This is a genomic window from Pseudanabaena sp. PCC 9330 (genome assembly GCF_055795045.1).
The window spans coordinates 111,823-169,493 of the sequence record NZ_JAYFES010000107.1; the positions used below are offsets into that span (position 1 = coordinate 111,823).

The 57,671-nt window shown below is 58.1% G+C and carries 49 protein-coding genes and 1 pseudogene (2 of these 50 only partly in view); 22 read left to right on the top strand and 28 right to left on the bottom strand.

The annotated features are described in order from the left end of the window. From gpmI to AC0QKW_RS14370, 5 genes are all read right to left on the bottom strand, one after another. Positions 1-56, bottom strand: the 5' end (the start) of a protein-coding gene (gpmI, locus tag AC0QKW_RS14350; protein WP_473151757.1) for a 2,3-bisphosphoglycerate-independent phosphoglycerate mutase. It extends 1,543 nt beyond the left edge of the window; 56 of the gene's 1,599 nt are visible here — the first part of the coding sequence; its start codon is at positions 54-56; its stop codon lies beyond the left edge, outside the window. Positions 57-378: 322 nt separating this feature from the next. Beyond that, positions 379-2,088, bottom strand: coding sequence for an ABC-F family ATP-binding cassette domain-containing protein (locus tag AC0QKW_RS14355; RefSeq protein WP_473151758.1), 1,710 nt, complete (start codon positions 2,086-2,088; stop codon positions 379-381). Positions 2,089-2,327: 239 nt separating this feature from the next. Beyond that, on the bottom strand, positions 2,328-3,620 hold the full coding sequence (locus AC0QKW_RS14360; protein WP_473151759.1) for a dihydrolipoamide acetyltransferase family protein: 1,293 nt from the start codon (positions 3,618-3,620) through the stop codon (positions 2,328-2,330). Between the two features lie 141 nt (positions 3,621-3,761). Further along, positions 3,762-4,214, bottom strand: a complete 453-nt coding sequence (locus AC0QKW_RS14365; RefSeq protein ID WP_473151760.1) for a YlqD family protein — start codon at positions 4,212-4,214, stop codon at positions 3,762-3,764. 116 nt (positions 4,215-4,330) lie between these two features. After that, entirely contained in the window at positions 4,331-6,301 is a 1,971-nt protein-coding gene (locus AC0QKW_RS14370) for a long-chain fatty acid--CoA ligase (protein WP_473151761.1), read from the bottom strand. Between the two features lie 402 nt (positions 6,302-6,703). Here AC0QKW_RS14370 and AC0QKW_RS14375 point away from each other — a divergent pair, with 402 nt between their 5' ends. After that, on the top strand, positions 6,704-6,904 hold the full coding sequence (locus tag AC0QKW_RS14375) for a hypothetical protein (RefSeq protein WP_473151762.1): 201 nt from the start codon (positions 6,704-6,706) through the stop codon (positions 6,902-6,904). Between the two features lie 7 nt (positions 6,905-6,911). Here AC0QKW_RS14375 and AC0QKW_RS14380 read toward each other — a convergent pair whose 3' ends face one another. Together AC0QKW_RS14380 and AC0QKW_RS14385 are read right to left on the bottom strand one after the other, a co-directional pair. Next, entirely contained in the window at positions 6,912-7,280 is a 369-nt protein-coding gene (locus tag AC0QKW_RS14380; RefSeq protein WP_473151763.1) for a cupin domain-containing protein, read from the bottom strand. Between the two features lie 9 nt (positions 7,281-7,289). Beyond that, the gene (locus AC0QKW_RS14385; protein WP_473151764.1) at positions 7,290-9,017 is read right to left on the bottom strand and encodes a putative bifunctional diguanylate cyclase/phosphodiesterase; all 1,728 of its coding nucleotides are present in this window, start codon (positions 9,015-9,017) and stop codon (positions 7,290-7,292) included. 594 nt (positions 9,018-9,611) lie between these two features. On the opposite strand from AC0QKW_RS14385, the gene AC0QKW_RS14390 reads away from it, so the two are divergent. Then, the gene (locus AC0QKW_RS14390; protein ID WP_473151765.1) at positions 9,612-11,426 is read left to right on the top strand and encodes a protein kinase domain-containing protein; all 1,815 of its coding nucleotides are present in this window, start codon (positions 9,612-9,614) and stop codon (positions 11,424-11,426) included. 36 nt (positions 11,427-11,462) lie between these two features. On the opposite strand, the gene AC0QKW_RS14395 is transcribed toward AC0QKW_RS14390, so the two are convergent. Then, positions 11,463-12,323: a transglutaminase family protein gene (locus tag AC0QKW_RS14395; protein WP_473151766.1), complete on the bottom strand. Its 861-nt coding sequence runs from the start codon at positions 12,321-12,323 to the stop codon at positions 11,463-11,465. A gap of 560 nt (positions 12,324-12,883) precedes the next feature. Between AC0QKW_RS14395 and AC0QKW_RS14400 the strand changes: the two genes are divergently transcribed. After that, positions 12,884-13,072: a replication restart DNA helicase PriA gene (locus AC0QKW_RS14400; RefSeq protein ID WP_473151767.1), complete on the top strand. Its 189-nt coding sequence runs from the start codon at positions 12,884-12,886 to the stop codon at positions 13,070-13,072. 392 nt (positions 13,073-13,464) lie between these two features. Then, positions 13,465-14,718, top strand: a complete 1,254-nt coding sequence (codA, locus tag AC0QKW_RS14405) for a cytosine deaminase (RefSeq protein ID WP_473151768.1) — start codon at positions 13,465-13,467, stop codon at positions 14,716-14,718. Between the two features lie 56 nt (positions 14,719-14,774). Here codA and AC0QKW_RS14410 read toward each other — a convergent pair whose 3' ends face one another. The 3 genes from AC0QKW_RS14410 to AC0QKW_RS14420 form a co-directional block, all read right to left on the bottom strand. Then, on the bottom strand, positions 14,775-16,403 hold the full coding sequence (locus AC0QKW_RS14410; protein WP_473151769.1) for an alpha/beta hydrolase: 1,629 nt from the start codon (positions 16,401-16,403) through the stop codon (positions 14,775-14,777). A gap of 86 nt (positions 16,404-16,489) precedes the next feature. After that, positions 16,490-18,037 (bottom strand): D-Ala-D-Ala carboxypeptidase family metallohydrolase, encoded by a 1,548-nt coding sequence (locus AC0QKW_RS14415; protein ID WP_473151770.1) that lies wholly within the window; start codon positions 18,035-18,037, stop codon positions 16,490-16,492. Between the two features lie 238 nt (positions 18,038-18,275). Beyond that, positions 18,276-19,046: a cation diffusion facilitator family transporter gene (locus tag AC0QKW_RS14420; RefSeq protein WP_473151771.1), complete on the bottom strand. Its 771-nt coding sequence runs from the start codon at positions 19,044-19,046 to the stop codon at positions 18,276-18,278. 219 nt (positions 19,047-19,265) lie between these two features. Between AC0QKW_RS14420 and AC0QKW_RS14425 the strand changes: the two genes are divergently transcribed. Beyond that, entirely contained in the window at positions 19,266-20,006 is a 741-nt protein-coding gene (locus AC0QKW_RS14425; protein WP_473151772.1) for a histidine phosphatase family protein, read from the top strand. Between the two features lie 199 nt (positions 20,007-20,205). Beyond that, entirely contained in the window at positions 20,206-20,583 is a 378-nt protein-coding gene (locus tag AC0QKW_RS14430) for a hypothetical protein (RefSeq protein WP_473151773.1), read from the top strand. Between the two features lie 11 nt (positions 20,584-20,594). Here AC0QKW_RS14430 and ubiG read toward each other — a convergent pair whose 3' ends face one another. The 3 genes from ubiG to purT form a co-directional block, all read right to left on the bottom strand. Continuing rightward, positions 20,595-21,341: a bifunctional 2-polyprenyl-6-hydroxyphenol methylase/3-demethylubiquinol 3-O-methyltransferase UbiG gene (gene ubiG, locus AC0QKW_RS14435; RefSeq protein ID WP_473151774.1), complete on the bottom strand. Its 747-nt coding sequence runs from the start codon at positions 21,339-21,341 to the stop codon at positions 20,595-20,597. Positions 21,342-21,353: 12 nt separating this feature from the next. Further along, the gene (locus AC0QKW_RS14440; protein WP_473151775.1) at positions 21,354-22,634 is read right to left on the bottom strand and encodes an ABC transporter substrate-binding protein; all 1,281 of its coding nucleotides are present in this window, start codon (positions 22,632-22,634) and stop codon (positions 21,354-21,356) included. Positions 22,635-22,800: 166 nt separating this feature from the next. After that, entirely contained in the window at positions 22,801-24,009 is a 1,209-nt protein-coding gene (gene purT, locus AC0QKW_RS14445) for a formate-dependent phosphoribosylglycinamide formyltransferase (RefSeq protein ID WP_473151776.1), read from the bottom strand. Positions 24,010-24,402: 393 nt separating this feature from the next. Here purT and pilM point away from each other — a divergent pair, with 393 nt between their 5' ends. The 4 genes from pilM (at position 24,403) to AC0QKW_RS14465 (ending at position 29,527) form a co-directional block, all read left to right on the top strand. Then, positions 24,403-25,503 (top strand): type IV pilus assembly protein PilM, encoded by a 1,101-nt coding sequence (gene pilM / locus AC0QKW_RS14450; RefSeq protein ID WP_473151777.1) that lies wholly within the window; start codon positions 24,403-24,405, stop codon positions 25,501-25,503. Positions 25,504-25,505: 2 nt separating this feature from the next. After that, a complete protein-coding gene (locus AC0QKW_RS14455) occupies positions 25,506-26,285 on the top strand; it encodes a PilN domain-containing protein (protein WP_473151778.1) in 780 nt (259 codons plus the stop codon). Then, the gene (locus AC0QKW_RS14460) at positions 26,282-27,193 is read left to right on the top strand and encodes a hypothetical protein (RefSeq protein WP_473151779.1); all 912 of its coding nucleotides are present in this window, start codon (positions 26,282-26,284) and stop codon (positions 27,191-27,193) included. The genes AC0QKW_RS14455 and AC0QKW_RS14460 overlap by 4 nt, the downstream gene beginning before the upstream one ends. A 150-nt stretch (positions 27,194-27,343) precedes the next feature. After that, entirely contained in the window at positions 27,344-29,527 is a 2,184-nt protein-coding gene (locus AC0QKW_RS14465) for an AMIN domain-containing protein (RefSeq protein WP_473151780.1), read from the top strand. A 193-nt stretch (positions 29,528-29,720) separates the two neighbouring features. On the opposite strand, the gene AC0QKW_RS14470 is transcribed toward AC0QKW_RS14465, so the two are convergent. Further along, positions 29,721-30,242, bottom strand: a complete 522-nt coding sequence (locus AC0QKW_RS14470; protein ID WP_473151781.1) for a hypothetical protein — start codon at positions 30,240-30,242, stop codon at positions 29,721-29,723. A 326-nt stretch (positions 30,243-30,568) separates the two neighbouring features. Here AC0QKW_RS14470 and AC0QKW_RS14475 point away from each other — a divergent pair, with 326 nt between their 5' ends. The 7 genes from AC0QKW_RS14475 (at position 30,569) to AC0QKW_RS14505 (ending at position 37,961) form a co-directional block, all read left to right on the top strand. Further along, complete coding sequence (locus AC0QKW_RS14475; RefSeq protein ID WP_473151782.1) at positions 30,569-31,705, top strand: ABC transporter ATP-binding protein; 1,137 nt, start codon at positions 30,569-30,571, stop codon at positions 31,703-31,705. 189 nt (positions 31,706-31,894) lie between these two features. After that, on the top strand, positions 31,895-33,004 hold the full coding sequence (locus AC0QKW_RS14480; protein ID WP_473151783.1) for an ABC transporter substrate-binding protein: 1,110 nt from the start codon (positions 31,895-31,897) through the stop codon (positions 33,002-33,004). Between the two features lie 101 nt (positions 33,005-33,105). Then, positions 33,106-34,008 carry an ABC transporter permease gene (locus AC0QKW_RS14485; protein ID WP_473151784.1) on the top strand — a complete coding sequence of 301 codons (903 nt, stop codon included), beginning with the start codon at positions 33,106-33,108 and terminating at the stop codon, positions 34,006-34,008. Positions 34,009-34,113: 105 nt separating this feature from the next. Next, complete coding sequence (locus tag AC0QKW_RS14490) at positions 34,114-34,905, top strand: ABC transporter permease (protein WP_473151785.1); 792 nt, start codon at positions 34,114-34,116, stop codon at positions 34,903-34,905. A gap of 351 nt (positions 34,906-35,256) precedes the next feature. Continuing rightward, complete coding sequence (locus AC0QKW_RS14495) at positions 35,257-35,451, top strand: hypothetical protein (protein ID WP_473151786.1); 195 nt, start codon at positions 35,257-35,259, stop codon at positions 35,449-35,451. Between the two features lie 70 nt (positions 35,452-35,521). After that, positions 35,522-36,826 carry an exonuclease subunit SbcD gene (gene sbcD, locus AC0QKW_RS14500; RefSeq protein WP_473151787.1) on the top strand — a complete coding sequence of 435 codons (1,305 nt, stop codon included), beginning with the start codon at positions 35,522-35,524 and terminating at the stop codon, positions 36,824-36,826. Between the two features lie 160 nt (positions 36,827-36,986). Beyond that, positions 36,987-37,961 carry a cation diffusion facilitator family transporter gene (locus tag AC0QKW_RS14505; protein ID WP_473151788.1) on the top strand — a complete coding sequence of 325 codons (975 nt, stop codon included), beginning with the start codon at positions 36,987-36,989 and terminating at the stop codon, positions 37,959-37,961. 295 nt (positions 37,962-38,256) lie between these two features. Here AC0QKW_RS14505 and AC0QKW_RS14510 read toward each other — a convergent pair whose 3' ends face one another. Continuing rightward, positions 38,257-38,877 (bottom strand): chorismate lyase, encoded by a 621-nt coding sequence (locus AC0QKW_RS14510; RefSeq protein ID WP_473151789.1) that lies wholly within the window; start codon positions 38,875-38,877, stop codon positions 38,257-38,259. A gap of 123 nt (positions 38,878-39,000) precedes the next feature. Here AC0QKW_RS14510 and AC0QKW_RS14515 point away from each other — a divergent pair, with 123 nt between their 5' ends. Then, positions 39,001-39,405: an allophanate hydrolase-related protein gene (locus AC0QKW_RS14515; protein WP_473151790.1), complete on the top strand. Its 405-nt coding sequence runs from the start codon at positions 39,001-39,003 to the stop codon at positions 39,403-39,405. Positions 39,406-39,412: 7 nt separating this feature from the next. Here AC0QKW_RS14515 and fcmC read toward each other — a convergent pair whose 3' ends face one another. From fcmC to AC0QKW_RS14555, 8 genes and pseudogenes are all read right to left on the bottom strand, one after another. After that, on the bottom strand, positions 39,413-39,907 hold the full coding sequence (fcmC, locus tag AC0QKW_RS14520) for a filament morphology membrane protein FcmC (protein ID WP_473151791.1): 495 nt from the start codon (positions 39,905-39,907) through the stop codon (positions 39,413-39,415). A 121-nt stretch (positions 39,908-40,028) separates the two neighbouring features. Continuing rightward, positions 40,029-41,159, bottom strand: a complete 1,131-nt coding sequence (gene fcmB, locus AC0QKW_RS14525; RefSeq protein WP_473151792.1) for a filament morphology actin-like protein FcmB — start codon at positions 41,157-41,159, stop codon at positions 40,029-40,031. A 647-nt stretch (positions 41,160-41,806) separates the two neighbouring features. Beyond that, positions 41,807-43,441 carry a chaperonin GroEL gene (groL, locus tag AC0QKW_RS14530; protein ID WP_473151793.1) on the bottom strand — a complete coding sequence of 545 codons (1,635 nt, stop codon included), beginning with the start codon at positions 43,439-43,441 and terminating at the stop codon, positions 41,807-41,809. A gap of 185 nt (positions 43,442-43,626) precedes the next feature. Continuing rightward, positions 43,627-43,938, bottom strand: a complete 312-nt coding sequence (groES, locus tag AC0QKW_RS14535; protein ID WP_473151794.1) for a co-chaperone GroES — start codon at positions 43,936-43,938, stop codon at positions 43,627-43,629. A 129-nt stretch (positions 43,939-44,067) separates the two neighbouring features. Beyond that, positions 44,068-44,412, bottom strand: coding sequence for a Dethiobiotin synthetase (locus AC0QKW_RS14540; protein WP_473151795.1), 345 nt, complete (start codon positions 44,410-44,412; stop codon positions 44,068-44,070). A 177-nt stretch (positions 44,413-44,589) separates the two neighbouring features. Next, positions 44,590-46,751, bottom strand: a pseudogene (gene ppk1 / locus AC0QKW_RS14545) (polyphosphate kinase 1). Then, complete coding sequence (locus AC0QKW_RS14550; RefSeq protein ID WP_473151796.1) at positions 46,752-46,979, bottom strand: hypothetical protein; 228 nt, start codon at positions 46,977-46,979, stop codon at positions 46,752-46,754. A gap of 161 nt (positions 46,980-47,140) precedes the next feature. After that, positions 47,141-48,799: a mechanosensitive ion channel gene (locus AC0QKW_RS14555; RefSeq protein WP_473151797.1), complete on the bottom strand. Its 1,659-nt coding sequence runs from the start codon at positions 48,797-48,799 to the stop codon at positions 47,141-47,143. Positions 48,800-49,021: 222 nt separating this feature from the next. On the opposite strand from AC0QKW_RS14555, the gene AC0QKW_RS14560 reads away from it, so the two are divergent. After that, positions 49,022-49,486, top strand: coding sequence for an SRPBCC family protein (locus tag AC0QKW_RS14560; protein WP_473151798.1), 465 nt, complete (start codon positions 49,022-49,024; stop codon positions 49,484-49,486). 32 nt (positions 49,487-49,518) lie between these two features. On the opposite strand, the gene AC0QKW_RS14565 is transcribed toward AC0QKW_RS14560, so the two are convergent. The 3 genes from AC0QKW_RS14565 to queF all read right to left on the bottom strand — a co-directional run bounded on the left by AC0QKW_RS14565 (position 49,519) and on the right by queF (position 53,800). Next, positions 49,519-50,427: an alpha/beta fold hydrolase gene (locus tag AC0QKW_RS14565; RefSeq protein WP_473151799.1), complete on the bottom strand. Its 909-nt coding sequence runs from the start codon at positions 50,425-50,427 to the stop codon at positions 49,519-49,521. A gap of 112 nt (positions 50,428-50,539) precedes the next feature. Further along, complete coding sequence (locus AC0QKW_RS14570; RefSeq protein ID WP_473151800.1) at positions 50,540-53,014, bottom strand: hypothetical protein; 2,475 nt, start codon at positions 53,012-53,014, stop codon at positions 50,540-50,542. Positions 53,015-53,368: 354 nt separating this feature from the next. Then, a complete protein-coding gene (gene queF / locus AC0QKW_RS14575) occupies positions 53,369-53,800 on the bottom strand; it encodes a preQ(1) synthase (protein ID WP_473151801.1) in 432 nt (143 codons plus the stop codon). A 351-nt stretch (positions 53,801-54,151) separates the two neighbouring features. Here queF and AC0QKW_RS14580 point away from each other — a divergent pair, with 351 nt between their 5' ends. After that, entirely contained in the window at positions 54,152-54,658 is a 507-nt protein-coding gene (locus tag AC0QKW_RS14580) for a hypothetical protein (RefSeq protein WP_473151802.1), read from the top strand. Between the two features lie 119 nt (positions 54,659-54,777). On the opposite strand, the gene AC0QKW_RS14585 is transcribed toward AC0QKW_RS14580, so the two are convergent. After that, on the bottom strand, positions 54,778-56,037 hold the full coding sequence (locus tag AC0QKW_RS14585; RefSeq protein ID WP_473151803.1) for a CCA tRNA nucleotidyltransferase: 1,260 nt from the start codon (positions 56,035-56,037) through the stop codon (positions 54,778-54,780). A 317-nt stretch (positions 56,038-56,354) separates the two neighbouring features. On the opposite strand from AC0QKW_RS14585, the gene AC0QKW_RS14590 reads away from it, so the two are divergent. Both AC0QKW_RS14590 and AC0QKW_RS14595 read left to right on the top strand, forming a co-directional pair. Then, positions 56,355-56,603 carry a Ycf34 family protein gene (locus AC0QKW_RS14590; RefSeq protein WP_473151804.1) on the top strand — a complete coding sequence of 83 codons (249 nt, stop codon included), beginning with the start codon at positions 56,355-56,357 and terminating at the stop codon, positions 56,601-56,603. Positions 56,604-56,800: 197 nt separating this feature from the next. Beyond that, positions 56,801-57,671: the 5' end (the start) of a protein kinase domain-containing protein gene (locus tag AC0QKW_RS14595; RefSeq protein WP_473151805.1), read on the top strand. 998 nt of this gene lie beyond the right edge of the window; the window shows 871 of its 1,869 coding nt (coding positions 1-871); its start codon is at positions 56,801-56,803; the stop codon falls past the right edge of the window.

Consider the following 57,671-nt stretch of genomic DNA (forward strand, 5'->3'; position numbering starts at 1 on the left):
TATCCCCAGCCGTCGAGAATAACCAACACCATCGGCGGGATTGACGTTTGACTCATAGGTAAAAATCCTTAGGGACTTGGACTAACGTCTCAGCCATCATAAAATCCCAAAATTGCGCCCCAGCTTTGCACCAGGGGGCCTTAAAAAGGCTGAAACCATTACGCTGAGGGAAAAGCGCCAGACACACTAGTATTGATATCTGCGGCCTAGTAACGGGCTATGGCCATACCTCTGCAACATAGACAACCTTTTCAAAGGCGTCAACAGCAGAATCGAGGTAGGCAGTTAACTTAAGAGAAATTTTTTATAACAGGCATATTACTCTACAACTGCATCATTTTGTAAACTCACCGCTCTGTTGCACTTGCTGCGGCGCACTCACTTGGTCGCGCTAGCTTTGCGCTTTTCCTGCTGCTGTTTGCGCTTGGCCTCGGCCTTTGCCTTTCTCTCGGCCTCTAGGGCCGCCTGCTGGGCCGCAGCCGCCTCTTCGGCTACTTTATCGAGGTAGTAGTGGTAGTCGCCCCGGTACAGCCGCAGTTCGCCATCGCGAATTTCGACAATTTTGGTGGCCACGCGGGAGATAAAATAGCGATCGTGGGAGACCAGCAGCACGGTACCGTCGTAGTGCTGGAGGGCTTCCTCGAGCATTTCCTTGGCGGGGATGTCGAGGTGGTTGGTGGGCTCGTCGAGCATCATCAGGTTGGCGGGGCGCAGCAGCATTTTGGCCAGGGCCAGACGGGCCTTTTCGCCGCCGCTGAGGGCCTTGACCTGCTTAAAGGCCATATCGCCTGTGAACAAAAACCGCCCCAGCAGGGTGCGCACTTCTTCGTTGGTCCAGTCGGGCACCTCGTCGTGAATGGTGTCGATCACGGTTTTTTCTAGATCCAGAGCTTCGGCCTGGTTTTGCTCAAAATAGCTGGGGATCACGTTGTGATCGCCCATTTTGACGCTGCCATCGGCAGGTTTTTCTAGCCCGGCGATCATCCGCAGCAGGGTCGATTTGCCCGAGCCGTTATGGCCGAGAAAGGCAATGCGATCGCCCCTTTCGATCAGCAGATCTGTACCGAGGAACAAGATTTTCTCATCGTAGTTGTGGGTGAGGTCAGAAATGGTCACCACCTCACGCCCGCTGCGAGGGGCAGGGGGAAAACGGAAGTGCAGAGTGCGCACGCTGCCGGTGGGAGCCTCAATGCGCTCGACTTTTTCTAGCTGCTTTTCGCGGCTTTTGGCCTGGGTGCTGCGGGTGGCGCTGGCCCGGAAGCGATCGACAAAGGCCTGCTGCTTGGCAATTTCTTTTTGCTGGCGCTCAAAGGTGCTGAGCTGGGCGGCCAGGTTTTCTTCTTTTTGGGTGAGGTAGGCGGTGTAGTTGCCTAGGTAGGTGGTAGAGACGCCCCGCTCGGTCTCAACGATCTGGGTGCAGAGGCGATCGAGAAACTCGCGATCGTGGGAGACAATCACCATGGGGGTGGTGAGTTTTTTGAGGTACTGCTCTAGCCACTCGATAGTGTCAAGATCTAGATGGTTGGTGGGCTCGTCAAGCAGCAGCACGTCGGGGGCTTGCAGCAAAATTTTGCCCAGGCCCATACGCATCTGCCAGCCACCGCTAAACTCGCTGACGTAGCGATCGCCGTCTGTCGCCTCAAAACCCATCTCGGGCAAGATCTTCTCAATCTGCGCCTCTAGACCGTAGCCACCCAGAGCATCAAACCGTCGCTGTAGCTTATCCAACTCGTGGATGAGGCGATCGAGCTCGTCGGGGTCGGCGGTCTCCATCAGGGTGGGAATGTGATGCAGTTTTGACTGCACCTCGTTGGCTTCTTTGAACACCGTCCAAAATTCGTCGCGCACGGTGTGGCTGGGGTCAACCTCAAACTCCTGGGAGAGATAGGCAATCTTGAGGTCGGCGGGGCGAATGATGGTGCCGGTGGTGGGCTCGGTCTTGCCGGTAATGATTTTGAGCTGGGTTGACTTGCCCGCACCGTTGACGCCGACTAGGCCGATGCGATCGCCCGGCTTCACTTCCCAATTGACGTCTTTGAGAACTTCCCCTGTGGGGTAAATCTTGCTGATGTGCTCTAAACGCAGCATGGGAAAGCTCCAAAGGCGGGGAGTAAACGAATCTTTAACAAAGGTAACGAAAAATGGGGCCAGGTTGCGAAAACCTGGCCGATTAGCCTATTGGTGGTCAATCCAGGGCTGCTAATTGATCGACGCTCATGGGTAGGGTCTTGTTGGGTGCATTGCTGACGCAATGCACCGCCTTAAACGCAAAACGGCACAACCCTACCAATACAGATGCTGAATTGGCAGGGTTGTGCGGAGACACCCTACAGCGTCAACGACTGGGGATTGTTCTCGATCACGTCGGCCAGATCTTTGAGGAAGGCGGCGGCATCGGCCCCGTAGATCACCCGGTGGTCGCAGGTGATATTGACCTGCATCTGCCGCTTGACGCCCATCAGGCCATTGGCGGTGGCGACCACCGTGGGCCGCGAGGCCCCAATGGCGAGAATCGACCCCTGCCCCGGCGGCAAAATCGCGTCAAAGCGATCGACCCCAAACATGCCCAGGTTTGACAGGGTGAAGGTACCGGAGTTGTACTCGTCGGGCTGAAGCTGCTTAGAGCGGGAGCGGGCTACTAGGTCGGCCCAGGTGCGCGACAGCGAATAGATATCGGCCTGGTCGGCATTTTTGAGCACGGGGGTGATTAGCCCGCCCCCTTCCATGGCCACGGCCACGGCGATGTTAATGCCCGCCCGGTACTGAATGCCCTGGTCGGTATAGCCCGCGTTGACCAGAGGGTGCTTTTGCAGGGTGACGGCCACGGCCTTGGCCAGCAGGCCGGTCATAGTCACGCCTTTGGATTTAATCTGCTTGTAGAGGGCGTCTAGATTGTCGGTGGTAATGGTGTAGCCCACGTGGAAGGTAGGCACCGCCAGGCTGACCATCATATTGCGGATGACCGCCTGCTGTAGCGTGTTGAAGGGCACCACCTGGCCTAGGGGGGCGCTGCTGGGGGCCGGGACGGCAGCGGGAATCGGAGCAGATACCGGCGGGGCCACAGCGGCGATCGGGGTGGCGATCGGGCCAGCCAGGCTCGGGGCTTTGCCCGCCGCCAATTCGACATCTTGAGCCACAATGCGTCCGTGGGGGCCACTGCCCTGGAGGGTGGCAAGGTCAACCTTGAGATCTTTGGCCAGCTTGCGGGCGCGGGGCGAAATCACCATCCGACCGCTGCCAGCGGACGCAGCACCGTTTTGGGCGGCGGGGGCGGGGGCCTCGACTATGGCTACCGGAGCAGCGGCTGGCACAGGAGTGGATTCGCCCCCGGCGGCACCGGCTTTAGCGGCAGCCTGCTGTTTGGCGGCTTCGACCTCGGCCTCGGTTTCAGCTAGGAGGGCGATCGCCTCTCCCACCGGGGCCGTGCCCCCCGCTTCTACCACGATCGCCGCCAAAATGCCCTCGTGGAACGACTCCACATCCATATCGGCCTTGTCTGACTCGACAATGACCACGGTTTCGCCCTTTTCCACCTTGTCGCCGGGTGCTTTGACCCAGGACACAATCTTGCCTTCGGTCATGGTGGAGCTGAGGGCGGGCATGAAGACTTCGCGAATCATGGAGATGGCTTCCGAAACGGGTTTAAGACGACAGAGCAGCAGAGATGCCAAGGATTTATTCTATCCCCAAGGCGGAACCATTCGGGCGCTTGCCCGCTCAAGCATAGGTTTTGAGCGGGCAAACGCTCAAAATACCCCAGGCTAGAATTCGCCCCGAATTTCTTGAATGACACCGTCTTTGATCAAGATCTCCACCTGGAGCTTGCGCACCAGATTGTCACCGACCGAGACATTAAAGAAACTTTCTACCTTACCCTGCTCAACTTCTGTATCCATAGCTAAGGTTTGCACCTCTTGCAGCTGCTGGAGATTTTGGTTTTTTTGTTGCAGCAGCTTGCTCTTGTCTTGGTTGAGCTGATTTTGAATATTGCCCATCTGCTGCTGGATCGCGGCAGCGCTGCCGGGCTGGGTTTCAGCCTGCTTCTGCAGCTCGGTGACCATGCGCTGACCCTGCATTTCGAGCTGCTGGAGGCGACCATCAACCTGGTTGATTTGGGCTTGCAGCTGCTTCTGGGCCTCTTCTTTCCAGAGGGGGGTCACGATGGCCTTGATGTTGACTACTCGCTTGAGCAGCAACGCTTGATTCTCATCCATAATCTTTGACTTAAATAAAAGAAATCACCAATACCGAATACGACCGCCGCAGTCTGGGGCCGGACTATTTCACAGGGCGCAGCCGCAGGTTAGTGAAGTCTTTACACCACCGGCAGCTACACAAACATCGCGTCAATCATATCGCGATACCGTGACGTAACCACGGGGCGGCGCACTTTTAGGGTCTGGGTGAGCAGGCCGTTTTCGATCGCAAAGGGCTCAAGAATCAGGCGGAAGGGGCCAACGCGATCGTCGGGACGATAGCCGGGGCGATCTTTGACCTCGCGGGCCAGTTCATCGCGAAACAGCTTCTGTACCCGCTGGTCGTCGAGGGTGATGGCGGTGCAGTCGGCGGGGGGCGAGGTGTCGTCGCCAGGCACCGCGATAAACAGCGATTGGGTTGCTGCCCAGCCCTGGAGGGCATCGAGGTTGGGAACGATCAGCGCGCCGAGCGATCGCTGATCTTGACCCACCAGCATGATCTGGTCGATGTAGGGGCTGCGAATGCAGGCATCTTCGATGGGTTGGGGCTCGATATTCTCGCCGTTGGTGAGCACGATGGTGTCCTTGGCGCGGCCAGTGAGTACCACGTTGCCGTCGCGGCTGATCCAGCCCAGATCGCCCGTATCAAACCAGCCTTCGGAGTCGATCGCCTTTTGGGTAGCCTCGGGGTTGCGGTAGTAGCCCTCCATAATCTGCGGCCCTCGGGCTAGCACCAGCCCCTGACTACCCTGGGGCAGTTCTTGCCGGGTCTCAAGGTCAACAATTTTGATCTCAGTAAAGGGAATCGGCTGCCCGGCGGCTCCGCGCAGGTTGCGCCAGGGGCGACGGGCCGAGAGCACCGGGGCGGTCTCGGTCAGGCCGTAGCCCACCAGCAGGGGCACGCCGATGATCTCAAAGAAAATGTCGATGTGCCGGGCCAGAGAACCACCGCCGCTGATCAGCTGCTTCACCTGGCCGCCCGTGGCCTCGCGCACCTTGCCGTAGACCAGCTTTTTGCCCAGCTGGTGCAGCGGCCACAGCACCAGGGCCATCACTCCCGACCCCAGCCGCCCCAGGGGGGAGATCGCCTGCTCGTCAATTTTCATATCCTGCCAGCGCCAGAGATTTTCGACGTAGCGTTGGCTGAGGCCAAAGCAGGTAAAGATCAGCTTTTGCTTGCCGGGGCTTTGATCTCGAAACTGCTTTTGAGCCCCTTCGTAGATCGACTCCCACAGGCGGGGCACCCCCACCATGTACTGGGGTTTGGTGGCCTTGAGGTCGGCCTTGAGGTGGCGAATGCTGCTGTAGGTCTGGGTGCAGCCCTGGGAAAACAGAAAATATTCGGCGGTGCGCTCAAAGCTGTGCCAAGAGGGCAAAATGCCAACGACGCGATCGCCCGGTTCTGGCTGCACCACCGACCCTAGGGTGTTGATCTGGTGCAGCAGGTTGCGGTGGCTGAGCATCACTCCCTTAGGCTGGCCAGTGGTGCCCGAGGTGTAGATCAGCGTAGCTAGATCTTCCGGCTTGACGGTGACGGGGCTGTAGGGGCGATCGCCCCCCAGGGCCATCAGCTGGCTAAAGTTGAGAATCTTGAGGCGATCGCCCTCAGGAGGCTGCTCATCGGAGAGCAAAATCACCAGGGAAATGGGCAGGGTATCAAGGCGATCGCGCAGCCGTTGCAGCAGCGCCAGCGACTCCACAATCAGCACGGTGCTCTCGCTGTGCTCAGCGATGTAGATCAGCTCTTCTTTTTCAGCGGTGCCGCTGCGCACCGCGTTCATGCCCCCGGCAGTCATGATGCCCTGGTCGGCAATAAACCAGCGGTGGCTATTGTCGGCAAACAGGGCCACGTGGGCGCGATTTTCTATGCCCAACGCCTGCAAGCCGCTGGCAAAGGTGCGAATTGCTTCCCACAGCTGGCGGTAGGTGAGGGTAGCGGCCGGGTGGCCGTGGGGGTCATTGAGGGCCACCGTGTTGCCGTACTTCTCGGCTACCAGGGGCCAGATCTCGTGGAGAGCCTGGATGTGCTCGTAGGGGGTATGACCTTCTAGGCAGGCGCGATCGCGCTGACGAACCTCTTGCAGTGCAGTTGTCGATACAGACATGGCAGCTACCCAAAACTCACAACGGGCCTGCGGCTATGGTACCGCAGCCTGGCTTTAGGCTAGACCGAATCCTGAAAGGCACAACATTAACCATTCCAGAATGACAACTGGTTGGCTAATGCCAGCGCCCGGCCAGACCTGGGCCTAAAACAAAAGCTTCAGGATCAATTCGGTTCAGGACAAACAGCTTTTAATTTCGCTGTCGCAAAATATAGGGTGGGCCAATGCTGGATGCGGTTGTGCCCTGGGCTCGAAAGCCCCTCTAGTGCACCTAGATCCTCGGACTGCTGTGCTTATCACGCCCCTTAGCAGTCTGGCCACACCCCGAGGAGATCGCTTCTGGAGATGAGACTCCCTTCCCCAACGTTTGCCTTTAGCCTATCCCTAAGCCCATTGGGGCCAATGCCTATGCTCTGCACCGCCTGCCAAAACAAGCCCCACTGCGTGGCTGCCCGGCTCGCCCAGGGAGATGCTGACCTAGCGCAGCTTCTCGCCCAGCTCAAGCACTGTAGCCTCAGGTCTGCTCCGCCTTCTCTAGGGCAGCGGCTGATCAGCCTGGGGCGCAGCATAAAGAATCACTTCAGACCCAGCTTGAGAGCCTAGCCCAGACCTAAATCGAGTCAAATACAGTCTCGTCTTCCGGTCGCCAGGCGGGGTCGACCAGACAGATAAAGACCAGCGGGCGATCGCCCGTGTTGCGAATGTACTGACGAGCCTGGGGCGGAATGTAGACCGTATCTCCTGGCTCTACCCAGCTGGTTTCGTCGTCAATGTGCATCTCCCCCTGGCCAGAGAGAATGTAGTAGACCTCGGAGGTGGTTAGGGAGTGGGGGGTAGACACCTGGCCCACTGGCACTACCGCGTGGGCTAAGCTGTAGCGCAGGTCAATGGCCTGTTTGTCGGGGTGCAGCAGCTCCCGCAGCTGGGTGCCGTCGCCAGCAATAAATTCGGGGCAGTCGAGCAGTTTGCGAATCAGCATGGGGGGCAGCTACGGTTTTTCTCGCCCCAGACTTGGGGCTGGGGCGGGGTGATCTGGGGCAATTTTCTTCGTCATCATAGCTTCTACGGCGTCGGGGGCCAGGGGGCGCGAAAACAAATATCCCTGGCCCAGCTCACAGCGCAGTGCCTTGAGCTGGGCGTGGTGGCGCGGGGTCTCAATGCCTTCGGCCACCACATCTAGACCCAGGTTCCAGGCTAGGCGCACCACCGATTGCAAAATCTCCAGCTTCTCAAAGTCTTGGTCAGCGTTTTCAATGAAGGAGCGGTCGATTTTGAGACAGTCGAAGGGAAAACGGTGCAGATAGCTCAGCGACGAGTAGCCGGTGCCAAAATCGTCGATTAATAGCTTAATGCCCATGGCCTTGAGCTGTTCTAGGGTCGAGATAATTGAGTCAGAGTGGTCAATCAGCACCCCCTCCGTCATTTCAATCTTGAGCCGATGGGGCGAAAACCCGGTTTCATCCAGCAGCTGCCGAATTTCTTCGATTAGGTGCGGCTGGTAAAACTGCTTACTCGACATGTTGACGCTAACTGTAAAGTTGGCCATGGCCGGGTATTGTTCCGTCCAAGCCTGCATTTGACGACAAGCTTCGGCCATCACCCAGCGCCCCAGGGGAATAATCAGGCCGCTGGTCTCGGCAATGCCGATAAACTCACTCGGTTGCAAGAGCCCCCTGGTGGGGTGCTGCCACCGCACCAGGGCTTCAAACCCGCTAATTTCTTGATTGTTAATGGTGACGATGGGCTGGTAGTGCAGGCGCAACTCGCCCCGCTCCAGGGCCTGGCGTAGATCAATTTCGGTTTGCAGGTTTAGATCTTGCTGCATCCACAGCGAGTTATCAAAAATACACCAAGATTGATCGGCACCGGCTTCAACTTGGTGCGCCGCCAAGGCCGCATCGTGCAGCCAGTCGTCAGCGGTCTGGTAGTTTGCCGGGCCGAGGGCAATGCCAATCTGGGCGTTGAGGGCGATCGCCCCAGGCAGGCCCGGCTCGGTAACAGCGGCATAGATCTGTTCAGCTAGGTCAATGGCGGTGGTGCTAGTGCTGAGGTTTGCCACTAAAACTACAAACTCTTGCTCCTCAATGCGAGCGAGGGTGGCGGCAGGGCCGACCTGAGCCCGCAGGCGAGTGCCTAGCTCGGCCAGAGTGCTGGCCTGGGCTGCTTCGAGGCCGCTCAGGGCGATAAACAACAGCGCCATCAAGCGGTGAGGCTGACCATGGGCCAGAGCCAGGGCATGGGCCAGCCGATCTAGCAGCAGCAGGCGATTGGGTAGCCCGGTCACCGCATCCCAAAATCCTTGTTTGATCAGGGCGGTCTCTCGCTGTTTGGCAGCAGAAATATCCCGCAGAGTCAGCAGCGCAGCGCCAGGTTGCCCCGGTAGGCTGAAGGGGTGGCTGGTCAAGGCCACCCACTGAAGCTGGGGTGGTGCTCCCACCGATAGCAGCAGCTCCTCATCTTGGAGGTGCTGCCCGGCCAGCACTCGGGCGAGGGGCATGTCGGCCCTATCAAAGGGGCGATGGTGACGGCTGAGCACCCGATATTTGGCGGTCTCGTCATCGATCGCTAGCCCCGCAATGCCCCCCGGCAGCATTGCCTCAGCGGCAGCATTGCAGAATAAAAGGCACCCAGTCTGGTCAACCGCGATGACGGCCTCAGGTAGGTGGCTCAGCACGGCTAGACAAAGCTCGGCATCGGCAATAGGAAGCTGTTGCATGGGGGCAACCGTAGCGAAGAGGGCAGGGAATGTAGAGGCAGTGCCTGGAGAAGCAGGTCACAACCGTCTAAAGCTAGGGAGTCAAGAGATCATGGCAGCAGACATGGCACCACCAGTGCCAAGGTGCCGTCATTGAACTAGCGTGTCGTTATTAAAGATTAAGCTTCAGACTCTAAGCTTAGACCACTAGTTTGCCCAGGCCGATCGCCAAACTATGCTCTGGTCAATGAGCCAACTGCCCCATGGATCGTTCAGTGGCCCGCTATAGGCATCATAGCCGAGTGTAAAGTTGCGGCTAAACTGCGCTGAGTTGTTTCTACAGAGCAGTTCTGCCCTTCGACTTAGAGCCTAAACTAGACCTGGTGCATTAATCTGTGTTGTCACACCGATCGGTTTTGTTACACACAGTAGAGTTGGCTTTACCTTGGGGTTGATGCGATCGCTAGAGCAGGGTTTTAGAAACCCCTGTGCTTGGCAATCAACGATCAACGGTTAAGAAACTCGACTGACCGATTGGCCTGGCGTTACCGATAGCCTTTAGATTCAAAGGAAACATAGTTAAATGACCAGGCTGGCAAAGACATCTTGAGCAGCATGGAGCAGGCATTACTGGGGGGGCGGTATCAAGTTATCCGACGGCTGGGGTCAGGAGGGTTCAGCCGCACCTTCCTAGTGACCGATATTCACCTGCCCAACCACCCTCAGTGCGTCATTAAGCAGCTTAAGGTTCAAGACAAAGATACGGGCACCCTGGATATGGCCCGTCGTCTTTTTGATACCGAGGCTAGGGTGCTCTATCAGTTGGGCAATCATCCCCAAATTCCTGCCTTGATGGCCCACTTTGAAGAAGACCAGGAATTTTACCTGGCTCAAGAATATATTGACGGCAGCCGCCTCACCCGCCAGGTGGAGGAGGGCAAACCTTGGTCAGAGACTCGGGTGGTGCTGCTGTTACAAGAGGTGCTGGAGATTCTCTCCTTTGTCCATCGCCAGCAGGTGATTCACCGCGATGTGAAGCCCTCTAATTTGATTCGCCGCCACCGCGACGGCAAGCTGGTACTGATCGACTTTGGCGCAGTGAAGCAGGTCACCTCATCACCGCTGCTCGATGCCGAGACTGGGGCCACCAACATTACAGTGGCCATTGGCACCCACGGCTATATGCCCAATGAGCAGTACGCGGGCAAACCCCGGTTTAGTAGCGATGTCTATGCGGTGGGCATTTTGGGCATTCGGGCGTTGACCGGTATGCACCCCCAAAAAATTGAGGAAGACCCAGAGACCAGCGAGCTAGATTGGCGGCGGCACGCCCCCACCGTATCGTCGTCGCTGGCGGCGGTGCTCGACAAAATGGTGCGCTACGACTTTCGCGATCGCTACCCCACCGCCCAGGAAGCCCTCGAAGCTCTACAAAATTTGCCCAACCCTATGCAGGGGCTGCTGAACAATCAGATTTATCAAACCTGGATGAAGGGTGCCAACGGCTATGGCCCTACGATTCCGGGGGAAGATCACGACACGACAGCTGGGCCGATGGAGACCTCAGAACCCACCGCCTTTGCCGACGACCAAGATTCGACCGCGCTGCTGCCGGTCGATTTAGCCTATGCCAACGGCAGCGGTCGATCGCCCGAGCCCCTGCACCATGATTTAAAACCCCGTTTTCGGCCCCGATCGCTGGCGGCGGTTGGTCTGCTGAGCACCTGGGCTCTGGCTCTGGTGCTATGGCGCAGCGGCCTTACCATTGCCTTTACCCCCAACGGCGACCAAGCCAGCATCGCCTTTGAATCAACCCAGGTGCCGCCCCTAGCTACAGATCTGGGCCTACTACTACCCCCCGCCGAAAAGACCGCCTACCTGGTTAGTCGAGGCGACCAGCGTCTCCAGCAAAAGCGCTACCCCGACGCGTTAACCACCTATGACGAGGCGATCGCTGTTCGCTCTGACTCGGCTCCGGCCTACTTGGGGCGGTGCAAAGCCCTAATTGCCCTCAAACGCCCCAGCGAAGCCATCGCCGCCTGCGATGATGCCCTGGCCTATAGCACCTACTACCCCGAGGCTGTACGCAGCAAGGGCAACGCCGAAGAGCAGCAGGGTCGGCTGCTGGCTGCCCTGGCGCTGTACGAAGAAACCAACCGTCTGATGCCGGCCATGTTTGAGGGCTGGCTCGATCGCGGTCGAGTGCTGCAACGACTGGGGCGGTCAGCGGAGGCGATCGCCGCCCTGGAGGAAGCGATCGCCCGCAACCGCGAGTCGGCAGAGGCGTGGACTATTATGGGTGAGGCCACTTGGGCTCTAGAACGTTACGACCAGTCTATTGTGGCCTTCGACAAAGCCCTGCAAGTTGACCCTGACTACGCCCCGGCCAAAGAGCAGCGCCAGCAAGCTCGCAGAACCCTAGGGCGGTAGGGGTCTCCTACTCCTGAGAAACTCTATCTCTAGTCTTCAGTCTTCTATCACCTCAACCCGGACCTCGGTCTCTAGGGTTGACTCTGTGCGGCTGCCCTCCTGGGTAGTACCATTAATCGGCAGCGTCTGGGTCGGAAAAGGACTAGCTACCACAGCGATGTGGCGATCGGCTACGGTGAGACCGTGGGTGGGGTCAAAGCCCCGCCAGCCACCCCCAGGCACATACACCTCAGCCCAGGCGTGGAGATCGCGCTCTGTCACGGTGCGATCGCCCTCCTCATAGCCGCTGACAAAGCGGGCCGCCAGCCCCATGGCCCGACAGGCCTCGATAAATACCACCGCAAAATCGCGGCAGCTACCCCGCCGGTTGGCCCAGGTCACCCCCGCTGGCCAGGGGTAACCGGTGGGCCGAGTGATATAGTCACAGGTCTCGTAGATTTGGGCCACTAGGGTCGTGAGAAAGTAGCCCACATTGCCCTCGACCTGCTGGGCGATCTGCTGGGCCAGATCGATTATGCCTGGGGCGATCGGATCGTGGCTGGGGCTGAGATAGGGCAACAGCACTGTCCGTAGGGTACTGGGGTAGTCCACCGGTAGGGTGGCGGCCCAGGGCTCAGTCAAGTAGTCAAAGGGGTTAGCGCGGTAGGTCTCGACCTCGGCGGTGGTCACCAGGGTGAGTTGATCGGTCGGCACGGCGGCAAACCAAAGCCCGTCAATCGTGTTGCCATCGGTGTCAGCAATGGCCGTCTGCTGGCTAGGAATGGGGGTCACCTCCAGGCTAAACGCGATCAACCGTTGAGCGCCATCACTGCGGGGGCGCAGCCGTACCGTGTGGTTGTACAGCGTCACAGGTTGCTGATAGCGATAGTGAGTCAAGTGACGAATTTGGTAGCGCATAGGTTGGCAAAATATTTAAAAAAACAGTAATCAGAGAGACAATTAGCAGTTCTCTTAATGAAAATAGATGAAATTAATTCCTCTTTCTCGATCCGTGAGCCGTGGCTAAAACCCAGGAACCTAAAAATAGTTTGTCTCCATCTAGACCTAAGCAGTCACCCTCAGGATCTCACTGGCAGGGATCCAATTTCTATCAGTAGCGGCTTTACATTTTGGTAATTTGTGCTTATGTCAGTGGGCATAGAGCTAGCCGCTTAAGATGGCGCGATCGACTCTCTCCAACGGCGGGGATCATCACCAGCAGGCTGATCCCAAGGTTAAGCATTTATAAAAAAAAGTTGCACCTCCCGAAAATCAGCGACATAATAGCTGCTATAGGGAACAGAATTTTTAGCCTTTGGCGCTTGACCTACAGCGCCTGAAAGTAGCGCTCACATTATCCTCGCAATGTTAATCGTCATTGCGAGTTTATTTTTGGCAAAAACTAGGCTCCAAATAATATCTCTGATTTATCTCATCATTTTCATTCACCCTACTAAATAGCTGCCGGAGTCATCCAGATGATTGGTTATTCTCAACAGGTTCATTGCCCTAACTGTGGCCATCTAGCCGAAAGGCACCATATTAGCCCTGATCAGATGGTGCGCACCCAATGTGCCGCCTGTGACTATCTCATGATTACTTGTGCTCGCACCGGCAAGGTGATCGAGGCCTATGCCCCAGGGTTATTTGCTGCCTCGGCGCGCTAGCTCAGCGCACCCCAGCGCAGCACCCGCCTGAGACTATCCCACCTGAGTGTTGCCGCTAAACCTTGTCGGGGCGCTCGCCGCGATCGGCCCAGTGGGTCAAGTTCGCCACTGGACGTAGGGGCTGTTGAGAATATCTCAACTTCTCTGTCTAAAGATGGGTGTGCACTCAACCGGCTGGGTTGCCCCCAGGTTGATCTTTTGAGATGAGTTATTCTCAGGCTATTTCTACATCGACCACAGAAATCCCCAGCTTTAGACCCGTTCTAAAGCTGGGGATTTCTGTGGTCGGCAAGCTGGGGAAGCCCCTAGCTCTGGTCTAATCAGCACCTCAGCAGACTTGGTATAGTCAAAGCCAAACCCTGCGGGGAACCTCATCAGGAGACGATCTAACCATGGACATGATCTTGCGAGACTGCCGACTTCCCAGCGGAGAATCGGTGGATATTGGCCTGGATGGGGGCTACATTCGGGCGATGGCACCTAACCTCGCGGCCCAGGCCACCCAGGAACTCACTCTGGGTGGAGCGCTGGTGAGCCCCCCTTTTGTGGAGTCGCACATTCACCTTGACTCGGCCATGACGGTGGGTCAACCTCGCTGGAACCAGAGCGGCACTCTGTTTGAGGGCATTGAGATCTGGCGCGATCGCAAACCATTTCTCACCTTTGACGATGTAAAGGAGCGGGCGATCGCCACGCTCAAACTCCAGGCCCAGCAGGGGGTGCTGTTTGTGCGCAGCCACATCGACGTCAGCGAAGCCAGCCTCACCGGCCTCAAGGCTCTGCTCGAAGTCCGCGACGCGGTGAAGGACTGGATCACCGTGCAGGTGGTGGCCTTTCCGCAGGATGGCCTCTACGGCAGCCCCGGCAACCTAGAGCTAATGGCAGCAGCGCTCCAGCTAGGAGCCGACGCCGTGGGCGGCATTCCCCACTATGAGATGACCCGCGAAGACGGTGTGCAGTCTGTCCACCGGATTTTTGAGCTGGCTCAGCAGTACGATCGCCTGATCGACATCCACTGCGACGAAATCGACGACGACCAGTCGCGCTTTCTCGAAGTCGTCGCCGCCTGCGCCATTCGGACTGGCCTTGGTGACCGCGTCACCGCCAGCCACACCACCGCCTTCGCCAGCTATAACAACGCCTACGCCGCTAAGCTCATGGGTCTGCTGGGGCGATCGCAGATCAACTTTATCGCCAACCCGCTGATCAACATCACCCTGCAAGGCCGCACCGACACCTACCCCAAACGGCGCGGCGTCACCCGCGTCAAAGAACTCTGGCAGCAGGGCCTCAACGTCAGCCTGGGCCACGACTGCATCCAAGACCCCTGGTACAACCTGGGCAGCGGCAACATGTTAGAAGTGGCATCGATGGCCGTCCACATCTGCCAGATGACCGGCCAAGACGAAATCGCCGCCTGCTACGACATGATCACCGTCAATGGTGCTAAAACGCTTTCTCTCCAAGATTCCTACGGTCTTGAAGTCGGCAAACCAGCCAACTTGATTGTGCTCGATGCCGATAGCCCCTACGAGGCGATCCGCCGTCGGGCGACGGTGACCCATGTCTTTTCTCAGGGAAATCTTTTGGTGGAGACGGTGCCGGAGGTGGTGCGGTGGAGGGAAGTCGCGGGGCGGGGTGAATAGACGGTTGAGTACCACTTGTCTGGCCTTGACTCACCAATTTGAACGCAATGCGATCGTTAAGGCGATCGGGGAGATAGAGTGCCTTGATCTGAGGCCCGCACAAACTCCCCGCTGGCTAGGTGTAGTTTGCCCTGGGGCGTGTGGTCAAAGACCAGTGACACGCTGGCGATCGCCGTCAGGTCGACCCCGTGAAACTGGCCCAGGGGAATGCGCAGGCTGCTGGGGTAGAGTGGCGCCGTGAACCCGTGGACGGAGTCGCTCTCAAACTGGCGCAGGGCAGGCACCGTCGAGAGAATCTCAACCCGAGCGGCGTTGTGCCGCTGGTCGCGCAGCACGATCGCCATCGCCGGCTGCCCCGGTGGCAAAGCCCAGGTCGCATCTGGGGCCAGGCGTAGGTCTAGGCTGCTAAAGGCAGAGATATCTACTCCTCCGAGGGGCAGGGTGAGGGACTCTGTAGGGGTTTGCCAAGCCACCGTCAGCAAATCCAAAAAGTGAGGATAGGGTCGCGGCCCTGGAGTACAGGTTGTAAAGGCCTGGCACTGGGTCAACAGCAACCCCTGACTAGGGGTTACTGGGCTGGCATCGCCGGGATCAAACACCGGGTAGCGCTGGGCTGCGGGCACAATCAGCTGCGACAACACGGGCAGATTATACGCCTCGCCCGGTGCCGGGCGAGTAGGGTCTAGGGCCAAAGCGGCAGGTTTTTTTGCCCCCCAGACGGCTTCTAAAAATGCCGGTATGTACTGGCTGAGAAAGGTTTCTTGGGCGACGCGGGAGAGGCGATCGCGCGAGCGCTGGGGGTTGCACAACGGCGCATTATTGGGATTGCGGTAGTAGTCGTCCTCCACAACAGCCGTGTTGAAAAAGTTATGGTTGGCCCCCGGCAGCAGCAGACCGAGCACCGGGGTCTGGCGCGATTGCTGCCGAGCGGTTTCGACGTAGTAGAGGCTGCTGAGGTCAAAAATATCGCGATCGCACCCCCCAGCTACCACAACCGTCGGCACATCGGGCAGTTGGTAGGCATCGGGCCGCTGAAGCATGGGATAGCTGCGGGTGGGGCTGATCAAGACTAGGGCTGCGATCGGGCCGAGGCCCTCGACCATAGCACCTTCCGCTCCGGCTCGCTGGATGGCGCTGAGCGCCGCTGCCCCACCGCCCATAGAGTGGCCCACCACCGCCAACTGGGCCAGGTCAACCCGCCCTGTCAGCGGCAGGCCAAACCCCATCTCATCGCCCTGATTAGCCTGGGCCAGGCGAGTCAGGTGGGCATCGAGAATCTGACCGCTACGCTGGTCAGCCAGGTCGTTGCGGTTGGCGGCGATGGCCCCAAAGGTCTCGGTAAAGGCTGCATTGAGATTGGGGATCAATACTCCGTAGCCCGCCTCGGCCAAAGCCTGGGCCAGGTAGGCAAAGCCCCAATCAAAGCGGGTTTCGGTACCAGTAGGGCAAGGCCACTGGCTGAGCCCGTCGGGGACAAAGTGGCACCCGGCATGGCGACCGTGGAGAATGACCACCCAGGGCACCGGGCCAGGGGTGGCGGGAAGGGCGATCGCCCCATTCAGCGGCAGCGGCACCCGATCAAAGGCCGTCTCGGTCTGGGTCAGGGTGGTTGTCCCTAGATCGTAGGGGCTGACCAGCGGCAACCCTGATAAGTCAACGGCTGGAGCAATCTCAGGCGGCGGCACAAAGGCAAGCCCTGGCGCTATTCCCAAGCAGCTGAGGAATAGTCCCAGGGCGAACCATAGTCCAATTTTTTGCGCCAATTTTTTGACTAGTAGCCGTAGCTCCAGCGGGCGCGATAGCCCCGCACATCGATGTGGGTAAATACCGAAGAACTGGCCAAGCCGCCCCGGTTACCCCACCAGCCATTCAGGCGGGCATACACGTCAGAGCAGCGCACTCCAGGCACCACAAAATCGACGGCATCTCCCACTAGGTGTCGCGACATAGAGGCCCCACCCACGGCAGCATTGGTGCGCGGGTCACGATACCAGGAGTTAATTCGCAGCGGCTTATCGCCGTACATTTTGCGAATCTCTTCCATCGCGTCGGCGACGCGCAAAATGCCGTAGACCACACCAGAGTTAGCTGGGCGACGGTAGGCACCGGTAGATCGATTGACGTGCAGTGCCTCACCCCAGGTAAAGTTGCCCCGCACCCCGTACTTGTTTCTCGGCTGAATGGGGTCGTTAGAGTAGTAGGTGCCAGTAAAGCCCGGCAGGGTAATGGCAATGCCCCGGTCTACCGGGTTGACGGGCTGCCCAGTGCCCTGGTCGTTGGGCTTGTTGCCAATCTCAGTGCCCGAAATTTGAATGTCGGGCACATAGGCATACCAAGTAGTGCGATTTTGGGGGCCGAGAAAAGCCCCTTGCAGGGCCACCCGCACATGGTTTTTATCGGGTTGGGCGTAGGAGTTGAGCAAAAATACGGTGCCCTTTTTCACCAGCACTTTTTCGGCGTCGGGCAGCTGGCTCGACTGCACCGGCTGCGACTTAAAGATAGTGTCGCCTGTAATCTCAAGGGTTTGGCGATTGCCTTCAACTTTGGTATCAGGGCTGTAGACATACCACTTGGTGCTAACCTCGGCCCCAACCAGAGAATCTACCAGATCTAATTCGTAGTGGTCACCCGCTGCTGGTTTAAAGGCCAGCAGCATCAACTGCGTACCATTTTTAACAAATACTTTTTGGGCGTCAGGGAGCTGCGACGATATTTTAGGTTCAGCTTTAAAGAGAGTGTCGCTTACCACCCGCAGCCGCACGCCCGTCAGCACATCGATATCGGGGGTGTAAACGTACCAGCTGCGGTTCTTTTTATCACCAATGGTGGGTTCGCGCAGCTGCACTTGCCAGTGGTTTTTGCCCACATCAATGTAGTACTGAATGTCGAAGGTGGTGCCGTTGGTAACCAGCACCTTTTCAGCATCGCTCAGCTCACTCGCCAGCTTGGGCTGAAGCTTAAAGAAGGTGGTGCTTTTAACCCGCAGAGTGAGGCTATTGATTGCCGAAGGAGGGGTTTCGCCACCTGGAGTTTCGGGCTCTGCGGTGCCACCACCTTCTGGGGGGGGGATCTCTTCTGGGGGCGACGGGGGCAGCACTGTGCCGCCCCCGATCTGCTCAGGCTCAGGGGCACCAGTGCCAATAGAGACCGTCATGGCCAGAGGGGCGTCAGAGCGCAAAAACCACTCTCGCATGCCCTCGACGTTGAGCACTTGCTCCTTGGGGTTATTGGAGGACGGTCGCTTTTGAATGCGGGAAATCCACTGATTGCCCTGCATGAGGTAAAACGCTTCGTCGGTTTCCTTGACCCAGGTACCCATGATGGCTCTCCGGTAAACACAGAGGCGGCGTTGGTTGTAGGCCACCTAGCTAAGAATAGTAGAGTCTATTGGAGGATGTGGCGCAGTTTTGCAGCTCAGAAGTCTAGTTTTTTACTCAGGAGGGTGAGATTGGCAGGGGGGTGGATGGCCGTTTTGAGGAAATTTCTAGAAAATAAGCTGCCAACTGCAATCTAACGACTGTGGCCCCTATGAAGTGGCACGGCCCATCAGGGCGGCACTATTTTCTAGGCGTTGCTTGATGGCTGGGTAAGTCGGAAGCGGCCCCCAAAATCTGGGCGCTGAGGTCGGTATGCCCGGTTTCTAAAAAGCCAAAGGGCGTCAGATCGGTGGGTGGCTGCCCCGCCAGGTGCTTCCAGCTCTGAAAAATTAGCGGTAGGGCACTGCTGCCAATCAACAGGGCGATCGCCAAACTCAGCGCCCCGTCGACCCAAAACCAGTGAAATAGGGCCATACACACCGCCCCGACAATCACCCCGATAGAGCTGGCCAGGTCGGCCACCACATGCAAAAATGCGCCCCGCAGATTGAGCGATTCATCGCCTTGGCCGTGTAAGAGCCATACCCCAAAGCCGTTGATGCCCAGGCCGATCAGGGCGGTGCCCAGCATCGGGGCACTGACCGTGGCCGTTGGCGGAGCCTGGAGGTGCTGCCACGCTTCTAGAGAAATCAGCCCCGCTAGGGCTAGCAGCCCCGCGCCGTTGACCAGGGCGGCGATCGCCTCTAGGCGCGGCTGGCCGGGTCGCGGTCGAGCCAGGGTGAGCCGCGTGAGCCAGCTAGCCGACAGCGCCAGGCCAATGGCCCCCACATCGGTCAGCATGTGCCCGGCATCAGACTGTAGGGCTAAGCTGTGGCTGCTACTGCCCACTAGCCACTCCACCACCGCAAACCCCAGCACTAGGCTGAGAAATAGGCCCAGACGCTGACGATCGGCGGCATCGAGACCACAGCGACAGGCAAAGGGCTGACCAGCATGGGCAGAGGGCAACATGGACAAACTGTTAAGACCGCAACTAGAGAATGATTTGCCTAAGCATTTTGGCACGGTTCAACCAGTTTGAACCCGCCGATAGACAGTTTGTCCGCTGCCCCCCATTCTCCATCTGCTCAGCAAGGCTCCATACCCAACGGGCTCAATTGGGAAAATAAGGTTGCCGCTCCTGACTTCTACAATTGAGCGATGGCCTGTCGTTGACCCCATCTCATGCCCATGCTTAAGTTGCTGCTTGTGCGCCACGGTCAGTCGGTAGGCAACACCGAAGGCCGCATGGAAGGCACTAGCTCTACCGCCCTGACCCCGCTGGGTGTGCAGCAGTCTCTAGCGCTGGGGCTACGCCTGGCTACTGCTGGCTGGTACCCCACTCACCTCTATGTCAGCCCCCTAGAGCGGGCCACCGCGACCCAGCACTATTTGCTGCAAGGGTTCACGGAAGTTGATAGTCAGCACCGGCCCAGCCCTGAGCCAGCGATCGCCGCCCCCGTAGGGTGGGCACCGCCCACCCATCCCGAAATACTCGACGACCTCAAGGAATACGACGCCGGAATTTTTACAGGATTGACCTGGGCCGAGGCCAGCGCCCAATACCCCGACCTTTGCTACCAGCTCGAAACCAGCCTCGATTGGCAGCCCATTCCCCAGGCTGAGACTCTGGCAGCGGGCAGCGCTAGGGCACAGCGGGTGGTCGATCGCCTGCTCAGTCACAGCAACGGCGATCGCATTTTGGTCATCAGCCACCACTGGATCTTGCAGCAGATCGTCGCTCGGCTGCTGGGCTGCGATTCGCGAAGCGATCCGTTCCGGAATCGCACCTGGGGGCTCCCCATGGCCAACACCGCCTGCTTTGAGTTTTGGCTTGATCGCGATCGCTGGGATGACCCTGGCCCCAACCGCCTCAACACCGAGCTGTGGCAGATCCAGCGATTCAATGACACCAGCCACCTCCAGGCGTAGTGCGGGACGGTGGAAAATCCTGACTTTCGTCGCCCCGGCAGGGCTGACAGGTGAGGAATTCTTCGTGGCTGCGATCGCTAGCGGAATGGACATGGTAAAACGTTGAAACCAACGGCCAAACTTTGTAGTACGCTTGAACCAAGGTCAGCGCCCTTGCCCCATTAGCTCAAAACTCACCGGTTCCTACGGAGACAGCCCCATGGCCCAGCCCAGCAGCAGCATCGCCGCCACCGCCTCAGACAGTCTAGAGGCCGAAACTCCAGTCGTCGAAGCAGATGACGACACCATCTCCACCGAGCCAGCAGATCCCGACCAGATTGACGATCTCTTCAAAGACCTCAAAACTCTGCTCAGCACCGTCGAAAAGCTGCAAAAGGCGCGCCAAGATGTCGGCGATATTAAGCCTCTTATCCTGCGCCTGCTCGACGGCGAGCTGCTGTCCGGCGACGATCTAGAAGAACTGCGCGGCGGCATTGGGGGTCTGTCAAAAATCCTCAAACTCTACGGCGATTACCAGATCGCCCTAGAGCGCGCTCAACCCGCCCGCACCATTCTCGACCAGCTGCTGAAATCCTAAGCGGCTCTCCCTCAACCCTCTCCCTTCACCGCCGTGCCGATATACATCACCCGCATGTCGTCGTCAAAGCGGACGTCAAACTGGCCCGTGGCCTGATACAGCCGGTAGGCACTGATAATTTCGCCCACGGTGCTGCCAAACAGGTTAAACCCGGTCATCGACACCTGGCCAAAGCCGGCCTGCACCAGCATAGTCTCCAACTCGGCGGGGGTGATGAACTTGCGCCAGTCGTGGATGCCCACCGGAATCTGGCGCAGGATGTTTTCTAGCAGCCAGATCATGACGAGCCGCGATCGCCCGGTGCGATTGATGGTGTCGAAGCAAAATAGGCCACCGGGCCGCAGCACCCGGCCTATCTCCTGCACCGACTTCAGCGGGTCGGCCACGTGCTCAAGCACATCCACACAGACCACCACGTCAAAGCTATCTGCCTCAAAGGGCAATGCCTCGGCCACCCCACAGCAGTAGACGATCGACAGACCTCCGGCGGTGGCGTGGGCCTGGGCCGCCGCAATACACCGGGCCGACTGATCAATCCCCCACACCTGGGCGTGCTGATGGGCTAAAAACTCGCAGGTAAAGCCACCACCACAGCCGACATCCAACACCCGCAGCCCCTGCCAGCGGGGTAGCACCCGGTCAAAATACTCAAACCGCAGCGGGTTGAGGCGGCTCAGCGGCGCTATGGTGGCAGTTTCATCCCACCAGTGGGCCGCCTGCTGATCGTAGAAGACCAGGTTGTTGCGTGGTATTGACAAAACCCTGTTCCCCTACCGCCCGTTCCACGCCGCCGCCGCATCGCTGACAGCCTGGTCGACCGTCTTTTGGCCCAGCATCGCCGCCTGCAAATTGTCGTAGATAATTGCCTGCAATTCCTTGATGCCATCCATCGCCGGAATTAGCACCTCGGCCTGGTTCATTTGCTTGGCGCTGACCGATCGCGCTTTTTCCACGCCCTTTGTGCCCTCAGCCGCAAAATAGCCATCCTCCAGCGCCCCGGCGGTCGAGGGCAGCACGTTGGCGGCTTTGGCAAAGCTGAGCTGGTTGGCGTCATTGGTCAGGTACAGGGCAAAGCCCAGTGCCGCCTCGGGCACATCAGTCGCAGCAGGAATCACCACATTCATCACCGCCACGTTGGTTTTGCCCGTGTCGCCAGTAATCTGGGGGCCGCTGCCGGTGACGGCGGCAATATCCGCCGCGTTGGCCTCAATCGTCGGAAAAAACTCGGCCCCGGTAGACAGCAGCGCCACTTCACCTGACTGGTACAGGTCGATCGCCCGGCGATGGCCCTGGGTCAGCACCTCACGGGGCAGCAGATCCTGCTGGTAGAGGTCAGTCCAGTACTGAAAGACGGCCCGACCCTGGGCGGTGTCAAAGGCCGCCTGGCCCTGGTCATCCACCAGCTCCACCCCCATCTGCACAAAGGATTGCAGCACGTCGGCAGAGTCTTCGGGCACAAAGGTGGTGAAGTAGGCGTACTTGCCGGTTTTATCTTTTACCTGGCGGGCGACCTCGGCCAGCTCGGCGTAGGTAGTGGGCGGCTCGACCCCAGCGGCCTCCAGCAAATCCTGGTTGTGCAGGGTGACGTTGGTGGTCAAATACCAGGGAAGACCAAAGCTCTGGCCGTTGAGGGTGTTGGCCTGCCAAATGTTGGGCAGGTAGACGGCGCGATCGGCTGCAGAGACTTTGTCGTCCAAAACCATCCAGGCGTTGCGGCTGGCCAGCTGAGCGGCAAAGTCGGGGTTGAGGTTGACTACGTCTGGTGCAGTGCCAGCGGTGACGGCAGTGAGAATTTTGCTCTGCATGTCGGCCCAGGGCACATCTACCCAGCGCACGGTAATGCCGGGGTTCTGAGCCTCGTAGTCGGCAATCAGCCCGTTGAAGTAGTCGGTAAAGTCGGGCTGGAGCTGCATCGTCCAAAACTCGACCTCTTGGCTGCCGTCGGTGGGGGCCGTGGCGCTGGGCTGTCCGCCGCCGCAGGCCACTAGCCAGCTCATCATTAGCCCCAGCAGGGCAAGCAGACCAAAGCGAGCGGAGGAGCGGAGGTTCATGGCAGGTTCTAAGCAGTACGAGCGATTAATAATCACGAAAACAAACTCAAGGCCACTGTCCCCTCCTCGGAGGGGTGCCCGAAGGGCGGGGTGGGTCACAAAGACTGGACTGACCTACCTCTACCCCTCCCAGGAGGGGACGAACGACAAAAATGTATTCCTCAGCCTACAGCATCACCTGCACCTGCTCGGCGCAGGCGATCGCCCGCTCCTTGGCCTCCTCGACGGTATCGCCCAGAGCCAGGGCCACGCCCATGCGGCGGTTGGGGTGGGCGACGGGCTTGCCAAACAGCCGCACCTTGCTGGTGGGCACCTGCAAGGCCTTGTCCAGGCCTACATATTGAGGGCGATCGCTCGCCCCAGCCGCCAAAATTACCGCCGAGGCCCCCGGCTGCACCAGGGTAATCTCGCCGATGGGCAGGCCCATGATTGCCCGCACATGCAGCTCAAACTCTGACTGGTGCTGGCTCACCATGGTCACCATGCCGGTGTCGTGGGGGCGGGGGCTGACTTCGCTAAAGTAGACAGTCTGGGCCTGATCGGGTGCCCCAGCGATAAACAGTTCCACCCCAAACAGGCCCCAGCCGCCCAGGGCATCGGTGACGGCTTGGGCCATGGCCTGGCAATCGGCCAGGGTGTCGGGGTGCAGGGCGCAGGGTTGCCATGACTCGCGGTAGTCGCCCGATTCCTGGCGGTGGCCGATGGGCGGGCAAAAGTGGGTGCCGTCCGCCGCCCGCACCGTCAGCAAGGTAATCTCGGTATCGAACGGGACAAAGCCCTCGACAATGACGCGATCGCTCTTACCCCGCCCTGCGGCTCGAGCGTACTCCCAGGCAGGCAGTACGTCGGCGAGGTAGCGCACGGTGCTCTGGCCCTTGCCCGACGAGCTCATGATTGGCTTCACCACACAGGGTAGACCGATCGCCTCCACCGCTGCCAAATACTCCGCCTCAGTGGCCGCAAACCGAAAGGGTGAGGTCTTTAGCCCCAACTCTTCTGCGGCCAGCCGCCGAATGCCCTCACGGTTCATTGTCAGCTGGGTGGCCCGAGCCGTGGGGATGACCCGCCAGCCTTCGGCCTCTAGGGCCACCAGGGTATCGGTGGCGATCGCCTCTACCTCCGGCACGATTAGCCCTGGCCGCTCCTGCTCGACCACCCGCCGCAGGGCCGTGCCATCGAGCATATCGATCACGTGGTGGCGGTGGGCCACAGTCATGGCTGGGGCGTGGTCGTAGCGGTCGACGGCCACCACCTCCAGCCCCAGCCGCACCGCTTCCAGCGCCACCTCCCGGCCCAGTTCGCCAGAACCCAGCAACAGCAGTCGTTGAGCAGCATCTTGCTGGGGCGTACCCAGCGGCGGTAGAGAGGTAGTCATGGGCGATCGCTCCAGGCTAAAAACGGTAGAAGGCAATATTTTCTCAATATTAAGTGCTCACTTTTCAGAATTGTGTGTAACATCCTGGTGATACCGGGTAGTCGTTGGTTCGGTATGCCATCAGGAGCAGTCACACAACAAGCTGGGTAGACAGTCGAAAAGCTAACTTTCTTCTCTTCCCGAAATTTCCAAAAGAAAAGTGGAAAATCTGAATCAAATTGTGTACCATTCGTTAGCACTTTTGCCCTAAAAGCAATGGCTAGGCTACTAGCTTGCTGATTGATTGCCATGAAAGTGGCTTTTCAAGGGGTGAGCGGGTTTATTTAGGTCTGTCTGGTTGGCTTCAAAGCCGGGCAGTTTTTCTGGTTAGCTACCTGTTTTTCGGATACTGCCGTGGATAGTCTCAAAGCTATTTTTAATCGCAAGCCTCGGGGGGTTGGCATCGAGCTCACCCCCGAGAAGATCAATCTGGCTCGCCTGAAAAAGCAGGGAAATACTCTCAAGTTAGAAAACCTAGCTTCTGTAGAGCTGGCGGAAGGAGTCTATGAAGAGGGCCAAATTTTAGACAGCGCCGCGATGGTAGACGCGCTACAGATGGTGCTGGCCGAGAGTAAGCTCAAGGTCAAACAGGCTACCACTGCCATTCCGGGTCGAGCCATTACCCGCGTCATCCCGGTGCCCGCCGAGCTAGACGACGATGAGCTGCGTGAAATGGTGCTCAACCAAGAGGCCAGCCTCTATCTGCCCTTTCCTAGAGAAGAGGCCGATGTCGACTATCAAAAGCTGGGCTACTTCGTCGACGAAGACGGCATTGAGAAGGTGCAGGTGCTGCTGGTCGCGGTGCGAAAAGACCTCACCGACCCCTACATTGATGTGTTTGCCCAGGCGGGTCTGGCCCTCAATGTGCTAGAAACCTCCAGTTTTGCCCTGATTCGCACTATTCGTGAGCAGCTGCGGCAGTTTACTCCCCAAGAGGCAGCAGCGGTAGTCGACATCGAGTTTGAAAATACTGAGATCTCTATTGTGGTCGACGGGGTGCCCCATTTCTCGCGCACTGTCCCCATTGGCACATTTCAAATTCAGAGTGCCCTCAGTCGTGCTATGAACCTGCCCCCCTCCCGCAACACTGATTTGCTCCAGGGTATGACGGTGCCCATTCAAACTATGGACACCGTTGGGGCTCCTCAAATGGGCAACAGCAATCCCGGTACCACGGCCATGCTGCGGGTGCTGGGCGAGCTCTCAGATGAGCTGCGGCGGTCTATCGACTTTTATCTCAACCAGGGTGAAGAGATGGAGGTGGCTCAGCTGCTGCTGGCTGGGCCGGGGGCATCGATCGGTCAGCTCGACGAGTTTTTAGCCCAGCGCTTGAGCTTGCCAGCCAGCCAGATTGACCCCATTGCCGCCCTCTCGCTGGAGGTAGCCGAAGACATTCCAGAGAGCCAGCGACCTGGTTTGGCGACGGTAATAGGTCTTGGTCTGCGGGAGGTATAGCTATGTATAGTCTCGATATCAATTTTCTCAAAGACCGAGAGGTTCGGGTCTACAACGTTAAGCCCAGGAGTCGGGCCGGGGCTGCTGAGCCTGGCGATCGCCGCCCGCTGATTTTAGGCTTGGCCGCCGCCCTGGTGCCCTTGGCCTTAGTGGGCGGTTACTGGGTGGTCACCCGACAGCAGGTCAACCAGTTGCGAGCCCGCAGCGCCGCCCTCGACAGCGAGCTGGCCACGCTGCAAAGTCAGCTTCAGGAGATCAGCACTATTCAAGGGCAAATTGATGTGATCAGGGCAGAAAACAGTGCCTTTGCCGCAATTTTTAACAATATTGTGCCCTGGTCAGCCCTGCTCAACGATATTCGCAACCGTACCCCTGGGCGAGTGCAGATTGTCAGCCTGAGTCAGACCGATGGCACCACCTCAGAGATTGACTCTGCTGCTACGACGCCAGCGACCTCTGGGGGCATTGCTATCAACGGGGTGGCTTGCTCCTATGACGACATTAACGACTTTGCCCTTGTCTTACAGCGATCGCCCCTGCTCCAGTCTCAATCGGTGGCGATCGCTCAAGCGGCCCAGCAGCCTACACTGCTCGACCCCCAGACCCAGGGTCGTTGCCCTGGCACCGCCGTCGGCGAGCCCGACTTTTTGATTGACTACGACATCAACGCCAACATTACCGCCACCCCAGCCTCTGAGCTAATCGATGAGCTTGAGCGGCAGGGCACCGTTGGTCTGGTAACTCGCCTTCGGGCCCTGAGAGAAAAAGGAGTGATCCAATGACCGCATCCGGCGATTTCCTTCCCCTTGAAGATAATCAGGGGACTGAGCAATTAGGGCCAACCTACCCCACTGCTTTTGGCATTGAGTTCAACCCTAAGGTGCAGGGCATCGCCCTAGGGCTACTGGGCTTGCTGGGTTCCTTTGCCCTATACAACTTTGTCGTGCAGCCTGTACAAGAGCAGAAAACTGCCCTCGAAGCACAGGTCGCCGACAAGCAGACCCAAGTCGATCAACAAACCGCCAGCCTGCAAAATCGAGCCGAGCTTCAGGCCCAGCTTGATCAGGCGCTAGAGCAGCGCGTGGGCATCTATGGCCTACTGGGCAATGCCCAAAGTCTCGATACTCTGCTGCTCGATATCAACCAGCAGATTAGAAACAGTAACGCCGCGATCGCCGACGTGCTTAGGGCTGACCCCGCCCGCCTAGACAACGCCCAACTCGCTGCTCTCGGGCTCAATCGTGAGCAAATCCAGCGGGTCAAGACTCTCTTGGCGGGTGACCTACAGCTGCAAACCAGGCTCTACAGTTCAGAGCTGTTGAGCTTTACGCCTAGCCCATCAGTGCTGTTGGCCGACGGGCCGCCAGAGCTAAACGGCAAGCTAGAGCGCTACACCGTCAACGTGTCGATGCAGGCGCTGTTTCCCCAGACCCAGAGCATTATGCGCAACCTAGAGCGCCTAGAGCCTCTGGTTGTAATTCGCGATGTGCAGCAGAGCATAGCCCCCCCGCCTGAGGGAGTAAGCGAAGAAGATCTGGTGGGTATCAGTCGTCTACTGCTCACCGATTACACCCTAGAGGTGCTGGTGCCGGTGGGCGACCCCAGCATCCCCCCCCCGCCCCCAGCTCCCGAGGCTCCGGCTGAAGGTGAAGCCCCGGTTGAGGGCGAAGTCCCCGCTGAGGGAGGTTAATTGTCTAGCTTGTTTGAATTTCGAGCTGGTCTTTTTGCTGCCGCTTAGACGCTAGCCGCCGATCCTGATCTACCAACGCCCAGACTGCCCAACGCCCAGACCAATAGACCCTGTGCGGCCCTGCCGCCCCCGTGATGGAGGAGTGAACCCGTGAATCCCTTGATGAAACTACACCCGATTTTGGTTGGCAGTGCCCTGGTGGCTCTCGCAGCCCAGCCCAGCTTAGCCTCGGTAACGAGCATTACCAATGTGCGCCTCAACCCCACCGCTACGGGGTTAGACCTAGTCTTTGATACTCGGGGCGGTGACGGCAGCAACGTCTTTACCGTCACCCAGGGCAACACCTTAGTGGCCGATATCACTCGCGCTCAGCTAAACCTGCCCAATGGCGGTGGCTTTATTGAGGCTAACCCTGCCCCAGGCATTAGCCAGATCACGGTGGCTCCCCTCGATGCCAACAGCGTGCGGGTGACGATTAGCGGCAATGGTCAGTCGCCGGTCGGTGTTGTCGCTACCACTGATGACCGAGTTGTGCTGTCGCTGCGCAACGACGGCCAGGCTGCTCAGGCACCTACTCCAGTGCCCCAAGACATCGTGACGGTGCCAGCCCCGGCTACCCCTCCCACGAGTGATCCGTCCACCGTGGCTCAGGCTACCCCGCCCGCTGCCGAGGTGCCAGCCCCCGCTAGCCCAGACGTGCTGGTGCCCAACCCCGACGTGATTATTGATGGCCAACCGGTACCCCGACCCCAGGTGCAGCAATCGCCGCCGTTTTTGCCTCGGGCCGTAGCACCTCCGATTGGCGATATTGCCATTGCTGAGGGGGTAACCTCATTTAGCACAATTAACCTGGGCAGCAATGAGCGCATTCCCAAACTGCTGCTGCGCGACGCCCCTGCCCGAGAAGTGCTCTCACTATTGGCGCGGGCCGCAGGTTTAAACCTGGTCTTTACCCCTGCTACCGCTGGTGGAGCCGGAGGGCAGCAGGGTGCGGCACCAGCCGCTGGTGCCGATGGCCCCACTGTCAGCCTAGATATTGAAAATGAGTCGGTACAGGAGGTGTTTAACCATGTGCTGCGGGTAACTGGGTTAGAAGCCAACCGAGTAGGCCGTAGCATTTATGTTGGTGCTAGACTTCCGGCCTCTGCTCAAAGTATTACGGCTCGTACCCTGCGCCTTAACCAGGTAGATGCCAGCGTTGCTTCCAATTTTTTGGTTGCCCTCGGTGCCGAAAGCGCTGTTAGCCGAGAGCGTCTAGTCACTAACGTCAATGCTGTTGATATTGGCGAGGGTGCCCCCGCTCTGACAGAGACTCAAACTACTACCGTTGAGCAGATCGAGACTAACCGGGTGGAGTATGAAGACAGCCAAACTATTCTGCGAGGCTTGCAAGTAGTTGCCGATGAGCGAACTAACTCGGTAACCTTGGTAGGCCGGGCTGACCTAGTCGCTCTTGCTACCGAGCAACTGACCCGGATCGATGTGCGGCGACGACAGGTGGCTATTAATGTCAGAGTGATTGATATTGACCTCAATGCCCTAGACGCCTTTGGCACTAGTTTCTCGTTCCAAACCGGTAACTTTGGCTTTACCAGTTCTGGGGGCTTAGGGGTGATCAATTTGGGGGCTGGGGTGCCATCGGGGCCTGTTCCCACTATTCCTAGTGGCACGCCTATTTTGCCCCGCGGGTTAGGTGCTCCTGGAGCCAACCAAACCTCTACAAACTTCCTGTTCCAGTTATTGGCCACAGTGCAGAACGGGAATGGAAAAATTATTACTGATCCAACGTTGATTGTGCAGGAGGGCCAAACGGCAACGGTTCAGCTCACGCAAGATGTTGTTACCGACATTACGACTACGGTACAGGTTACCGATGGGGTATCTGTTACCACCCAAGAAGTTGAAACTGAGCCCGCTGGGTTAATTTTACAGGTCAATGTAGATCGGATTGACGATAATGGCTTTGTATCGCTATCTGTAGCCCCTAGCATCTCGGCCCCTACCGATACGTTTAACTTGGGTAACGATACTATTTTCTTGCTGTCTGAGCGTCAACTCAGTTCGGGCCAGGTACGCGTGCGAGACGGCCAAACGTTGTTGCTTTCAGGCATTATCCAAGAGTCAGAGCGTACCAGCGTCACAAAGATTCCTATTTTGGGAGATATTCCCATCCTGGGCGCGCTGTTCCGCAGCACCGTAACGAACAACCAACGTCAAGAGCTAATTGTGCTGCTGACGCCGCAGATTATTGATGACTCTGATCAGTCGGTGTTTGGCTATAGCTACACCCCCAGTGAGCAGGTTCAAGAGATTCTTGATAATCCAAGTCGATAGGCTGTAGCAAGGGTTATTTAGATCAAGGTGTTTGGTAAAAAAAGGGATCTGGCTATGTGCTAGATCTCTTTTTTTGTAGTTGGGAGATGATGCCGAATCTGAATTCCATACCCCCGATTCTCAACCGGCCAATTGAGCAGGGCAAACCACCGTTCGCCCTGCTCAATTGGGGGTAGGCGAGCAGGATTTGGTATTACTCGGCAAAGTAGGAGCCATACATCACGTATCCGTCGTTGTTGAGCTGGGTTTCGTCGGTGTAGAAGGCAACCTCTACGGAGTCCGAGGCTCCAGGTTTGGGAATGAGTTTGATGTAGGGGTTGGGGCCGTCGTAAAAGGTAGGACTAGCCTCTAGCTTAAGCAGATAACCTCCTTCAATACTGACCAGGCTGTAGGCACTGGTTTGGCCACTGCCCCACTGTATCTGCCCGGCGCTGATAGTCATGGGGCCAAAGGCGATCAGTACCTTGCTCAACGGCTGCCACTCTTTCATCAGGGTGTCTGGCAGGTTGGCAGTAGTCGGGGAGACGACCGGGGGCGGTGCCGAGGGCTCAGGGGTTGATGTGGCGGTCTCGGGAGGGGTAGATGGGGCGGTGCCCTGGGGTGGGGCAGTGGGACGACAGCCCCCTAGCCCGAGGGCTGCTACCAGTAGCATCAACCCGGCGGCTCGCAGGGGGGCCGGGGAATAAGGCGGCAGGTGGGTTTTATTGGCGGCCATGGTTACCCCGTTAGGCTAGATCTGGTGGCAAGTAGCCATCGCCATCATAGTAGACAGTCTAAATACCTTTGGCTCGATGGCTATGAGCCATCGCTATGGTAGCGTTTTGCTGCGATCGCTCGATCAGGCCCGGCTCCAACACCAGACATGCTGAGCAAAGCCTAAAAAAATAGACAGAAGCTGAATTGCTGGGGGCAGGGGTGGGTAAAGTATAGGCAGTGCAACATCGGCATTGCAACTGGGTCAGGCTGGTTGCAGGCATTGCGTATAGAGGGCGATCGCAGGGGCGATCGCCACCGCTAGGGTGAACAATCAAGGGAATGGCCATGGCTCAGACGGTGCATTCTGCGGCGGCAGCGGCGGCGGCAGTGACAGCAGCTCAGGCTGATGTAGAACTGCGGCAGGTATTTAAGACCTTTGGCTCAGACGTGGCGGTACGCCAGCTAGACTTAACCGTTCACCAGGGAGAGTTTTTTAGCATTCTCGGGCCGTCGGGCTGTGGTAAAACCACCACCCTGCGACTCATTGCCGGGTTTGAGACGCCCACCGCCGGGGAAGTGTTGATTCAAGGGGCCAACGTCAGCACGGTGCCGGCTTACCGCCGCCCGGTCAATACCGTGTTTCAGAGCTACGCCCTGTTTGACCACATGACGGTCAAAGACAACATTGCCTTTGGGCTCAAGATTAGACGGTTGGGATCGGCTCAGGTGCGCGACCGCGTCGCCGAGGCCCTGCGGCTGGTGCAGCTAGAGTCTATGGCCAACCGCTACCCCACTCAGCTCTCTGGTGGGCAACAGCAGCGAGTCGCTCTGGCACGGGCGCTGGTCAACCATCCGGCAGTAATGCTGCTCGACGAGCCCCTTGGTGCCCTCGACCAAAAACTGCGCAAACAGATGCAGGTAGAGCTGGCCAACCTCCATCGCCAGCTGGGCATCACCTTCATCATGGTCACCCACGACCAAGAAGAGGCTCTGGCGCTTTCCGATCGCATTGCCGTTATGAACAACGGCCAGATCGAGCAGATTGGCACCCCTGGCGACATCTACGATCGCCCCCGCACCCCCTTTGTGGCCGACTTCATCGGCGATACCAACCTGCTGCCGGGTCGTCTGCACCAGGTCTCGGCTACCGAAGCGCAGGTGATCGCCCACAGTGGCCTACAGGTCATTGCCCGACCGGCTGAACCGGCCCAATATGATTTGGGGCAAGCCGTTGTCGTCAGCATCCGGCCTGAAAAAATCAGCCTGAGCCCGAGTTTACCCGCCAGCAGCGGCAACTGCTATCAGGGCGAGGTCAGACATGTCATGTATTTGGGTACCCATCTGCACTGCGTCGTACAGCTCACCTCGGGCGAAACTCTGACCGTGCGCCAGCCCAACCGGGCCGAGTCAACCATAGATGTAGATATGCCCGTGCACATTCACTGGGCGATCGATGACTGCTTAGTGCTCAAGGCCGATTAGATAACGCTAAAAAAACGAGCTGCGGTGCAGACTCACTCCCCATGACTTAGGAATTGCTGGTTAACTACTATAGAAGCCCACCGCTGAAAACCTAGCGGCCTAGAACTCGGTACCCCGGCCCTAAAGCCTGAAAAGACTAATCCCCCCCGCCCCCTAGTGAACCTGGAGAACACCGTGCCAAAGCGATCGATGACACCTTATTCTCTGCGCCGCCCTGCCTTCAGCCGCCGCCGATTTTTGCAGGGGTCGGCAGCGGTAGTGGCCGGTTTGGCAGCCACCAACTGTCGTCAAAATCTGTCGGGGCCACCCAGGGGCGGTGGCAGCGATGGGGCTCTGCACATCTACACCTGGGCCAACTACACTGACGATGGCCTGGCCCAGGCCTTTACCGAGCAAACGGGCATACCGGTGGTAGTCGATATTTTCGACTCCAACGAGATCATGCTGACCAAGCTCCAGGCCGGGGGTGGCGATGCCTACAGCATCATCTATCCCTCCGACTACATGGTGTCGGAGATGATTGATCTAGATCTGCTGACGGAGCTCGATCAAAGCCGCATCACTGGCCTAGAGAACCTCAAGGAGAAGTGGGTCAACCCCGCCTACGACCCCAACAACGCCCACAGCATTCCGTTTTGCTGGGGGACTACGGGGCTGCTGTATAACCGAGACGTAGTGCCCAGCGAACCCACCGATTGGGATTTTCTCTGGGAGAACCAGGTCGCTCTCTCCCGCCGCATTACGCTGATTGATGACATGCGCGAAACCCTGGGAGCCACCCTCAGATCTCTAGGTTACTCCTACAACACCAGCAACCCAGCGGAGATCGAAGCGGCCTACCAGCGGCTGCTAGAGCTACAGCCCCACATTGCGGCTTTTAAGACCACCGGCTTTGAGAATGAGCTGCTCAGCGGTGATCTGGGGGTTTCCATGGTTTACTCTAGCGATGGAATTGCTCTGACCCTCGAAGACGATCGCATAGAATACGTCATCCCCGCCAGCGGGTCTTCTCTGTGGACTGATACCCTGGTGATTCCCAAAACCGCCCCCAATGTCGATGCTGCCTACCAGTGGATGAACTTCATTCTCGACCCAGCGGTTGCTAGTGCGGCGGTAGAGCGTCTGTTTTTTGCCACCGCTAACCAGGCCGCTTTTGACCTGTTGCCTGCCGATATTCAAACCAACGACGACCTCTACCCCCCCGATGAGATTTTGGCCAAGAGCGAGGGCATTGTCGCCGTAGACGAGGCCGCTACCGCCTTGTTTGACCGGCTATGGACTGAAGTTACGAGCGCTTAGGAGGATGAAAGTTGGCGTTTTGAGTGCTCTGGTTTGAATGCTGTCGGCAACGTCTTAAATCAAAACTTTCCCCCGTTTGCCCCCTTGTCTCTCCCTCCCCTATGACGTTCTCTCCTCCGCCTACCCCCGCCCGGCCCTGGGCCGATCGCCTCGCGCCTCGCCGCTGGCTAGGGCCAATCGCTCTACTGGGGCCAGCGGGGGTATGGCTACTGCTATTGCTAGTGCTGCCGACCCTGCTCATTTTAGAGATTAGCCTGGTGCCGGGGCTGCGGCTGGGGCAGCCCAGTGGCGGTTATGGGCTGGGCAACTATCTGCAAATTTTGCAGCCTGTATACCTGCGGGTAATGGGGCGATCGCTGGCTTTTGCCCTCGGGTCTACTCTGCTGTGCTTGCTGCTGGGGTTTCCGGTGGCCTACTGGCTGGCGCTGCTGTCGCCAAAGCGGTGGCGCAACCTGCTGCTAGTGGGCTTTATTTTGCCCCTGTGGACCTCGTCACTGCTGCGGGCCTACGCCTGGACAACTATTCTGCGCCCCAGCGGCATTCTCAACACGGTTTTAACGGCGGTGGGGTTGCCTGCTCAAAACTGGCTAAATACGCCTACGGCGGTGTTTATTGGCCTCACCTACAGCTTTTTGCCCTATATGGTGCTGATTCTCTACGCTTCGCTCGAAAAGCTCGATATTCGCCTGCTGGAGGCCGCCGCCGATCTGGGGGCCAACTCCGCCCAGTGCTTTTGGAAAATTACCGTGCCTCAAACTCTGCCGGGCATTGCGGCGGCTAGTCTGCTGGTCTTTATCAGCGCCCTGGGTGACTTTGTGGTGCCTACCCTGCTGGGTGGGGCCTCGTCAATGAATATTTCGCGGTTGATCTATAACCAGTTTCTTGGCCCTACCCGAGCCTGGGGCTTTGGCTCGGCTCTGAGCATGGTGCTGATCTTGGCGGTGAGTCTGGCGATCGCTCTGCTGCTGCGCTACGGCGATCGCAGCACCGTTACCGAGGCGTAACGAGCGCGGTGCACCGCTGCGCGACTGCACCCGACGCAATCCCTATCTCATTCGTACGGGCGCACTGCTGTGCGCCCCTCCCCCCACCCATCTACCCCATCACCCATGCCCCGCCTCACCTGGCCCAGCGCCTTTACCGCCCTCATGTACGCCTTCATGTACTTCCCCATCATTGTGTTAGGGGTGTACAGCTTTAACGACTCGCGCTACAGCACCGGCTGGGAGGGCTTTAGCCTGCGGTGGTATCGAGCGTTGTTTAGCGATCGCCGCATTTTTGCCGCCCTGCAAGACAGTCTCACCATTGCGATCGTGGCGGTGGCAATTTCGGCGGTGCTGGGCACTCTGATGGCGATCGGGCTGGCCCGTCATCGGTTTCGAGGCAAGGGGCTCTACCGGGGGGTGTCGTATCTGCCGCTGATTATTCCTGACATTGCGATCGCAGTGGCGACCCTAGTGTTTTTGGCCTCGGTGGCGGTGCCGCTGAGCCTGTGGACGATCATTGCTGCGCACATGGTGTTTTGCCTGGCCTACATTGCTGTGGTGGTGTCTAGCCGCCTGCAGCGCCTCGACCCCAACCTAGAAGAAGCCGCCCTCGACCTGGGGGCCACCCCGACCCAGGCCCTGGTGAAGGTGTTGATTCCGCAGCTAGCGCCGGGGATTTTTGCGGGCTGTCTGCTGGCCTTTGTGCTCAGCATGGATGACCTGCTGATTTCGAGTTTTACCGCTGGCGGCGGTGCCAACCCCCTACCGCTAGAAATTTTTAGCCGGGTGCGCACCGGGGTCAAACCCGACATCAACGCCCTCAGCGTGGTGCTAATTTTGGGCTCAGCGCTGCTGGCCGGGCTGGCAGAGTACGTGCGCTACCGCAGCGATCGCGCCCGTCAAACCACGATCTAGAGGCATTGCCAGCCCAGCAATTCCCCGATGGGCAAGCCATCGTACCGCAGGGGCAAACCGCTGCTTGCCCAACGCAGTAATGTTCTTGTCGAGCAATAGCCTAGCCCATCAGTCTGGAACATCTTCCTCTGTTTTGGCTTCTATAGACCATGATGCAGACCTAGAGCCTGCAACGGTGGTCTGTGCTAGACCATCTAGGCAGACTCGACCGTGATCTAAACCACGTCGGCTGCCGGTTCTAGTCACGCCTGAGGAGGCCTAAGATCATCCCTGGTTAGCAAGCGTTGTCACGGTGCGATTGAAGCGATGGGGAGATAGTGGTTATAGCCTCAAATAGTTCAGGTCGTCACCATGTCTCAAACTACTAGCCAATCCCTCAAAACCATTGCCGATAAAATTTTTGCCGATCGCCGCATCAGTCGCCAGGTACAGCGCGACTTGATGAATGTGCTGCTGAGTGAGCCCAGTTTGAGCAACCAAGACCACGCCGTGGCCCAGCAGGTTTTTGAGGCTATCCGCAAAGGGCAGCTACGGGTGGTCGACTAAAGGGCGTCTTCGCTGCCCAGATCGACTTGCCACTGGTCGCCACTGGCTCGGGCGGCGCTATCATGGCCCCATGCTCACCCTTCTTCACCTCTCCGACATCCACATGGGCAGCGGGTTTGCCCACGGTCGGCTCAACCCTGAGACGGGTCTCAACACCCGGCTAGAAGACTTTATCGCTGCCCTCACCCACTGCATCGATCGCGCCCTGGCCGAACCTGTCGATCTGGTGCTGTTTGGCGGCGATGCCTTCCCCGATGCCACGCCCCCACCCCTCGTACAACAGGCTTTGGCCAGTCAGTTTTGTCGGCTCTCAGCCGCAGGCATACCCACGGTACTGCTGGTGGGCAACCACGACCAGCATGCCCAGGGTCTAGGCGGTGCCAGCCTGTCAATCTACAGAACCCTAGGGGTGCCGGATGTGGTAGTGGGCGATCGCCTCGAAACCCATCACATTTCTACCGCCCATGGCCCAGTACAGATTGTCACCCTGCCCTGGCTGACCAAGTCAACCCTGCTCACCCGGCCCGAAACCGAGGGCCTCTCCATGGCCGAGGTGAATGACCTGCTGTTGGCCCGGCTGCGAGTGGCCCTAGAGGGTGAAATTCGCCGCCTCGATGCCGACATTCCCGCTATTCTCTTGGCCCATGCCATGGTCGACACGGCCACCTACGGGGCCGAGCGGTTTTTGGCGGCGGGGCGGGGCTTTACCGTGCCCATGGCGCTGCTGGCGCGACCCTGCTTTGACTACGTGGCCCTGGGCCATGTGCACCGTCATCAGGTGCTCTGCGAGCAGCCCCTAATGATCTATCCCGGCAGCATCGAGCGGGTCGATTTTAGTGAAGAATCGGAGGAAAAGGGTTACCTGCTGGTACAGGTAGACCGAGGGGAGGCCAACGCCGAGTTTTGTCCCTTACCGGTGCGCCCTTTCAAAACCATTGAGCTAGACGTATCCGACGCCGAGCAGCCCCAGGCTATGCTGGAACGGGCGATCGCCAAAGCCGACATCACCGACGCCGTGGTGCGCTGTCGCTATACCCTACGCACCGACCAAGTCGACCAAATCGATCAAGCTGCCCTAGACCTGGCCCTCGTTGCCGCCCACAGCTACACCCTTCAGCCCGAGATCAAAACCCAAACCCGCCGCCGCCTGCCCGAACTGGGCACCGACAGCAGCCTTGACCCCCTAGCTGCCCTGGGTGCCTACCTCGCCCACCGCGACGATCTTGGCGACCTCGCCGAAGGCATGATCGCCGCCGCCGCCACCCTTCTTACCGACGAAACCGACGACCTACCGATTGATGACACCGACCTCGGCCTCGACGATCTCGCCAGCCTGGCTCTAGAAGAAACCGCCCAACAACTGCGGTTGCTGTAGCATCTATGGCTATTTCTCCGCCAATGAGTGCACTCTCCATCTCCCAGGAGCCATGGTATGTCAGCCTGGCTCTAGAAGAGCTGACCAACAGAATCAGTCACAATCAGGCGGCATCGAGATTCGCCCCTTGCAGTACCATTGAGCCCAGACCTTCAGCCCGGTGCGTCTGCCCATGAACGAGGGCGAATACCAACGCCGCATTAGCTATCGCCTGCTGCTGACGACCCTGTGGGCGACCCTACTGCTGCTGGCGGTGGAGGCTATTGGCGGCTGGGCCAATCAGTCGCTGACACTGCTGGCTGAGTCGCTGCACACTCTGGTAGACGGTTTTAGCACGGTGCTCAGCCTGGTGGCGGTGACCTCGCCCCAGCGGCAGATGGGCCGCGAAGTGTGGGGCCACGGGCGGGCTGAGGTGGCAGGTACCCTGTTGTTGTGCGCATTTTTGGGCTTTACCGGCGTGAGCCTGCTGTTTATTGCCCTCGGTCAAGTGTTCAAAGGGCTCACCAGTGTAGAAAATCCATTTCCGGTAGTGATCGACCCCCAGGTGCTCAAGTTCACCGCCGCCATGGTGATTCTCAATGTGGCCCTGGGTATCTATGCCAGCTATCAGGCTCGCAGCCTTAGCAGCCAGGCCCTCAAGCTCAATACTCGCCACTTTCTCACCGATGCCTGGCTGAGCATTGTCATGCTGGGGGTACTGCTGACGATCTGGCAGGGGCAGCGCTGGCTCGATCCGGTCTTTGCCCTAGCGCTGTTGCCCCTGGTGGCCCGCAGTCTGTGGCGGGTGCTCAACGACCAACTGCCGATGCTGCTGCGCCCGACGGCGATCGCCCCCGAAGCCATTGCCCACATTGCCACCCAGGTCGAAGGGGTCACCCGCTGCACCCGCATTCGATCGCGGGGGATGGTGGGCCGCCAGGTGTGGGTCGAGATTCACCTGGTGCTGCACCCCGAGTTTGTGGAGGCGGCAGAAGCCATTGGCGAGCAGATCGACGCCCTGCTGCGCCAGCGCTACGGCCCCCTGCGCTGCCAGGTGTGGGTTGAGCCCGCCCGCACCAGCCGCGACGCCTTTATGGAGCCGGGCATGCCAAATTACTTGCCGCCCTCGCCGAGGAATGGCGAAGATTGGGTCTGACCGATTCCGGCGGGATGATGTTAGCTTTTGGGATGAACTCGCAGGGGCAGATATTTGGGTCTGCCCTGCCAATACGCCTGCCCGAAAGGATGCTGGATGGCTGATGTGGGATTGCAGATCCCAATGTCTGCCCGAAAAAATTCTGGACTCAACCTCGATCGCCTATCCAAAACCTAAAACCAAATCCTCCTGGGCTACCCCCGATTCAGCAGGGCAAACAACCGTTTGCCCCTACGGTTTGGCCTTTGGGGAATCGGGGTTATGTGGCTCGGATTTCGTATAAAATCCAAAAACTCTACCCTCTGGGGCCGCTCTGCATTGGCCCCAGGTAGCGGGTCAGGTAGGGCGAAAACACTTCGTAGATCAGCGTCAGCGGTTTGCCCCGGTGCCAAAACAGGTAGTGACGACCCCAGAACGGCCCCGGTTCGCCAAAGGCCTCCTCCAGCGCCGCCGAGTCGCCGTAGTAGAGGCCCTGGATATCGCGGTAAAGCTCGGTGCGCAGGCGGGCCAGGCTGGCCCAGATGGGCAGCGATTTGTTTTGCAGGTACTCATCCACATGGCTGGCCTCCCACCAGGAGGTAGCGTAGGCCAGGCGCTGGCCGGAGGCGGTGCGCAGCCACACCTGACGGCGCAACCGGGGGCCGGGCACCACGCGAATGATATCGGGGGCACCGTCGAGATCCATCCCTACCGGGGCCATGTCGATCACGTCTACCTCGGTGCGATCGCGGGTCAGCAGCTGCAAGTGCCGCGTCGGCGAGCCATCCCCCAGCAGCAAAATTTGCCAGGCGGGGGCTAGCTGGTCGTGGGGCAGTCCTTTTTGCACGGTGGGCTGCCCGGCCTGCCAGCGAGGTTGCAGGGCATACCACCCGCAGGGAATGGCCGGATCGGTCAGGGGCTGTAGGGCAGAGGTCAAGGTGTTACAAAAGTTCACGCCATGGGTCTATGCTATCGCGATCGCACCCCCCTTTCCAGACATAAACCGTGAATCGAACCAGGCTACAGTGGATCGGTGAACTACCCAAGGAATGAACGCACCATGGCAGAGGGCCTAAAACTGGCGGTTAACGGTACCCTCATGCGGGGACTAGCACTCAACCCCAACCTGCTGGAGGTAGGGGCTACATTTCTCTACGAGGCCGCGACCACCCCCGACTACCGCCTGTGGTCGATCAACGATATCCACCCAGCCATGGTGCGAGTCAGCAGCGGTGGTGTTGCCGTAGCCCTAGAGGTATGGCAGGTGCCCGCCTCTGGTTTAGTGCAGGTGCTGCTGCAAGAGCCGCCGGGGCTGAGCATTGGCAAAGTTACCCTCAGCCCAGACGAAACGGTGCTGGGGGTGCTGGGCGAGCCGGTGCTGTGTGAGGGGCAGCGAGAGATTTCGGCCTACGGCGGCTGGCGATCGTACTGCGCGGCCATGGGCAGCAAATCTCTGCTGAGCTAGGCTCTAGCTAAAAATCGTCAATCAACCCACTCAGGCGCGCCAGAACCGGATCTTCAGGTATCGCTTCGGCGGCTTCGGCATAAGGCACCTGGTCTGAAGCTGGCTGAGCAGACATCGCGCTGTCAAACCTGGATCCTGTGAGGTGAGTCACCTGGAGGGACAACTGCGCTAGTTGAGCTTCTAATCGTTCTAAGCGATTTTTCTCTTGGGCAAAAAAACGCTGCTCCATACTGAGCAACTGGGTCTCAAGGTTTTCAATGCGTTTGTCTGTAGATGAGGATGATGATTGACTAGAGTAAGCGTGATTACTCAGCAAAAGCTGGTGCAGCGCTTCTTTGCAAAGGCTGCTAAAACTCAAGCCCGGTTGCTGAGCCAACTCAGCGTTGACAGCGGCTAGCAGATTTTGATCAAGCTCATTTTGGCGAAAAAGAACAGGCTTTTTAGTCTGGAATAACCATTTCAATATCATTATTTTTATCCATGAAACCAGGGTGCCACCCACTGGGCAAAACCCCTTCCCAATCGATCGCAGAAGTCGCCTAGCCAAAACCGGGGTTTAAGCAAATAACATCAGCCTTCGATTGGGAAGCGATCTGGCATGGCTAACGCCCAAATCGAGAAGACTAAGCCGCCACCCGAGCCGCTCGGGCCGACGCTATCTGAGCCTCCCCATAAATATACTGACCTAGGGCATTTGCCTGGCGGCAGGGCGTAGCCAGGTGGGCATTGATCTTGGCCTCTCTCAGCAAGCGCTGAAAATCTTCCCAAAAAAACTCGCCGCCGCCGCCTGTGAGAATGACATCAGTAACGCGCTCTGGCAGCCAAGCCAATAGCCGGTTACACATCTCCCTCGAAAAATTCTCTTTGAGGTTGGGCAAAATGTCGTCTAAGTTAGTGGGTTTGTTGGCTCCCCGAGGACGGTAGAACCGCTGACCTTGAGGCTGATTTACAGCAGCGATGAGCGCTAGAGACTGGCTATCGGCCCCCTCAATGTGAGCCGCCACCTGTTCATAAAACTGGCTCATGGCAAAGGCTTCGCTTCTAGACACCCCCCGGGCAAATCTGAAGTTGTCGACCATGATGCAGTCGGTGGTTTGATGCCCAATATCTACGATCGCAACCGGTAACTGGGTAAAGTCAACGTCAGGGTTTTTGTTTTCCTGAACCTCATTCCAGAGAATGCTGCCGTACCCTTCAGGCATCACCCAAACCTTGTTGATGTGAATGGTGAGCGGTTCGCCGCGATAGCTCATCACGTGCGGCCCCAGCAGCAGGCTCATCAGCTGCTCCTTCTCGCGCTCAAACTGATCTTGGGAATGGTAGGGCAAACCCAAAACCACCGAAATCTCATCTTTTAACTGAAAGTAGCCGACACAGGCTAAGACCTTGACCAGGGCGTCGTTGACCTTAGATTGGCCAACCCCCAGGTTCGCCCCAAAATCTTCTGCCAGCTGCCCCATGGCATAGCCACTGCCCTGGTAAACCATCCAAATATCAGACAACGGATCCGTTGCTCGGGCTTCAAACGCGCCGCCCTGCACCTGCTCCATCGACAAATGCTTGACGTTCGCCGGAATGAAGACGACGCTATCAGGATCGCGGCTGACGGAAGTCTTTGTAGAGGTTCGCCCCAAATCAACACTGAGAATAGATTTGGACAACCCAATGGTTTCCTTCGTCGCTGCGGCATCGCCTGTGGTTTTTACCGGTGACGTCTGGTTCATCGGTATAGAAGCAGCTTGTGACATGGTCATTGATTCTGAACCCTTTATCGAGCATCACAAAAGCCACCAACCTCACATCACCACAGCAAAGCTAAGTCAAAGTTCTTTCAAAACCTTGACGGGGATCAGATTTTAGACTTGATGGCTAACTGACCAAGACTCTCAAATCGGCAAAGTGTTCCAGAAAAATACCTTCTTTTTCAAGTTGTCCTTGAGTATCACAAAACAGTTACCTGACTAACACTAAAAACAATTTTTACATCAGTAATCAATCCATGCATTTGGTTAAAAATATCACAGGAATTTCCCATGGAAGAATGCGATTCCTACGTTTTAGGCCAATATAGTAAGGCTATATTGCCATCCATCTAAGGAGGGAATAAGCAAAGCTGATGGTTCCACTCTGTAGCTCGTAGATGCAAATCAGCTTGCGATTACCGTCGCTCTTGGGTCTCAGCTAGGTTAGGCAAATGTAGTTTTTCACCATAAAAAATAGCCCCAGTCAATTGAATTTGCTGGGGCTGCCTTTTGCTTGCCTTAACGCGGCTTATTTACAGGCTGCGTTGCAAGGTTACATCAAATCCGAGTCACACTTCCCCACTTCGAAATCGAGATCTCGTAGGGGCATTGCAGTGCAATGCCCCTACCAATCGGGGGTATAAGGATAGGATTCGGTATTAGTAGTCGAAGTCGCCGCCCATGCCAGCGCCAGCGCCCGCCGCCGGGGCCTTGGGCTCGGGCTTATCGACCACAATGCACTCGGTGGTCAGCACCATGGAGGCGATGGAGGCGGCGTTTTGCAGGGCGGAGCGGGTCACCTTGGCCGGGTCCACAACGCCTGCCTCGAACATGTCCACGAACTCGTTGGTGGCGGCGTTGTAGCCCACGTTGAAGTCCTTCTCCTTCACCTGCTCAACGATCACAGCGCCGTTGAAGCCCGCGTTCTCAGCGATGCGGCTGAGGGGCGCGGTCAGGGCGCGGGTGACGATCTGGGCACCCAGCAGCTCTTCGCCGCTGAGGTTGGCATTGGCCCAGTCGGCCAGCTGCGGGGCCAGGTGGGCCAGGGTGGTGCCACCGCCGGGGACGATGCCCTCTTCCACTGCGGCCTTGGTGGCGTTGATGGCGTCTTCGAGGCGCAGCTTGCGGTCTTTCATCTCGGTCTCGGTGGCGGCCCCGACTTTGATCACGGCCACCCCGCCGGAGAGCTTGGCCAGGCGCTCCTGGAGCTTCTCTTTGTCGTAGGTGGACTCGGTTTCTTCGATCTGGCGACGGATCTGCTCACAGCGGGCCTTGACCTGCTGCTCGTTGCCCTCGGCGACGACGGTGGTGGTGTCTTTGGTGATGGTGATGCGGCGGGCGCTGCCCAGCATGTCTACCTTGACGTTGTCGAGCTTGAGGCCGGTGTCTTCAGAGATTACCTGGCCACCGGTGAGCACGGCGATGTCTTCGAGCATGGCCTTGCGGCGATCGCCAAACCCAGGCGCTTTGACAGCGGCCACGTTGAGCACGCCGCGCATGCGGTTCACCACCAGGGTGGCCAGAGCCTCTTTCTCAATGTCTTCGGCAATGATCATCAGGGGCTTGCCGGAGCGAGCCACCTGCTCGAGCACGGGCACCAGATCCTGCACCAGGGTGATCTTCTTGTCGGTGATTAGAATGTAGGGCTCGTCCAGCACCGCTTCCATGCGCTCGGTGTCGGTGACGAAGTAGGGCGACAGGTAGCCCTTGTCGAAGCGCATGCCTTCAGTGACCTCCAGTTCGGTGGTCATGGACTTGCCCTCTTCCAGGGAAATCACGCCCTCGCGGCCCACTTTATCCATGGCGTCGGCGATCATTTGGCCGACTTCGTCGTCGTTGCCAGCGGAGATGGCCCCCACCTGGGCGATCGACTTGGAGTCTTCCACGGGGCGGGCGTGCTCGGCAATTTTCTCCACCAGAAAGGCGGTGGCCTTGTCGATGCCGCGCTTCAGGGAGATGGCGTTGGCCCCGGCGGCGACGTTGCGCAGGCCCTCTTTGACTATGGCGTGGCCGAGAACGGTGGCGGTGGTGGTGCCGTCGCCTGCGGCGTCGTTGGTCTTGCTGGCGGCCTGGCGCAGCAGCGAGACGGCGGTATTTTCAATATGATCTTCTAGCTCAATTTCTTTAGCAATGGTGATGCCGTCGTTGACGATCTGGGGCGCGCCGTACTTTTTCTCCAGCACCACGTTGCGACCCTTGGGGCCGAGGGTGACGGCGACGGCTTCGGCCAGCATGTCAAAGCCGCGCTCTAGGGCGCGACGGGCATCTTCGTTGTAGGTGATGGTTTTAGCCATAGGTCAAAAAATCCTCCCAGCAAGAATTGTTGAACTAACTGCGTGTTGAAGACTCGGTGCATCGCTTCGCGGATGCACCCTACGGGGTGAGGGGCGATCGCGTGGATCTAACCCACCCCTACCCCTCCTAGGAGGGGATGTTGGAGAACCAATCCAAAATCACCAGTTTAAAATCCAAAATCGGCCTAAGCGAGGGCGGCGAGGATGTCGGACTCGCGCAGCAGCACGTAGTCGTCGGTGCCCAGCTTGATGTCGGTACCGGCGTACTTGGAATACAGCACCTTGTCGCCGACCTTGACTTCTACGGGCTGGAATGAACCGTTGTCGTCGCGCTTGCCGGGGCCAACCTGCACCACTTCGCCCACCTGGGGCTTTTCCTTAGCAGTGTCGGGCAGCAAGATGCCGCCAGCGGTTTTTTCTTCGGCGGCGCTGACTTTAACCAAAATGCGATCGCCCAGAGGCTTTACAGTAGACACACTCAGGGTGACTGCGGCCATAACTTACCTCCAAAAAGGGTAGTAAACATCTGCGTAGACAGGACGCGTTAGCACTCTTGCATCCTGAGTGCTAATTTAGCTGCCCACAAGTTCTCGCTGCAATTCTCTGGGAGGTGTGGTTTGCCGAACCTACCCCATCCACTCGCCAAACACAATCGACTGCGCTGCTTTGCCAATGCGTCCCAAGTCCTCATCGAGCATGGGCGGCCAGATAACCCCAGCCTTCTGCCCCTGAGAATAGAGCTGGCGGCTTTCGTAGGCGAGAATGAACAGGGCTTTGGTCAGGGTGCGATCGAGGGTGGGTTCGTTCTTGAGCCCTTCAAACAGCACTTTGAGGGCCAGCAGCAGGGAGGTCACCTGGCCAGGGATGGGCGGTTTGCCCTGGCGCAGGCAGGCAATAAAGGTATCGGGTAGGTCTTCGCTGGTGCCCAGGGTCTGGCGGACTACAAATTCGCGAGCGGTTTCAAAATCCATGGGGTAACGGTAGCTGAATAGGGTGATCTAGCCCCGCGTGTGCTGCTCATGCTACAGGCCACAGCGCCAGGGCTATGCCCGCCAGATGCAGTGCCAGTAGCTTCACCAAGTGACTCTGCCCCAGTCTACCGCCTGGACTGCATAGCAGCTACATAGCTTTAGTTTTGAGTTCGTGTCCTAAGGCCTCTGTCTAGCCCGCTCCATCAGCAGTTCTTGGGCGCTGCTGTTGGGTTCACCCGGTCGGGGGCGGCGCTGGCGGTAGCTGCCGTCGGCGGCCATATCCCAAGCCTGGCGATTATCTTGCAGACACAGATCGAGAATGGTCTTGATCTCGTTGCGGCTGTGGACATCGACAATGGGCACCATCACCTCGACCCGGCGATCGAGATTGCGCGGCATCCAGTCGGCGCTACCCAGCAAAAATACCTCCTGTCCACCGTGCTGAAAATACAGGATGCGGGAGTGTTCTAGAAAACGCCCCACAATGCTGATGACTCGAATGTTGTCGCTAATGCCAGCCAGCCCCGGCCGTAGGCAGCAGATCCCCCGCACAATCAGGTCGATCTCTACCCCTGCCTGGGAGGCCTGGTAAAGGGTGGTGATCAGGTCAGGGTCAACCAGAGAGTTCATTTTGGCGATAATGCGCCCGCCCTTGCCTTTTTTCTGAAAAGCCATCTCCTGATTGATCAAGCTGGTCAGACGCTGGCGCAGGGTGAGGGGGGCCACTAAAATCTGGCGATAAACCTGCTGGCGCGAGTAGCCAGTCAGGTAGTTAAACAGGTCTGAGATATCGGCACCCACGTCTTCCCTGGCGCTGAGCAGACCCAGATCAGTGTAGACGCGGGCTGTTTTGGGATTGTAGTTGCCGGTACCAATGTGGTAGTAGCGACGAATGCGATCGCCCTCTCGCCGCACCACGAGCACCACCTTGGTGTGAGTCTTTAGACCCATCAGGCCGTAAACCACGTGCACCCCTGACTGCTCTAGCTTGCGGGCCCAGTTAATGTTGTTTTCTTCGTCAAAGCGGGCCTTGATCTCTACTAGCACAGTCACCTGCTTACCGTTCTCCGCCGCTGAGATCAGCGCATTCACAATGGGAGAGTCGCCGGAGGTGCGGTACAGAGTCATTTTGATCGCCAGCACCTGGGGGTCGTGGGCCGCCTGGGTGATGAAACGCTGCACCGTAGCCGTAAAGGAATGGTAAGGGTGGTGCAGTAGCTGTTCCTGACGTCGCAGCAGAGAAAACAGATCATCGGCAGCTTCTAAATCTAGGTCGTCGTCGTCTACCTCCGGCGGGCTGAGGCTTTCGAGGGCAGGGGGAATGGTGGGCGTCCAGCTTGGCACCTTAAGATCGGCCAGAGGCAAAGCCATGAAGGTCATCAGGTCGCTGAGGCCCAGTAGCCCGTCAACGTCGTAGATATCGGTGTCGGCTAGCCCCAGTTCTTCCATCAGCATGGCCCGCACCGGGGCAGGGGTATCGCGCTGAATTTCCATTCGCACCGCTGAGCCGCCGCGCCGTCGCTTGCGCAGCTCCTGCTCAATGGCCAGCATCAGGTCGTCGGCCTCGTCTTCTTCGACCGCAAGATCGGCGTTGCGAGTAATGCGAAAGCTGTAATGTTCCTGCACCACCATGCCGGGAAATAGGGCTGACAGGTTGGCGGCAATCACCTGCTCTAGGGGCACCCCCAGCCAGCGACAGGGTTGATCGCCCAGGGCATCCTTGGGCGCAATGGGCAACGTGATAAACCGAGGCAGCACCCGGGGCACTTTGACTCGGGCAAAGTGGGTTTGATCGGTTTGGGGGTCTTGCACCACCACCGCCAGATTTAAGCTCAGATTAGAGATGTAGGGAAAGGGGTGCCCGGGGTCTACCGCCAGGGGAGTGAGCACCGGAAAGACTTGCTCTTCAAAGTAGTCACGGCAGTGGGTGTGCTGAGCCGAGGTCAGGCTCGCGTAGTCGAGTAGGCGTATTCCCCGCCGCGCCATCTGCTGCCGCAGATCACCGGTGAATGACCGGTGCTGCTGCTCGACCATGGGGCGCAGAGTCGTGCTGATGGCGCTGAGGTGTTCTTCTGGGGTCAACCATCGGGAGAGAGGCGAGTCACCTGGGCTTCAATTTGCTGCTTTAGGGCCGCCACTCGCACCATGAAATATTCGTCCAGGTTGGCGCTAAAAATCGCCAAAAACTTTAGCGCCTCCAGCAAAGGGGTGCGCTCGTCGAGGGCTTCGTGCAGCACCCGCCGATTAAACTCTAGCCAGCTCAGCTCGCGGCTAAGGTAGTACTGAGGGGCGCTGAGATCGAGCGATGTTTCACCACTCCGTCGCTCCACAGTAGCCATTTAGCTCATCTCCCCTGGCAGATTTTCGGTGCTAAACACAGCGGCTAGCTGACCCTGCCACCATTGGCCTAGGTTGATCAAGGCTTGGTGCAGTTTGGTCGGGCAGGTCTCGGGGGCGAGGGTGGCCCGCTGATCTTGCAGTTGTTGGAGCTGCCACTGTATCAGCAGCCAGGGCTTGGAGAGGCCGTTGGTGGCGTCTATATATTGAGCCCAGTCTTTGCTTGCCATGGGGTCTCCAGTGGTAGATCGCGATCGCCCCAGTAGGGCACTGCTGCTTGGCCTATTGTTAAGTCTGAGTTAACAATACTAGCGCGACTCCCCCAGGTGCGACCAGGTGCGACATCACCGGCCCCGATAGTTAAAACTCCAGGGCCGACAGACGTGCCCTCTTAGCGCTGCTTGAAGGTGGCTAGCCAATCTCTCAGCTGGTCGGCGGCCACATCGCGCCCACCCAGACCAAAGGCGATCGCGATCGCGACGGCGATCGCCCCCAGCAGCAGCCCAAAGGCCAAGTTGACAATATCAGGCGCTACCCCCATCTGCTGCAGGGCCATGGCCCCCACAAAGATCAAGATCGCAATCCGTGCCGCCTGGGCCAGCACCTTAGCCTGGCCAGTACCCATGGCAGTGATCAGGCGAAAGGCCAGGTTGGCCAGGTAGAGCCCCACCGCAAACACGACTACCCCGCTCAGCACCCTTGCCCCCACCCGCAAAATAGCCCGCACAATGTCGGTGAGACCTGGGAAGTTAAGGATTTCGGTGGCGGTCACCGCCCCAAACAGCACGATCGCCACCAGGGTGACAATGCCCACCAGCTCTGAAGGAGTGCGGCTCGGTGCCTGCACCAAAGCCATGGGCCGCCCCTCGGCATCGAGCCCTGAGGTTGCCGAGGTGGCGGCACCCAGGTTGAGGTCAGGCAATCCTAAAATGCCCATGATGTTGTCAAACCCAGCCCCCCGCAGCAGGCTGGTGACGAGATCAGCCACAAAGCGCCCCACTGCGTAGGCTGCCGCGATCACGACCCCAGCCATAATCACCTGGGGAATGGCCGTCAATACCCGCTCTAGCATTAGGATAGCGGGGGCCGAAATGGCGTCTATATTGAGCTCATTGAGCGCCGCTACCACCGCCGGTATCAGCACCAGCACGTAGGCCACAGTACCGGCTAAGCTCGACAGAGAAAACCCGCCCGGAGTGACACCAGGCCCAGTAGAGCCCAAGCCCAGGCGGCTGCCCAGGCGATCGGTACCAGCGGCCAGCAGCAGATTGGTCACGACTCCCCGCACAATGCGGGCGATCACCCAACCAATGGCCAGCACAATACCCGCCGTCACAATGCGAGGAATAGCCTGGAGAAAGGAGTTGATTAACTCTTCGACCGGGGCCAGCAGCCCTGGCAACTGCAGGGCACTCAAAATGAGCGGAATAAACAGCAGCAGAATGAACCAGTACAGCACATTGCCGATGGTCTCGTTGAGCACCACCGGGGTGCTGCTCTGATCTAGCCCCGTCTGCTGACTGAGGCGCTCATCGAGGTTAAATCGCCCCAGACCGTTGATGACTAGCGATCGCACCAGAGTAGCTGCCAGCCAGGCCAGCCCCAGCAGCAGCAGCGCCCCACCAATCCGGGGGAGGTAGAGAAAGATCTGGTCTAAAAAATTGTTTAGCGGCGCCGACACCCCGGCCAGGTTAAGGGCATTGAGCGACGCCACAATGGCAAAGAGAAAGATGACCCAATACACCAGGGCCGACACCCACTTCTCAACCGGAATCACCTGCTCAGACTGCTGGCCCCCAGACCAGTTGGCAATGCGGTTGTCTAAGTTGACCTGGCGCAGCAGATTGCGCACCCCTAGGGCCACCACCGTAGCGACAATCCAGCCCAGCAGCAGCAGCGCGATCGCCCAGATCAGGCTGGGTATAAACTGCCCTAGCTGGCCCGAGGCCTCTTGGGCAAAGCGACTCGGGCCAGTCACTGAGTTGGCCGGCGGAGCGTCGACCCTGGGCACCTGAGCGATTAGCCTTGGCAAATAGAAAATATCAATCATGATCTTAGCCGTTGACAGCACCGTGCATAGGGACGGCGGTAGCAATCTCGACTATAGGGCTTGGATAAGCCTAGCTAAACCACCCTAGGCAGGCCAGCAAAAAAGCCTGAACTATTGACCTAAAAGCGAGACTGCCCAAATTTGGCATGGCCCAAATTCGGTAGGATAGGAATAGATAAATGACACCTATACACGGGTCGATTCTCCCAGGAGACTGCCAGGATGTCTACCCGCCAGGTCATCAAACACAGCATTGTGATCAACGCCAGCGCTACCGACGTAGAGCGTTGTCTTACTCGCCAAGATCTCATGCACCGCTGGCTCAACCCAGTTCTACGCTGCGAACCCATCGGCGATTGGAACACTGACTTAGGCGGCAAAAGCCGATTCTTCATTCAGCTGCCCCTGTGGCAGCCCACTCTAATCAGCACCGTAGTCGAACGAGAGCAAGGCCTCATCGTCTGGGCCTTTGAGGGGTTCTTTAAAGGGCAAGACCGCTGGGAATGTTGCCCCGACCCCGCTGGCACCCGCCTGATCAACCAATTTGAGTTTGAGATTCCTAACCCAATGGTGAAAGCTGGATTTGACTGGTTCGCTGCCAGTTGGACAGAGCGCGACATGGCAGCGCAGCTGCGCCGACTCAAGCAGGTGGCAGAAACCGCCATGCCACAGGTTGATAACCTCTAAAGAGCTAATTTAGCGGCCGCTCTAGCCTCGGGCTAGTCTTTGGGCAGAGTAGCCAACCAGTCTGTCAGCAACGGGTTGACGACTTCGGGGCGCTCGTCGTGGGGGCAGTGGCCGGTGTTGGCAATGCTGTGGAAGGTGACCTGGCCAGGACGGGCCGCCTCGGTAGCCAGCTTGCGGTAAATCTCGGCTCCTTTGATTGGCGTCCAGGGGTCGTTTTCGCCCCAGAGCACCAGCAGGGGCTGAGAGATATGGGGCAGCAGGTCGTCGGGCTTTGGCCCCGGCGGCGCGGTGACAATAGCGGCAAATACTTTCTGCGCCGTGGGCTTGCAGGCCGGAGTATAGATCATTTCGATCAGCTCGTCGGTGACAGCGGCGGGGTCGCGGTAAACCTGCTTGAGCGAGCTGCGGATACGGCCTTTGCGGCGCACCTGGTTAAATACTAGCGGCCCCACCCTGGGAGAGCTGACGAGCCAGGTAAAGGCTCCCATTATCCAGGTCAGCGGCGGATACAGTTCTTCGGGACGGTGGTTGAGGCCCCCGGCGCAGTTGAGTACGGCCCCAGCCCTGGCTTTGTCAGGGTGGTTGGCCAGCATCATTAGCGTTAGCAGGCCACCGATGGAGTTGCCCACGTAGACAGCGGGGGTGTGGATAAACTCGGCCCAGAAGTCGGCCAGTAGATCTTGCCAGAGGTCGAGGCTATAGGACAGCTCGGGCTGATCTGAATCGCCAAAGCCCAGCAGGTCGATCGCATAGACCCGGTGCCCTGCCGCCGCTAGGGTTGGAATATTTTTGCACCAGTGGCCCAGGGAAGCGCCAAAGCCGTGGATCAGCACGATGGGACTGCCCTCACCAGTAACGGTGTAGGCAATCTCATGGCCCCGCCAAATCCATAGGTGCTTCTTAATTGACGCCAGCGATAGGGGAACCAGTTCAGCGACCATGACAGACAATGTTACGAGATGTGACTAAACCTATGATAGAGCTCATCTGAGTTCAAGAGTGGAGGTTGGCCCGTTAGAGACCTCTACTCTTGGACTTGATATCACCGCTGTCCTAAGTCGAGGGCTTTTCTTCGATGCCCAAGATGCTTTGCACATAGCAGTTCTCCGACAGCAGCACCTGAATCTGCTTTTGTTGACAGATACTTGAGAGCACCTGGGTGGCGGCGATGCGCTTGCGCTGGGGCTCTGTCAGGCTGGGGCAGTGGGTCGCTAGGGCCTCTAGAGCCTGGGTATAAAACTCTTGGTATGACTCAAACAGTTCTTGCTGGCTGAGCTCCCCTAAAAACCCCTCAAACCCCAGCGCTGCTATGCCGTAGATGGTCAGTCTAGAAAAAGTGGCATCGGGTCGGGTGGGGCGCTCTGAGCGATCGGTGTAGAAGTAGCCGCCGTGGGTGTCGATCTTGCCCGAGAAGTAGTCTTTGGTGAGAAAAACGTAGTCCCGAAACCCCAGCGCTTTTTTCTGGGTGGCGTGGCTGAGCAGCCCCACCGGTTGGTTGGTTGGCCCCGGTTCAATGTAGTCGGTGCAGTCAAAGAAACTGAAAAGTTCGCCCATGGGGGTTTCGTTGGGGGCGAGGGCAACACTGCCTTGGCGTCGAGAGAGCGCCGTTTTCTCCCGAATGTAGAGATAGTCTAGGGGGAACCGCCACAGAAGCGCTATTCTGTCTTCAATCTGCTGTATTTCAGGGTTTTCAAGCTGATTGCCATCTTTCATCGGCTGAAGTCGGACAAACTCTCCTCCCTGGTATCTGACTAGGTCATTGTCTCGCACCAGTTGCAGAGGCTCATGCACCTCTGAGGGCAGGCCATTTTTAAGCTCGTAGAGCTGCCCCGCTTCTACCCTAAACACCTTGCCAGATAGATCTTGAATAACTTGCCCGTGCTTCAAAACCTCAACTTGATCATTTTGAATTCTGCCAACACGCCGATACTCTAGCTTGATAAACTGGCCGTTTTTGAGAATAAATAGGTCATCTTGGTCAGCCCGATGTTGAATTCGGGCCAGGTTATTGTCCTGCACCTCGACCATCGACCAGCTCAGTTGCTGGTTGTACACTTTAGCCTGGAGGCTGACAATTTGGCCCTCGGGCAAGCGGACAATTTGACCTTCTAACAGGCTGTCCAGATCGCCCTCCTGGGGCCAAACAAGTTCTCTATCGTCTAGGCCAATGAGGGGCTGACCCTGGAGATTGGCCGGTTGCCCATCTTTGACAATGGCCAGGCGAGCCCCCAATAGTGAACCAAAGGCACCTTCTGCCTTGCTGCTCCCACCACCTTGCACCTTGACCAGGAGTCCGTTGGGCAACCGGGCAATAATGCCGTAGTCGTCAAAGATTTCTCGGTCGTCTTTGCCCTTTTCGGGGGGGGAACTTCTGACGATAACGTTGCCTAGGCGATAGCCACCATCTTGGGTTCGGGTGGGAAAGCTAAAGTAGTTGGCAGCGGTGGAAGCTAGGCGCAAAGCCATGTCCCCTTCGTTGCTAAAGAGGTAGGCCTCTTCAAAGCGCCGCAGTGACGATTTGAGAAAATTGGCCCGGCCAGAAATAATGGTCTCTGCCGGAATATCGGGCGAGACCAACACCAGCCGACCCAGGCAAAACACGTTGCCAATTTTACCGGACGGGTCTTTGTTGGGGTTAGCTGCGTCTAGGGTCCCAATGGAGTCGCCATCAAACACGTCGGAGAGAATGCGTACGGCGTTGGTAACCACAAACCCCCCCATGCTGTGACCAATGAAAGACAGCTTAATCCGGCGGTGGTTGTAGGTCGCTCTGGGGGAATCGCCCTGGGTATCAGGTCGGTCTGCAATGACGCCAGCATCGATTTGTCGTAGGAGCTCAACCAGGTCTGGCACACCATAGTAGTTGGCGCGGTAGTTGTCTCGAAAATAGCCGACCAGGCGCAGCACGAGTACCGTAAAAATAGGGGCGGTGGCAATTAAGGCCAGAATTAAAGTGGCAGAACCAAGGATCAAGGCGATCGCCGCCCCTGGCAGATCTAAAAAGATAGTCACAATGCCAATCACTGCCGCCAAAACCCCGGCCCAGATGCCCCAGTTACCCACTTTCCAGGCTTTGCCCAAGATGACGGGCAGTACGATTTTACTGGCTTTCCATTTGGCTTTGAGCGCTTCCAACGGGTGCCTGGGTAGATCGGTATCAGCGCGATCGCTAGAAATAATCTGTTCTGAGGGCCAGCGATAGCCAATTAATACAAATCCGGCGGGCAAACTTTTGAAGTTTTTTTCGAGATGCTGACGAATGTCTTCAAACCAGTCTCTAACGCCCGAAAGACTGGTGTTATAGCCGTGGATGACAATCAGAACTTCGGCATTCGCAGGGTGCTGTTTGAGATGATCTGTAATTTCTTTAATGTAGAAATTAGGCTCTCTAGGAATTTTTTGGGTGGCGGGGTCTAGAATTTCGAGGGCGGCGTCTTCGACATTGTAAGGGGCAGTGCTGACCACCATATAAGCGGGGAAGCTGCTGTCATGATTGAGCTTTTGAATGGAGAGTAAAGACGCACTCATGGTAACTACCCCTTAGATTAATCAGTCAGTGGTCATAGATAAAAAACGGTTTGTAGGGTGTGTTGTAGCGATGCTCAAAGAGCGACCTAGGTCAACGCTCAACACACTATCGGGCTCAGGTTAGTGCGTTACCCTGGCGCAATAGCGCATCCTACAAAAATTAAAGCCGCTTAATTAGTGAAATAGCGCATAGCCTAGGCCCTTGCTACAAATCTCACGCCATAACACCCCCATGGGGTAGCCACAGCCCTATGGGGCAGTGCTACTCACGACCCCATAGGGCTATCAGATTAGCACCAGCCGCGTTGTCTTGAATGATCACCCCAGGAGAAAACTGGCCAGAAACCTCAAAACTTAAAGAATGTTAGCTTTGTAGGGCTCAAAAGCATCGCAATCGCCCTTCTTCACCGTAATTACCGTCTTCACTCCACCTCGCCGGGTATAGTCACCAATCACTCGCAACCCCTGGGGTTGAAGCTCGTGCCACAGGCGATCGGCGATCGCATTGGCCACCATCTCATGGCTCACCCGCTGGTCGCGAAAACTATTGACATAGAGCTTAAACGCCTTCAGCTCCACCACCCACGGCCCTGGGCAATAGTCCACCACAATGGTGCCAAAGTCGGGGTAGCCCGATCGCGGGCACAGCGCCGTAAACTCCGGGTGCTCCAAGTGAATGGTGTAGACATTCTCCGACGGATTTGGCCACTTCTCCAGCGGATCTGTAGTGGCCTGGTGAATGGCGCGATCGCCGTATTGAGAAGGAGCAGCGGCAGCAGTGGTCATGGCTAAATGAAATATTAGTAAGTGGATGGATAAGAAGAACGCGAATGAGTGGGGGGAGGAGAGACCCTTCGGTAATGTAGCCTTTTTCAGAGTTGCTTAGCTCAAAACCTCGCAGGCGATCACGCCTAGATGCTCTGGCTCGACAAAAAGTTCCCCAAACGCGCCTTAACCAAAGTTATTCCTATTGCTTAACCAAAACTTCATACTTCTTGCTTAACACCTTTGGCCCCATTCCAGGCATCGTGCTAAGTTCACCAAACGTTGGCGGTAGTTTCTTGTAACACGACTGTAGTGCTACCCCAACCCATGGGAAAACACCCCATTTCTAAAGACGCTTTCAGGAGAAAAATCATGACCATTTACCGTAAGCTTGCCCTCGCTGCCGGTAGCCTGACCCTCGCTGGTATGGCCTTTGGCCTACCCGCCCAGGCCGAGATCACCAAAGTCGAGACCGTCTCCGAATCTGCTGCCGCCGAAACCGAAGCCGCCGCCCCCATGGTTGAGGTCGAAGCTGCTGACGCCGAGCTAGAGGCTGAAACCGAAGCCGCCGTAGAAGCAGCCACCCCCGACGTGGTGACCGAAGAAACCGCCGTAGAAGCCGAGGCCACCGTCGACGAAGGGACTCCCGAAGTCACCACTGAAGAAACCACCGAAGAGACAACCCCCGAAGCTGCTGCTGAGGAAGCCACCCCTGACGTGACCACCGAAGACACTACCCCCGAGACCATAGTTGAGGAATCCACCGACGCCGTCGATGGGGTTGAAGAAGAGCCTGCCGCTGACGTGACCACTGAAGAGGCCACCGAGATTCTTGAAGAAGCTCTCCAGCCTGCTACCGAAGCTAACCCCGGTAGCTAGTAGTCTGCGAAACCTAATCTCGTAGGCTGGGTGGCGCGTTAGCAGAACCCAACTAGACTCACCGCTGTTGGGTTCCGCTCTGCTGCACCCAGCCTACGGGCTCTAGCCGCAATCTACCCCTAGAGCTGCTGCTTGATCCAGTTCAGAGCCTCTTCGCGGCTGCCCACCAGCCCCTCGGCCTGGGCTAAGTGAACAGCCTCCAGCAGCTCGCCAATCTGAGGACCTGGTTTAAGGGCAAGCCCTTGCACCAGGTCTTTGCCTGTAATCAGAGGTTGAGGATGGGCCACGGGGTCATGGGGCGTGAGATAGCGCTCTACCAGAGGCAGTATCACCTCCTCAGGCAGGCCGTAGGCCAGGCTGAGCAGAGCAGCGCCTCCAAATCCAGCGCCGGCAACTTTAAACAGCTGGTACTGCTGACCACGAGGCAGCAAAGTAGCGCCCTGGTGCTGTTGCAGATATTGCCAGCCTTTGAGAATGCTCAACACTGCCTGCTGCTCGGCCCGGCTGTATTTGAGCCGGGCCAGGGTTGCCTCGGCGGCGGCCAGGTCAGCGGGGAGCAGCTGGCTGAGTTTAGTGGCCTTGAGCCAGCTGCGATGCAGGCCGGGGGTGGTCTGCTCTTTGACCCAGCTATGCAAAAGCTGCGAAAACTCGGGCCAGCGCTCGTGGTACTGGGCCGCCAGCTGATCGAGGGTGGCCAGCCGCTCTAGGTGAGAGCGATCGACCTCGGGCAGCCAGGCTTGCAGCAGGCCGTCTTCCCAGGCGAGGGCTAACAGGGCCGACCCCTCGGGATGGCTGAGCAGGCAGTCGAGCTCGCCGCGCACCCGCTCGGCGGCCATGCGCCCCAGGGCCGGAGCCAGACTGCGAATGATCTGCTGGGTAGCAGGGTCAAGGCTAAAGCCCAGCTGGGCCGCCTGGCGGTAGGCCCGCAGCAGGCGCAGGGGGTCATCTTCGAGGTTTTCGGCGGCGACCATGCAGAGAGTTTTGCGCTGCAGGTCGGCGTAGCCATCGAGGGGGTCGAGCAGGGTCTCGCTGTGGGGGCTGTAGGCGATCGCATTGATCGTAAAATCGCGCCGATGCAGGTCGGAGTAGATCGTTGGCCCCACCTGCTGGGCAAAGTCTACCGTGGCGTTAGGGAACACCACCCGGGCGATCTGGTGCTCGGGGTCGAGCACCACAAAACCAGCGCTGTAGTGCTGAGCAATGGACTGGGCGGTGGCGATCGCCCGCTCGGGCAGCACAAAGTCTAGATCTAAATAGTCGGCCTGACGGCGCAGCAGAGCATCTCTGACACTTCCCCCCACCAGGTAGGCTTGCTGTGGCAGTAGCGATACGCTAAAGGGCCAGGTTTTAGGCGAAAGCGCCGATTGTTCTGTAGCCACTGCAAGGGAGAGCGGTGATAGCGTTGGATTCAATGAACCCTCATTTCTTTCATTACAACAGGGTTTTTGCGTCTTGACACCCTGGCCCCGCAGAGAACAGCCGAAAACCCCCAGAAGTTTTACCAGAGGTTTTCATTTTGCAACATCTGGGCTGGGCCGCCCGGGACATTCAAAAAACTTGAGCTAGACTACCAGAAAACGCATCCCCAAAACCGCCAGCGCCCTATCCCTGAAGCATAACGGTCAATTGACCAAGGGCTGGCTAGACTGAAGATGACCGACTCTAGAACCTACCCTGTTCCTGCCGGGGGCCTGCTATGTGCATTTGTGTGAATTGTCACTACGTCGATCGCTGTACTACTTACCACGCGGTGGAAGAGCTGCACGGACAGCCCCACTTGACCGATGCGCCCAGCTTTGAGGCCGTTAACCCTACCGTCAATGCCAACCTCCGCATTATCGGCGACGTGGTTGAAAAGGAATTTGACGTGGTGGGCTGCGACAGTTTCGCCATGGAAATGGGCAAGTGGGCCAAGCTGCGTCCCGGCGAACTGGTGCCGACCTAGGGGTGTAGATGGGTGGATCGGTGACTAAGAATTTCTGAAGAATTCCACGCATTGGGTAGGGGCAAACGGCTGTTTGCCCTGCGCGACTGTAAGGTATCAGGTCAGTCGTCCCAGATCGTCTCTACGGTAGGGTGGGCACTGCCCACCGCCTAGAATCTACCCCATCGCAGTTTGTTAGATAGTGAATAGAGCCTCCCTTGACCACCCTTTGCGTCAATCCTGCCTGTCCCCAGCCCAAAAATGAGGAGATGGCGAGGGTCTGCACTGCCTGTGGCCAACCGTTGTGGATAGCCGATCGCTATCGCTGTCAGCAGTTCCTTGGCCAGGGTGGTTTTGGGCGCACGTTTCTGGCGGTGGATGAAAGGCGCAATCCCCCAGTCGTCTGCGTAGTCAAGCAGATGACCGTGGTGATAGGGAACGATCGCTCAGAGAGGGGCGATCGCTTTCACTGCGAAGCCGATCGCCTGGCTACCCTGGGTCAGCACCCCCAAATTCCTACCCTGCTAGATGTGGTGGATAATAGCCAGGGTCAGTTTTTGGTGCAAGACTACATCCCTGGCCCCAACCTCGATCAGCTGGTGCAGCAGTCCCCCCATCTAGGCGGCGAAGTCCTGGTGCAGCGGGTGCTCTACGAGCTGCTGCCGGTGCTGGCCTATATTCACGACCACCGCGTCATTCACCGCGATATCAAGCCCGCCAACATCATTGCGCCCCCGGCCCCCCAGCCCCTGGTGCTGGTCGATTTTGGGTCGGCGAAGGCGATCGTAGATTCTGAACAACTCAAGCAAACCGCCACGGTGATCGGTAGCGCAGGCTATGCCGCCCCTGAGCAAGCCCTGGGCAAGGCCGTCTACGCCAGCGACATTTTTAGCCTGGGGGTGACCTGTCTGCACCTGCTCACCGGGCTGCACCCCTTTGACCTGTACTCCGTCAGCGAAGACGCCTGGGTGTGGCGGCCCTACGTGACTGCCCCCATTAGCCCAGCCTTGGGCCGCGTGCTCGATCGCATGGTCAATCGCCGTCTGCCAGAGCGCTACAGCACCGCCCAAGCCGTTCTCGCCGACCTGC

Coding starts and splice junctions, on each gene's coding strand:
- AC0QKW_RS14355 (WP_473151758.1), bottom strand. CDS start 2,088: ATGCTGCGTTTAGAGCACATCAGCAAGATTTACCCCACAGGGGAAGTT.
- AC0QKW_RS14360 (WP_473151759.1), bottom strand. CDS start 3,620: ATGATTCGCGAAGTCTTCATGCCCGCCCTCAGCTCCACCATGACCGAA.
- AC0QKW_RS14365 (WP_473151760.1), bottom strand. CDS start 4,214: ATGGATGAGAATCAAGCGTTGCTGCTCAAGCGAGTAGTCAACATCAAG.
- AC0QKW_RS14370 (WP_473151761.1), bottom strand. CDS start 6,301: ATGTCTGTATCGACAACTGCACTGCAAGAGGTTCGTCAGCGCGATCGC.
- AC0QKW_RS14375 (WP_473151762.1), top strand. CDS start 6,704: ATGCCTATGCTCTGCACCGCCTGCCAAAACAAGCCCCACTGCGTGGCT.
- AC0QKW_RS14380 (WP_473151763.1), bottom strand. CDS start 7,280: ATGCTGATTCGCAAACTGCTCGACTGCCCCGAATTTATTGCTGGCGAC.
- AC0QKW_RS14385 (WP_473151764.1), bottom strand. CDS start 9,017: ATGCAACAGCTTCCTATTGCCGATGCCGAGCTTTGTCTAGCCGTGCTG.
- AC0QKW_RS14390 (WP_473151765.1), top strand. CDS start 9,612: ATGGAGCAGGCATTACTGGGGGGGCGGTATCAAGTTATCCGACGGCTG.
- AC0QKW_RS14395 (WP_473151766.1), bottom strand. CDS start 12,323: ATGCGCTACCAAATTCGTCACTTGACTCACTATCGCTATCAGCAACCT.
- AC0QKW_RS14400 (WP_473151767.1), top strand. CDS start 12,884: ATGATTGGTTATTCTCAACAGGTTCATTGCCCTAACTGTGGCCATCTA.
- codA (WP_473151768.1), top strand. CDS start 13,465: ATGGACATGATCTTGCGAGACTGCCGACTTCCCAGCGGAGAATCGGTG.
- AC0QKW_RS14415 (WP_473151770.1), bottom strand. CDS start 18,037: ATGGGTACCTGGGTCAAGGAAACCGACGAAGCGTTTTACCTCATGCAG.
- AC0QKW_RS14420 (WP_473151771.1), bottom strand. CDS start 19,046: ATGTTGCCCTCTGCCCATGCTGGTCAGCCCTTTGCCTGTCGCTGTGGT.
- AC0QKW_RS14425 (WP_473151772.1), top strand. CDS start 19,266: ATGCTTAAGTTGCTGCTTGTGCGCCACGGTCAGTCGGTAGGCAACACC.
- AC0QKW_RS14430 (WP_473151773.1), top strand. CDS start 20,206: ATGGCCCAGCCCAGCAGCAGCATCGCCGCCACCGCCTCAGACAGTCTA.
- AC0QKW_RS14440 (WP_473151775.1), bottom strand. CDS start 22,634: ATGAACCTCCGCTCCTCCGCTCGCTTTGGTCTGCTTGCCCTGCTGGGG.
- purT (WP_473151776.1), bottom strand. CDS start 24,009: ATGACTACCTCTCTACCGCCGCTGGGTACGCCCCAGCAAGATGCTGCT.
- AC0QKW_RS14455 (WP_473151778.1), top strand. CDS start 25,506: ATGTATAGTCTCGATATCAATTTTCTCAAAGACCGAGAGGTTCGGGTC.
- AC0QKW_RS14460 (WP_473151779.1), top strand. CDS start 26,282: ATGACCGCATCCGGCGATTTCCTTCCCCTTGAAGATAATCAGGGGACT.
- AC0QKW_RS14470 (WP_473151781.1), bottom strand. CDS start 30,242: ATGGCCGCCAATAAAACCCACCTGCCGCCTTATTCCCCGGCCCCCCTG.
- AC0QKW_RS14475 (WP_473151782.1), top strand. CDS start 30,569: ATGGCTCAGACGGTGCATTCTGCGGCGGCAGCGGCGGCGGCAGTGACA.
- AC0QKW_RS14480 (WP_473151783.1), top strand. CDS start 31,895: ATGACACCTTATTCTCTGCGCCGCCCTGCCTTCAGCCGCCGCCGATTT.
- AC0QKW_RS14485 (WP_473151784.1), top strand. CDS start 33,106: ATGACGTTCTCTCCTCCGCCTACCCCCGCCCGGCCCTGGGCCGATCGC.
- AC0QKW_RS14490 (WP_473151785.1), top strand. CDS start 34,114: ATGCCCCGCCTCACCTGGCCCAGCGCCTTTACCGCCCTCATGTACGCC.
- AC0QKW_RS14495 (WP_473151786.1), top strand. CDS start 35,257: ATGTCTCAAACTACTAGCCAATCCCTCAAAACCATTGCCGATAAAATT.
- sbcD (WP_473151787.1), top strand. CDS start 35,522: ATGCTCACCCTTCTTCACCTCTCCGACATCCACATGGGCAGCGGGTTT.
- AC0QKW_RS14515 (WP_473151790.1), top strand. CDS start 39,001: ATGGCAGAGGGCCTAAAACTGGCGGTTAACGGTACCCTCATGCGGGGA.
- fcmB (WP_473151792.1), bottom strand. CDS start 41,159: ATGACCATGTCACAAGCTGCTTCTATACCGATGAACCAGACGTCACCG.
- groL (WP_473151793.1), bottom strand. CDS start 43,441: ATGGCTAAAACCATCACCTACAACGAAGATGCCCGTCGCGCCCTAGAG.
- groES (WP_473151794.1), bottom strand. CDS start 43,938: ATGGCCGCAGTCACCCTGAGTGTGTCTACTGTAAAGCCTCTGGGCGAT.
- AC0QKW_RS14540 (WP_473151795.1), bottom strand. CDS start 44,412: ATGGATTTTGAAACCGCTCGCGAATTTGTAGTCCGCCAGACCCTGGGC.
- AC0QKW_RS14550 (WP_473151796.1), bottom strand. CDS start 46,979: ATGGCAAGCAAAGACTGGGCTCAATATATAGACGCCACCAACGGCCTC.
- AC0QKW_RS14555 (WP_473151797.1), bottom strand. CDS start 48,799: ATGATTGATATTTTCTATTTGCCAAGGCTAATCGCTCAGGTGCCCAGG.
- AC0QKW_RS14560 (WP_473151798.1), top strand. CDS start 49,022: ATGTCTACCCGCCAGGTCATCAAACACAGCATTGTGATCAACGCCAGC.
- AC0QKW_RS14565 (WP_473151799.1), bottom strand. CDS start 50,427: ATGGTCGCTGAACTGGTTCCCCTATCGCTGGCGTCAATTAAGAAGCAC.
- AC0QKW_RS14570 (WP_473151800.1), bottom strand. CDS start 53,014: ATGAGTGCGTCTTTACTCTCCATTCAAAAGCTCAATCATGACAGCAGC.
- queF (WP_473151801.1), bottom strand. CDS start 53,800: ATGACCACTGCTGCCGCTGCTCCTTCTCAATACGGCGATCGCGCCATT.
- AC0QKW_RS14580 (WP_473151802.1), top strand. CDS start 54,152: ATGACCATTTACCGTAAGCTTGCCCTCGCTGCCGGTAGCCTGACCCTC.
- AC0QKW_RS14590 (WP_473151804.1), top strand. CDS start 56,355: ATGTGCATTTGTGTGAATTGTCACTACGTCGATCGCTGTACTACTTAC.